The 57,671-nt window shown below is 55.0% G+C and carries 27 protein-coding genes and 2 pseudogenes; 14 read left to right on the forward strand and 15 right to left on the reverse strand.

The genetic code is table 11. The features are described 5' to 3' along the window. The 5 genes and pseudogenes from ACTJIK_RS24850 to ACTJIK_RS24870 all read right to left on the reverse strand — a co-directional run. Positions 1-1,772: OmpA family protein (locus ACTJIK_RS24850; RefSeq protein WP_440644178.1), on the reverse strand; the 1,772-nt coding region annotated here is incomplete at its 3' end. A gap of 19 nt (positions 1,773-1,791) precedes the next feature. Continuing rightward, the gene (locus ACTJIK_RS24855; RefSeq protein ID WP_440650254.1) at positions 1,792-2,793 is read right to left on the reverse strand and encodes a PorP/SprF family type IX secretion system membrane protein; all 1,002 of its coding nucleotides are present in this window, start codon (positions 2,791-2,793) and stop codon (positions 1,792-1,794) included. A 38-nt stretch (positions 2,794-2,831) separates the two neighbouring features. After that, complete coding sequence (locus tag ACTJIK_RS24860) at positions 2,832-6,305, reverse strand: Calx-beta domain-containing protein (protein WP_440650470.1); 3,474 nt, start codon at positions 6,303-6,305, stop codon at positions 2,832-2,834. Between the two features lie 30 nt (positions 6,306-6,335). Beyond that, positions 6,336-7,511 (reverse strand): annotated as a pseudogene (locus ACTJIK_RS24865) (Calx-beta domain-containing protein); the annotation flags it as partial. Further along, positions 7,497-26,543 (reverse strand): annotated as a pseudogene (locus ACTJIK_RS24870) (Calx-beta domain-containing protein); the annotation flags it as partial. The pseudogenes ACTJIK_RS24870 and ACTJIK_RS24865, both read right to left, overlap by 15 nt. A gap of 531 nt (positions 26,544-27,074) precedes the next feature. On the opposite strand from ACTJIK_RS24870, the gene ACTJIK_RS24875 reads away from it, so the two are divergent. The 4 genes from ACTJIK_RS24875 (at position 27,075) to ACTJIK_RS24890 (ending at position 33,646) form a co-directional block, all read left to right on the forward strand. Further along, positions 27,075-27,665: an RNA polymerase sigma-70 factor gene (locus ACTJIK_RS24875; protein WP_440650256.1), complete on the forward strand. Its 591-nt coding sequence runs from the start codon at positions 27,075-27,077 to the stop codon at positions 27,663-27,665. Positions 27,666-27,733: 68 nt separating this feature from the next. Beyond that, the gene (locus tag ACTJIK_RS24880; RefSeq protein ID WP_440650257.1) at positions 27,734-28,687 is read left to right on the forward strand and encodes a FecR family protein; all 954 of its coding nucleotides are present in this window, start codon (positions 27,734-27,736) and stop codon (positions 28,685-28,687) included. 29 nt (positions 28,688-28,716) lie between these two features. Continuing rightward, on the forward strand, positions 28,717-32,055 hold the full coding sequence (locus ACTJIK_RS24885; RefSeq protein WP_440650258.1) for a SusC/RagA family TonB-linked outer membrane protein: 3,339 nt from the start codon (positions 28,717-28,719) through the stop codon (positions 32,053-32,055). A 31-nt stretch (positions 32,056-32,086) separates the two neighbouring features. Beyond that, positions 32,087-33,646, forward strand: a complete 1,560-nt coding sequence (locus ACTJIK_RS24890) for a SusD/RagB family nutrient-binding outer membrane lipoprotein (RefSeq protein WP_440650259.1) — start codon at positions 32,087-32,089, stop codon at positions 33,644-33,646. 72 nt (positions 33,647-33,718) lie between these two features. Here the strand turns inward: ACTJIK_RS24890 and fabF are convergent, their stop codons facing one another. From fabF to ACTJIK_RS24910, 4 genes are all read right to left on the reverse strand, one after another. Further along, on the reverse strand, positions 33,719-34,960 hold the full coding sequence (gene fabF / locus ACTJIK_RS24895) for a beta-ketoacyl-ACP synthase II (RefSeq protein ID WP_440650260.1): 1,242 nt from the start codon (positions 34,958-34,960) through the stop codon (positions 33,719-33,721). Between the two features lie 11 nt (positions 34,961-34,971). Next, the gene (locus tag ACTJIK_RS24900) at positions 34,972-35,526 is read right to left on the reverse strand and encodes a TetR/AcrR family transcriptional regulator (protein WP_440650262.1); all 555 of its coding nucleotides are present in this window, start codon (positions 35,524-35,526) and stop codon (positions 34,972-34,974) included. 210 nt (positions 35,527-35,736) lie between these two features. Continuing rightward, a complete protein-coding gene (locus tag ACTJIK_RS24905) occupies positions 35,737-36,510 on the reverse strand; it encodes a DNA alkylation repair protein (protein ID WP_440650264.1) in 774 nt (257 codons plus the stop codon). Positions 36,511-36,602: 92 nt separating this feature from the next. Then, positions 36,603-37,502, reverse strand: coding sequence for a glycoside hydrolase family 43 protein (locus tag ACTJIK_RS24910; RefSeq protein ID WP_440650266.1), 900 nt, complete (start codon positions 37,500-37,502; stop codon positions 36,603-36,605). Positions 37,503-37,611: 109 nt separating this feature from the next. On the opposite strand from ACTJIK_RS24910, the gene ACTJIK_RS24915 reads away from it, so the two are divergent. After that, positions 37,612-38,178: a hypothetical protein gene (locus tag ACTJIK_RS24915; protein WP_440650268.1), complete on the forward strand. Its 567-nt coding sequence runs from the start codon at positions 37,612-37,614 to the stop codon at positions 38,176-38,178. A gap of 38 nt (positions 38,179-38,216) precedes the next feature. After that, the gene (locus tag ACTJIK_RS24920) at positions 38,217-38,615 is read left to right on the forward strand and encodes a hypothetical protein (protein ID WP_440650270.1); all 399 of its coding nucleotides are present in this window, start codon (positions 38,217-38,219) and stop codon (positions 38,613-38,615) included. Between the two features lie 49 nt (positions 38,616-38,664). Here the strand turns inward: ACTJIK_RS24920 and ACTJIK_RS24925 are convergent, their stop codons facing one another. Further along, positions 38,665-39,501 carry a TIM barrel protein gene (locus tag ACTJIK_RS24925; RefSeq protein WP_440650271.1) on the reverse strand — a complete coding sequence of 279 codons (837 nt, stop codon included), beginning with the start codon at positions 39,499-39,501 and terminating at the stop codon, positions 38,665-38,667. Positions 39,502-39,748: 247 nt separating this feature from the next. Here ACTJIK_RS24925 and ACTJIK_RS24930 point away from each other — a divergent pair, with 247 nt between their 5' ends. The 4 genes from ACTJIK_RS24930 to ACTJIK_RS24945 all read left to right on the forward strand — a co-directional run bounded on the left by ACTJIK_RS24930 (position 39,749) and on the right by ACTJIK_RS24945 (position 45,838). After that, a complete protein-coding gene (locus ACTJIK_RS24930; RefSeq protein ID WP_440650273.1) occupies positions 39,749-40,132 on the forward strand; it encodes a VOC family protein in 384 nt (127 codons plus the stop codon). 51 nt (positions 40,133-40,183) lie between these two features. Further along, positions 40,184-42,091: an AAA domain-containing protein gene (locus ACTJIK_RS24935; RefSeq protein WP_440650275.1), complete on the forward strand. Its 1,908-nt coding sequence runs from the start codon at positions 40,184-40,186 to the stop codon at positions 42,089-42,091. Positions 42,092-42,186: 95 nt separating this feature from the next. Then, entirely contained in the window at positions 42,187-45,153 is a 2,967-nt protein-coding gene (locus ACTJIK_RS24940) for a sensor histidine kinase (RefSeq protein WP_440650276.1), read from the forward strand. Between the two features lie 55 nt (positions 45,154-45,208). Continuing rightward, complete coding sequence (locus ACTJIK_RS24945; RefSeq protein WP_440650278.1) at positions 45,209-45,838, forward strand: response regulator; 630 nt, start codon at positions 45,209-45,211, stop codon at positions 45,836-45,838. Positions 45,839-45,959: 121 nt separating this feature from the next. Here the strand turns inward: ACTJIK_RS24945 and ACTJIK_RS24950 are convergent, their stop codons facing one another. Continuing rightward, the gene (locus ACTJIK_RS24950; RefSeq protein WP_440650280.1) at positions 45,960-47,981 is read right to left on the reverse strand and encodes a TonB-dependent receptor family protein; all 2,022 of its coding nucleotides are present in this window, start codon (positions 47,979-47,981) and stop codon (positions 45,960-45,962) included. 68 nt (positions 47,982-48,049) lie between these two features. On the opposite strand from ACTJIK_RS24950, the gene ACTJIK_RS24955 reads away from it, so the two are divergent. Continuing rightward, positions 48,050-50,248 (forward strand): B12-binding domain-containing radical SAM protein, encoded by a 2,199-nt coding sequence (locus tag ACTJIK_RS24955; RefSeq protein ID WP_440650282.1) that lies wholly within the window; start codon positions 48,050-48,052, stop codon positions 50,246-50,248. Positions 50,249-50,394: 146 nt separating this feature from the next. Here ACTJIK_RS24955 and ACTJIK_RS24960 read toward each other — a convergent pair whose 3' ends face one another. From ACTJIK_RS24960 to ACTJIK_RS24975, 4 genes are all read right to left on the reverse strand, one after another. After that, entirely contained in the window at positions 50,395-51,720 is a 1,326-nt protein-coding gene (locus tag ACTJIK_RS24960) for a DEAD/DEAH box helicase (protein ID WP_440650284.1), read from the reverse strand. Between the two features lie 164 nt (positions 51,721-51,884). Further along, complete coding sequence (locus tag ACTJIK_RS24965) at positions 51,885-52,523, reverse strand: YceI family protein (RefSeq protein WP_440650286.1); 639 nt, start codon at positions 52,521-52,523, stop codon at positions 51,885-51,887. A gap of 612 nt (positions 52,524-53,135) precedes the next feature. Further along, on the reverse strand, positions 53,136-53,993 hold the full coding sequence (locus ACTJIK_RS24970; protein ID WP_440650288.1) for a hypothetical protein: 858 nt from the start codon (positions 53,991-53,993) through the stop codon (positions 53,136-53,138). Positions 53,994-54,046: 53 nt separating this feature from the next. After that, positions 54,047-55,024 carry a LuxE/PaaK family acyltransferase gene (locus tag ACTJIK_RS24975; protein WP_440650290.1) on the reverse strand — a complete coding sequence of 326 codons (978 nt, stop codon included), beginning with the start codon at positions 55,022-55,024 and terminating at the stop codon, positions 54,047-54,049. A 110-nt stretch (positions 55,025-55,134) separates the two neighbouring features. Here ACTJIK_RS24975 and ACTJIK_RS24980 point away from each other — a divergent pair, with 110 nt between their 5' ends. Genes ACTJIK_RS24980 through ACTJIK_RS24990 form a run of 3 tightly spaced genes read left to right on the forward strand, consistent with a single transcriptional unit; the run spans position 55,135 to position 57,526 of the window. Next, positions 55,135-55,611, forward strand: coding sequence for a hypothetical protein (locus ACTJIK_RS24980; protein WP_440650292.1), 477 nt, complete (start codon positions 55,135-55,137; stop codon positions 55,609-55,611). 43 nt (positions 55,612-55,654) lie between these two features. Then, positions 55,655-57,193 carry an acyl-CoA carboxylase subunit beta gene (locus ACTJIK_RS24985; protein ID WP_440650293.1) on the forward strand — a complete coding sequence of 513 codons (1,539 nt, stop codon included), beginning with the start codon at positions 55,655-55,657 and terminating at the stop codon, positions 57,191-57,193. A gap of 48 nt (positions 57,194-57,241) precedes the next feature. After that, on the forward strand, positions 57,242-57,526 hold the full coding sequence (locus ACTJIK_RS24990; protein WP_440650294.1) for a hypothetical protein: 285 nt from the start codon (positions 57,242-57,244) through the stop codon (positions 57,524-57,526). The last annotated feature ends 145 nt before the right edge of the window (positions 57,527-57,671 follow it).

Here is a 57,671-nt window from a genome sequence, read left to right on the forward strand (position 1 = left end):
GGCACGCCGTCCTTACACCTGTTCACCGGTTCCAGCTCGCCTTTGTTCGCGTAATAGAGGCGTTTCGGGTCGATGCCTTTATTCACGAGATAATCGATCACGGAGAAGCAACGCAGGGCAGACAGATCGGTGTTATACTGATCCGCGCCGCGGTTGTCCGCAAACGAAGCGATCACGATCTTCCAGTCCGGCCTGCGTTTCAGCACGTCGGCCACCCTGTCCAGCACCTGCCGCGATTCGGTGAGCAGGCGGGCGCTGTTGTAGTCGTAGAGGAACTTCAGCTGCTCCAGCGTACGCCGGTCTTCTTCCTCTTCAGCGGTCAGCTGCCTGCGCACAGGCGGCTGGCCGGTGGTGCCCGTAGTGCCGGTCGTACCGGTGGAAGGCGTCACAGGCGGTTGTTTGCTGTGATCGATCACGCCTGGAGGAGCAATATGGTTCACCCGGTTGGTGTAATCCAGGTCCGCGAAATAATAAATATCATCACGGCCCATGCCGCCTGGTTTATTGGAGGACATATACCCTTCATAGCCATTGTGTTTGAGCACCAGGCCGATATCGTCCGCACCGGAGTTGAAAGGCGCTTTCATATTTTCCGGCGTTTCCCAGCTGGTTTTCCCGCCTTTCACGCGATAGATGTCATAACCGCCCAGCCCGGCGTAGCCTTTGCTGGAAAAGTAAAGGATGCCGTCTTCGTTCACGGTGGGGAATGTTTCCGCCGCGATGGTATTGATCTTATCCCCGCAGTTCACCGGCGAGCCCCAGTTGCCGTCAGCCTGTTTTTCAGCGTACCACAGGTCCGTTTGCCCGAAACCGCCGGGGCGGTCCGACACGAAATACAGGATGCTGCCGTCCGTATTGAGCACCGCATGGCTGGAGGAATGGCCCGCCACGTTAATGCCCGGCAGCAGCACCATCTCGCCCCATTTGCCGCCGGTTTTAACGGACTGGTAGATCTGCAGCTGGCGCACCCCGTTCACCGGGCCTTTGCCGGTAAAGGGCACTTTCTTTCCCTGTATGTTGATGGTAGCATAGAGCGTATCTTCCGTGCGGTTCATGTTGACCGGGCCGATGTGGTAATCATATTTACCGAGCAGCTTCGGCACCAGCTCTTCCAGGTACATCGTGGCATTGCCTTGTGTGTATTGCTGGTATACGTAGGCTTTGTAAAAAGGCTGCTTCGTGCGCAGGTCCGTTTGCGGGTTGGATTCCGCATTGCCGTTGAGCACCAGTTCGCGGTAGCCGTTAGACATCAGCAGCAGTCCCTGTTTGATCACGCCGCTCACCAGGTCGGAGCCGGGTGTGTTCAGTTCTTTGAGCGGTTGGAGCTGCACCGGCGCGGGTTTCCACACGGCGGCGCTGTCGCAGCCGCGCAGCGCTATTTCTTTCAGCTTTATACTGTCTGCATTCGCAGTGGTGAACAGGGCGTATTGCTGCCGGGCGGAATCGTATTGTTCCAGCTGCCGCAGCGCTTCGCCGTAAGCGAAATAAGCCGCCGCAGGGTGATCCGGCCGTGCGATGATCTGCTGGTAAAAGCCCGCCGCTTCTTTAAAGTAGCCGATCTCCTGGTAGCTGCGCGCCATTTTCATGAGCAGGGCCACCGGCGTTCTGTCGCCTTTGCTGCGGGCCTGCCGTTTGTACAGCGCCCCTGCCACCGCATACTCTTCGCGTGCATAGGCTTCTTCAGCCAGTTGCAGCACGCTTTTCTGCTCCTGTGCATACAGGCTGCCGGCAAGCGTCATGGTCAGGATAAAGGTTAAACTGCGTCGTATCATACGTCCTTAAGTAATGGGTTTAAAAATACCGGGGATTCTGTACCGTGAATTTTTTGGAAGGGAATAAAAAGCCGAGGGAGATCTCATGCGATCCGCCCTGGTATCCCGCCATTTTATTCACGTTCAGATCGTAGGAATAACCGATGCGCAGCTGCTGGGTGGCATAGAATTCCACCATGGCGCTGGCCGCGTTCGTCTCCTGGAGGTCGCGCTGAAGGGCCGTCTTTTTCCAGATGCTCACATTGGTGCGGTAAGATCCGCCCACCCATATCCGGTCCCCGATCAGCAGGAAGGCGTTCAGGTCCAGGCTGGTAGGCCCTTTGAAGTCTTCCTTCACCAGGAACGACGGCTTCAGCTGGAGCTTTTCCCCCAGCGGGAACACCGTACCCGCCGTTACATACAGGTGCTGCGTTTTGCGGATGGTGGAATAATTGTTGCCTTTCCAGTTATAGCGCGAAGCGTCGGAGTAAAGGGAAAAAAGATCCATGACAGACACACCGGCGTAGAACTTAGACGTGTAATAATACACGCCGAAACGCGCATCAGGTACCCAGGTGCTGGTTTTGCCGGTGGGAATGGCCACGTCGTCGTTGTCCACGTACTGCAGCGCCGCCCCGTCTATGGAATACTGGCTCACACCGCCGCCGATGCCGATGCACAGGCGTTTAGTGTTTTCCTCGTCCAGCGGGATGCGGTAGGAATAGGAACCGTAGAAAGACAATGCTTCCTGCGGCCCCAGCTGATCGAACAATACCTGTCCGCCCAGGCCCACCCTGCCTTCGCTGGCGGGCGTCACCCCGTCCAGGGATACGCCGCCGGTTCGCGGCGCCCCCGGGAAACCTGCCCACTGGTGGCGGTAGGTCGCATTCAGGTAGAGGTCTTCCTTATACCCGGCATAGGCCGGGTTGATACTGAGCCCGTTGAAAACATACTGGCTGAACTGTATGTTCTGCTGCGCCACTGCGCAGGCTCCCGGGATGAGGAGCAAAACCGTTATCACTGCCCTGAGTACTGTTTGCATCTTTACACTTTTAAGATCAGCAGAGAATATTATTGTCATTACCGCACGATTAATACCCATCCTTTATATGTTTTAATGCCATTCGGTCTCTTCACTTCCAGGATATAGTAGTAGGTGCTTTCGTTCAGGTCCGAACCGTTCCAGTCGTTGCGGTAGTCGTTTGAACGATATACCTGTCCGCCCCAGCGGTTGAATATCTGGATGCGTGAGCCCGGATATTTTTCAAGACCGCCGATGATCAGCCGCTCGTTCTTACCGTCGCCGTTCGGCGTGATCACGTTCGGGAATGAAAGGTCGAAGCCTTCTATCGCCGTGCTGGCCGATGCCACGTTGTTGGAAGAATCCGCGTCCGGCATGGTGGCGCTGTAAGCGGAAGCTTCGTTCACCAGCGGGCCGCCTTCTATTACACGGGAGGTCAGCGTCATCTGAACGGTAGCCCCCGGCATCAGGTCGCCGATGTTCCATTCTACCAGCTTGGTGGCCGGCGTTACTGTCACCTGGCCTCTTTCAGCGGAAGTATGCGTGGGCACATCCAGCTGTACAGGCAGGCGGTCTTCCGCTCTTACCCCGGTAACCGGTACGTTGCCTGCGTTCCTCACCGTGATGCGGTAGGTCAGGTTCTGACCCATGCGGTACGGGCCTGTGGCCGGCGATACGATGGTTTTGGTCACCACCAGGTCCCCACGCAGCCTGTCCGTATCCGTGATGGTCACGGTAGCGTTGGCCGCAGCGCCCGGTGTGTAGGTGTAGCTGGCCGACTGGCCGCCGGTGAGTATCATCTGCACGGTTTCCGGCTGTTCTATTTCATCATCGTCCTGAACGGTAACTGGAACGGTTACACTGCCTGCGCCCGCCGGGATGGTGATGGTACCGCTGATGGCCCTGTAATCCGCATCCGGCGTAGCCGATCCGCCGATCATGTACTGAATGGTGATGGCATCCTGCGTGCGTTTGCCGCCCGCCAGGCTGATCGTGAACTCGCCGTTTACGCCCGGCTCTGTTGCATTGGGCACGCTGGCGGCTATCACGAGGTTCAGGCTTGTATTGTCATCATCCGCAATGGTCACGGTGTCGGTGTCTTCTGTGCCTACGGTGTAGGTGACGTTGGACGATGTTCCGCCGGTGAGGTTCAGTATAACCGTCTCAGCCGGTTCTATGAGATCGTCGTTCTGCACGGCAACCGGAACGGTCACGCTGCTGCGGCCTGCGGGGATCACCACGGTGCCGGTAAGGGCTGTGTAATCTGTGCCTGCAGTAGCGGTGCCGGTGCTGCCGATGGTGTAGGTCACGGTGATATCCGCTGTGGGTATCTTACCGCTCGCCACGCTGATAGTGAATGCACCCGCTGTGGCCGGTTCTGCGGCATTGGGCGTGCTGGCGTTTACCACCAGGTTCAGGTCGGCGTCGTCATCGTCGTCCAGGTTCATGGTCGCGGAGGCGTTTGTACCCGGCGTGAACGTGAGGCCGGTGGCGGTGCCGCCTGTGATGTTCAGGATGATGGTCTCGTCTCCTTCTATCAGCTGGTCGTCCGTTACGATTACCGGCACTGCTACGCTGTTCTGGCCGGCAGGTATTATCACGGAGCCGGTCAGGGCGCTGTAATCTGTACCCCCTGCGGCAGTACCGCCAATGGTGTAGTTCACGGTAATGTCCGCGGATGAAGTGATGCCGCCAGGCAGGCTGATGGTAAAGCTGCCGTCCGTGGCCGGTTCTGCCGCGTCGCCGCTGTTGGTAACGTTCAGCACCAGGTTGGCCGGTGTGCCTTCATTGTCTGTAATATTTACCGTAGCATTAGCCGTACCGGTGAAGGTGAAGCTGGTGCTGGTTCCGCCCGTGAGGGTCAGTACCACTGTTTCTGTCGGTTCTATTATCTGGTCGTCTGTCACGTTCACGGGAACGCTTACACTGTTCTGACCGGCAGGTATGGTCACCGTACCGCTCAGCGCCTCGTAATCAGCGCCACCGGTCGCGCTTCCGGCAATGGTGTAGGTTACCTGGATATCTTCGGATGTGATGATACCGCCAGGCAGGCCAATATTGAAGCCCCCGCCAGTGCCCGGTTCTGCTCCGTCGCGTGTTTTGGTAACAACGAGGGTCATGTTAGCCGGTGTGTTGTCGTTGTTCGTAATGTTCACAGTTGCGTTGCCGCCTGCTGTGTAATTGAAGCTGGAAGAGCTGCCGTTCGTGAGCGTCACGATTACAGTCTCTGTATTTTCCAGGATCTGGTCGTCCAGTACGTTCACAGGGATGCTTACACTGTTCTGTCCGGCAGGTATCAGTACCCAGCCGCTCAGCGGGGTGTAGTCTGCACCTGCGCCCGCGGTACCGGCTATGGTATAGTTCACCATTATCTCTTCAGATGAAGTGATGCCTGTGGGCAGGGCTACGGTGAAGCTGCCGTTTGTGGAAGGCTCTGCTCCGTCTGCTCCTTTCGTAATGGTCAGCGCCATGTTTGCCGGCACTGTGCTCTCGTTATCCAGGATGTCTACAGTGGCTGTGCCATTGGTGCTGCCGGCAGTCAGCGTGAAGTTCGCAGAAGCGCCGCCTGTCACCGTCACGATCACTGTTTCGGTGATCTCGATGATCTGGTCGTCCTTAACGGCAACCGGTACGTTCACCCCGGGCTGGCCCGCAGGGATAACCGCCGTGCCGCTCAGCAGCACATAGTCGTCACCGGAAGCTGTGCCTGAAACGGTATAGCTCACCGTAACGTCTTCCGCTACCAGAACGCCCGCCGGCAGGTTGATGCGGAATGCGCCTCCTGTGGCCGGTTCTTCAGCATCGGCAGTTTTCACGATATCCAGCGTCATGTTCGCCGGCGTGTTGTCGTTATCTGTGATGGCAACGGTAGCATTACCGGTTGCGGTGAATGTAAAGCTGGTTGAATTTCCACCTGTGGGCGTTATAATAACGGTTTCGGTGGTTTCAACGATCTGGTCGTCTGTTACGATTACAGGGATGCTCACAGTGGCTGTTCCGGCAGGGATCACGGCAGTGCCGGTGAGGGTCGTGTAGTCGGCCCCGTTACCTGCGGTGCCTGCCACCGTATAATTTACGGTGATATCCTCTACCGCTGTTACCCCTGCAGGGAGGCTGATAGCGAATTGGCCGTTGGTACCGGGCTCTTCCCCATCCATGGTCCTCACCACCGTCAGCGCGGTATTGGCCGGCGTGTTGTCGTTATCCGCAATATTCACTGTTGCAGCCGCGGTGTTAACTGTATAGGTAAAGCCGGAGGATGCACCGTCTGCCAGGGTCATGACCACAGTTTCCACATTTTCGATCACCTGGTCGTCCTGCACGTTCACTGCTACGCTTACGGCGTTTTGTCCGGCAGGGATCACGGCGGTGCCGCTCAATGTCACATAGTCGTTGTTGACCGTGGCGGTGCCGCTGATGGTGTAGTTCACGGTGATGGGCTCTGCCGCGGTGATGTTCGCCGGCAGGCTGATGGTGAAGGCGCCGGCTGTGCCCGGTTCTGCACCGTCCGCTGCTTTGGTTGCGGTAAGCACCTGGTTAGCGGGTATGTTATCGTTGTCTGCGATGTTTACGGTAGCTGTATTGGCTGCGGCGTCAGGTGCGAGCGTGAAGCTGGCTGATGTACCACCGGTAAGTGTTGCCACTACTGTTTCGATTCCTTCTATCACCTGGTCGTCGTTCACGTTAACCGGTATGCCAACGCTGTTGTCTCCGGCGGGCAATACTACGCTGCCGCTGAGGGTTACATAGTCGCCGCCGCTGGTGGCTGTGCCCTGGACTGTATAAGTAACTGTTATCGCTTCTGATGCTGTCACGCCTGTGGGCAGGCTTACGGTGAAGCCGCCTGCGGCGGACGGTTCAGCTGCGTCTGCAGATTTGGCGATGCTCAGCAACAGGTTGGCCGCCGTGTTGTCGTTGTCCGCGATGTTCACGGTAGCGGCCGCATTGCCGGTGGCCGGGTTGAAGCTGAAGCTGGTGCTGTTTCCGCCTGTTGCGGTCAGTACAACTGTTTCGGTATTCTCTATCACCAGTTCGTCGATCACGGTCACCGGAACGCTTACGCCGTTCTGGCCAGCCGGTATCACCACGCTGGTACCCGGATTAGCATAATCCGTGCCGTTAACGGCGGTACCTGCTGTCGTGAAGCTGATGGTGATATCTTCGGAGCTGAATACCCCTGCAGGCAGGCTGATGTTGAATGAGCCGTTGGTGCCCGGTTCTGCTGCGTTGGCCGTATTGGTTACCAGCAGTACCTTATTTGCCGCCGTGTTGTCGTCGTCTGCAATGCTCAGTTCTGCTTCGTTCATAGCCGGATCAGCGGTATAATTGAAGGAGTTGCCGTCCAAACCTGCGTGAAGGGTGAATATGGCTATCTCGGTGTTCTCAATGATCTTGTCATCAATCACGTTCAACGGGATGGTCACGCTGTTGGAGTAAGCCGGCAAGTTGATCAGGTTTACGGTATAATCTGTATTCCGTACAGCGCTGCCGCCAAAACCATAGCTAAGTATAATGTCGGCGCTGGCTGTATAGCCTGCCGGCAGGCTTACGGTGTAAGCACCATGGCTTCCCGGTTCTGCGGCATCGGTTGTTTTCACCACCTTCAGCACCTGGTTGGCGGCAGTGGCGTCGTTGTCGGCGATATTCACCTCAATGTCGTCATTAGCCGGGTCAGGCGGGAAGATGAATGCGTTGCCGCCTCCGTCTGTGGAGCTGCCGGACAGCAGGGTGAACACCATTGTTTCCACAGGCTCAATGATCTGGTCATCCAGCACATTCACATCGATGTCTATGTTGTTAGTGTTCGCAGGGATCGTGATCGTGCCCAGCGCCTCGTAGTCCAGACCTGCCACTGCTGTGCCAGACAGCCTGTAGCCAACTGTTATCGGCTGTGCGGAAGTGGCCACCCCGGCCAGCTTCACTTTAAACCTGCCGTTGGAGGCCGGTTCGCTTGCGTTGGTGCCGGTTAACACCTGCAGCGGTGTGCTGCTGGCGGCATTGGCGTCTATAATGGCCACGGTTGCACTGCTGCCGGATGGGTCGATGGTGAATGGATAGCTGGCGGACGCAGCGCTGGTGAGTGTCAATATCGCCGTTTCAGGTCCTTCAATGATGCCGTCGTTACCGGCGTCCACATCAACGAACACTTCATTGGCCCCCGCGGGTATTACAATGTTGCCGGCTGAAAGTCCTAACATCGTGTAATCCACATTCGTAGTGGCTGAGCCGGTGAGGCTGAAGTTTATCACCACATCTTCCGAAGCGGTAACACCAGGCTGCAGGGAGATCCTGTACTGGCCGTTGGTACCGCCTTCTATGGCGTCTGACACTTTGGTGACGAGCACCACGTTGCTGTTGCCGGTGTAATCATTATCTGCGATGTTGACAGTTGCAGATGCCGCGCCGGAAGCCACTGTGTAAGTGAACTTAGCATCGCTGCCTGCGCTGATGTTCATGATCACCGTTTCGGAGGGTTCTATCACCAGGTTATCGATAACTGTTACGGGCACGCTTACCCCGTTCTGGCCGGCAGGAATGATCACGGTGCCGGTGATGGCCCTGTAATCCGTTCCCGGCGTGGCAGTACCTGCGCCTATCGAATAGGTCACTGTAATCGGGTTCGCTGAAATAATGCCGGTGGGCAGGCTTACCGTAAAGGCGCCGTTGGTGCCGGGCTCTGCCGCATCGCTGGCTTTGGTGATGGAAAGCTCCAGGTTGGCCGCGGTATCGTCATTGTCTGTGATATCTACGGTTGCGCTGTTAGCGGTTGCGCCAGGAGTATAAGTGAAGCTGGTTGATGTGCCGTTGCCAAGTGTCAGTATCACGGTCTCGGTTCCTTCTATGATCTGGTCGTCGGTCACGGTAACGGGCACGCTTACACTGGTCTGCCCTGCCGGTATCACTGCTGTGCCGGTAAGAGCGGTATAATCGATGCCGCCTGTGGCTGTGCCGCTTATTGTATAGGCAACGGTGATGTCTTCCGTGGGCACAACGCCTGCGGGCAGACTGATGCTGAAGCCGCCGTTGGTAGACGGTTCCGCTGCGTCCGTTGCTTTGGTGACGATCATTGTGCGGTTCGCCATGTTGCTGTCGTCGTCCAGGATATTCACAGTGGCGATGGCATTGGTAGTGCTTGCCGTGAAGGCGAAGCTGGTGGAGTTACCACCGGTCACCGTCAATATTACGGTTTCGGTGTTTTCGATGAGCTGGTCGTTGATCACCGGTACCGGTACGCTCACTGTATTCTGACCGGCCGGTATGATGGCCGTTCCGCCCAGTGCAGTATAGTCGCTGCCGGCTGTGGCCGTACCTGCGATCGTGAAGTTCACCGTGATGGCTTCTGAGGTCAGCACGCCAGTGGGCAGGCTGATGTTGAAGCTGCCATCGCCGGCGGGCTCGTCGGCATCGGCTATTTTCGTCACGCTCACTACGCGGTTCGCCGCTGTGTTATCATTATCGGTGATGTTGACGGTGGCGGCTGCATTGGTAGCGCTTGCCGTAAAGACGAAGCTGGCTGAAGTCCCGTTGGTCACTGTCAATATCACGGTCTCGGTATTTTCAATCAGCTGGTCATCGCTAACCGGTACCGTTACGCTCACTGCGTTCTGGCCGGCAGGTATGGTCGCTGTTCCGCTCAGGGCAACATAATCGCTGCCACTGGTGGCTGTACCGCCGATGGTGTAGTTCACGGTAATGGCTTCTGATGTCAGGATGCCGGTGGGCAGACTGATGCTGAAGCTGCCGTTAGTACCCGGTTCCCCGCCATCGCCGGTTTTGGTAACGCTCAGTACGCGGTTACCGGCCGTATTTCCACCGTCGGCTATGTTTACTGTAGCGCTGCCGCTGGTAGTGCTCGGAGAGAACACGAAGCTGGCTGAAGTGCCGCCCAGGAGCGTTGCCGCAACGGATTCGGTGCTCTCCAGCAACTGGTCGCCCAGCACATTTACGGGTATGGCCACAGCGTTCTGGCCGGCAAGGAGGGTAACGGTACCGCTCAGTGCGGCGTAGTCGGCCCCGCCGGTGGCTGTGCCCGCGATGGTGTAGGTTACGGTGATGTTCTCAGATGCCAGTATTCCCGCAGGCAGGCTCACGCTGAAGGCGCCGTTCGTGCCCGGCTCTGTGCCGTCCTGCGTTTTAGTGATGCTCAGCACGCGGTTGGCGTCGCTGTTGTCGTTATCCGCAATATTTACTGCGGCGCTTGCATTGGTTGGGCTGGGTGTAAAGGTGAAGCTGTCGGTGCTGCCGTTGCTTATTGTCAACACAACGGTTTCGATAGCTTCTATCAGCTGCTCGTCCATTACCGGTACCGGGATGCTTACCGAGTTCTGGCCAACCGCTATGGTTGCCGTTCCGCTCAGCGCAGTGTAGTCGCTTCCCGGAGTGGCTGTACCGCCGATGGTATAGTTCACGGTAATGGCTTCGGAACTCCGCACGCCGGTGGGCAGGCTGATGCTGAAGCTGCCATTGGTGCCGGGTTCTGCTGCATCCGCTGTTTTCGTTACACTCAGTACGCGGTTTGCCGCATTGTTATCGTTGTCTGTAATGTTGACGGTGGCAGTGGCATTAGTAGCGCTTGCCGTGAAGGCGAAGCTGGTGGAGTTGCCGCCGGTGGCCGTCATTATTACTGTTTCAGTACCTTCTATCAGCTGGTCGTCGGTCACTGGTACCGGTACGCTTACGCCGTTCTGGCCGGCCGGTATGGTGGCCGTTCCGCTCAGTGTGGTGTAGTCGCTGCCGGCAGTGGCCGTACCCGCGATCGTATAGTTCACCGTGATGGCTTCGGATGTCAGGATGCCGGTGGGCAGGCTGATGCTGAAGGCGCCGTTAACAGACGGTTCTTCGCCGTCCGCGGTTCTCGTTACGATCAGCGTGCGGTTCGCCGCTGTGTTATCATTATCGGTGATGTTGACGGTTGCGGCTGCATTCGTAGTGCTTGCCGTGAAGGCGAAGCTGGTGGAGTTGCCACCGGTCACCGTCAGTATCACGGTCTCGTCAATTTCAATCAGCTGGTCGTCGCTTACAGGCACTGTTACGCTCACCGCATTCTGACCGGCCGGTATGATGGCCGTTCCGCTCAGGGCTACGTAATCGCTGCCGCTGGTGGCTGTACCGGTGATGGTGTAGTTCACGGTAATGGCTTCTGAGGTCAGGATGCCGGTGGGCAGGCTGAGGCTGAAGCTGCCGTTTGTGCCCGGTTCTTCGCCATCGCCGGTGGCCGTTGCGCTGATCACGCGGTTGGCCGCCGTGTTGTCTTCATCAGCGATATTCGCCGATGCGCTGGCGTTTGTAGTGCCGGGCAGGTAGCTGAAGCTGGCTGATGAACCGCTGGTCACTGTAATGGTCACCGTTTCGGTGTTCTCGATCAGCTGGTCATTAATCACCGTTACCGGTACGGCAATGCCGTTCTGGCCGACAGGGATAATAGCCGTGCCGTTCAGCAGGCCATAATCAGTGCCACCTATGGCTGTACCGCCTATTGCATAATTGACGGTGATCGCCTCGGATGCCAGTATGCCGGCGGGCAGGCTGATGGTGAAGCTGCCGTTAGCGGAAGGTTCGGACGCATCCGCCGTTTTCACCACGCTCAACCGGAGGTTGGACGGTGTGGCGTCTTCATCCGCGATGTTCACCAGGGCATTGCCCGCAGTAGTGCTGGCGGTGAAGTTGAAGCTGGTGGAAGCGCCGTCGGTCAAGGTCAGTACTACGGTTTCCGTATTTTCTATCAGCTGGTCGTCGCTTACCGTTACCGGTACGCTTACGCTGTTCTGGCCGGCCGCTATGGTAGCGGTTCCGCCCAGGGTCACATAATCGCTGCCTGCTGTAGCTGTGCCACCGATCGTATAATTCACCGTAATGGCTTCAGATGTGAGGATGCCGGTGGGCAGGCTGATAGTGAAGCTGCCGTTGGTAGTCGGTTCTGAGCCATCCGCTCCTTTCGTTACACTCAGGATGCGGTTGGCCGCTGTATTCTCGTTATCCGTAATATCCATCGTGGCCGCATTCGCCGCGCCCGCCGTAAAGGCAAAGCTGGTGGACGTGCCATTGGTGATGGTCAGTACTACCGTCTCGGTGTTTTCGATCAGCTGGTCGTCGCTTACCGTTACCTGCACGCTCACACCGTTCTGGCCGGCCGCGATGATAGCCGTACCGCCCAGGGCCACATAATCGGCGCCCGCGGTGGCCGTACCGCCGATGGTGTAATTAACGGTGATGTCCTCGGTTGCCGTTATGCCGGTGGGCAGGTTGATATTGAATATATTGTTTGTTGATGGTTCGGCTGCATCACCTGCTTTGGTAACGCTGAGCGTTCTGTTGGCCGCTGTGTTGTCGTTATCGGTAATGTTCGCTGTAGCGTTGCCTGCAGCAGGATCAATGGTGAAGGCAAAGCTGGGGGAGCTGACGCTGGTGAGCGTAATTATCACTGTTTCGGTACCCTCAATGATCTGGTCGTCTACCACTGTACCGGTTATGGCCGAAGTTGTTCCCGCCACTATCGTTGCCGTACCACTGAAGTGTGCTGTGTTTAAGCCATTATAGTCGGCGCCCTTTACCGCGGTACCGGTTACCGTATAATTGACTGTTATGTTCTCGGAACTGGTGATCCCTGCGGGCAGGCGTAAACGGAACCCAAAGAAGGAGCCGCTGCCTTCAGCTCCATCGCTCGATTTTACTACACTTACCATACGGTTTGCCGCAGTATTTTCGTCATCCGTGATATCCACGGTAGCTGTTCCATTCGTGGCTGATGCCGTAAAGTTGAAGCTGGTGCTGGTTCCGCCAGTGAGCGTAAGTATCACCGTTTCGATGTTTTCGATGATCTGGTCAGGCAGAACAGCTACAGGTACCGTCACGCTGTTATCACCGGCCGGTATCACTACCGAGCCGCTGAGTGCGGTATAATCCGCGGTGCCGGCTGTACCGCCAATGGTATAACTCACCGTGATCGGTTCAACGGAGGTCACATTAGCGGGCAGGCTGATGGTGAATACACCATTGGTGCCCGTTGGATTTCCTTCCGCCCCGTCGGTGGTTTTCACCACGCTCAGCACGTTGTTCGCCGTATTGTTATCGTTGTCTGCAAGGTTGGCTGTTGCGTTGCCGTTGCTGCTGCTGATGGTATAAGTGAAACCAGGAGAAGTGCCGCCCGTGAGGGTAATTCTTACGTTTTCGGCATTCTCAATCACCAGTTCATCGCTAACAGTCAGCGGTATGGTCACATCGCTCTGTCCCGCGAGGATGGTAGCAGTACCGGAGAAGGCCACATAATCAACGCCACTTGTGGCTGTGCCGTCCACTGTATAGCTCACGGTGATATCCGCGGTCGGTATCAGGCCGCCGGGCAGGCTGATCTTGAAGCTGCCGTTCGTATTCGGTTCTGCCGCATCTGTTTCTTTCGTAATGCTAAGCACCATATTGGCAGGCGTATTGTCGTCGTCCGCAATATCCACTGTAGCGATGTTGTTGGTAGTGCTGGCTGTGAAGGTGAAGCTGGTGGAAGTGCCGCCGGCAATCGTGACAACCACGGTTTCCGTATTCTCGATGAGTGTTTCATCGATCACGTCCACCGGTATGTCTACCGAGTTGGAGCCCGCGGGAATGGTCACTGTAGTGCCCAAGCTGGTATAATCTGCCCCGGCAGTGGCCGTGCCACCAACGGTATAATTAACCACAATGTCCTCGGAGGCCACCACGCCTGTTGGCAGGCTCACGGTGAATGCGCCGTCCGTATTAGGTTCTACTGCGTTGGCTTTTCTGGCGATACTGAGCACCAGGTTTGCCGGTATGTTGTCGTTATCAGCAATATTGGCCGTAGCGTTGCCTGCAGCAGGATCAATGGTGAAGGCAAAGCTGGGGGAGCTGACGCTGGTGAGCGTAATTATCACTGTTTCGGTACCCTCAATGATCTGGTCGTCTACCACTGTACCGGTTATGGCCGAAGTTGTTCCCGCCACTATCGTTGCCGTACCACTGAAGTGTGCTGTGTTTAAGCCATTATAGTCGGCGCCCTTTACCGCGGTACCGGTTACCGTATAATTGACTGTTATGTTCTCGGAACTGGTGATCCCTGCGGGCAGGCGTAAACGGAACCCAAAGAAGGAGCCGCTGCCTTCAGCTCCGTCGCTCGATTTTACCACACTTACCATACGATTAGCCGCCGTATTGTCGTCATCCGTAATATTCACGGTAGCCGCCCCGTTGGTGGGCGATGCCGTGAAAGTGAAGTTGGTGCTCGTTCCGCCAGTGAGGGTCAATATCACCGTTTCGATGTTTTCGATGATCTGGTCAGGCAGGGCGGTCACAGGCACAGTCACGCTGTTATCGCCGGCCGGTATCAGCACTGAGCCACTGAGTGCGGCATAGTCCGCGGTGCCGGCTGTACCTGCTACGGTATAATTTACCGTAACCGGTTGGGAAGAAGTAACACCAGCGGGCAGGCTGATGGTGAATACGCCATCAGTGCCGGTCGGATCTCCTTCGATCGCATCGGTGGTTTTCACCACGCTCAGCACATTGTTCGTCGTATTGTTATCGTTGTCTGCGATGTTAGCTGTGGCATTGCCGTTTATGCTGCTGATGGTATAAGTGAAACCCGCAGAGGTGCCGCCCGTGAGGGTAACCGCTACTGTTTCGGTATTCTCGATCAACAGTTCATCGTTAACGGTGAACGGAACAGTCACGTCGTTCTGTCCTGCGGGGATGGTAGCCGTACCGGAGAGGGCCACATAATCATCGCCGCTTGTAGCTGTACCGTCAACGGTATAGCTCACGGTGATATCCGCGGTGGGCAGCAGTCCGGCAGGCAGGCTGATCTTGAAGCCGCCGTTCACATTCGGTTCTGCCGCATCTGTTTCTTTTGTAACGCTCAGCACCATGTTGGCAGGCGTGTTCTCATCATCGTTGATGTTCACAATAGCATTGCCCGCGGTAGTGCTCGGCGTAAACGTGAAGCTGGTGGAGTTACCGCCGCTTAATGCCATCGTTACGGTCTCTATATTTTCTATCAGCAGATCCTGCGACGGTGAAATCTGTATTGCTATGGTGTTCAGGCCGGCTGGTAATATCACGCTGCTGCCCACTGCACCATAGTCCGCGCCGGGCGTTGCCGTACCGGCAATGGCGTAATTCACGGTAATGTCTTCGGAAGAAGTCACACCGGCGGGCAGGCTGATATGGAAGAAACCGGGGGTCGTGGCTTCTGTTGCGTCGCCGGCGTTGACCACGCCCACAACGGTCTTCGCCGGATCGTTCGCGTCGTTATCCGCAATAGTTGCGGCGGCGCTGGCATCCGTGCTGCTGATCTTATACGGGCTGCCGCTGGCTACGCCGGTGGCCCCGTCCAGGGTAACGGTTACGCCTTCTGTTATTTCTATTACGTTGTCATCGTCAACTGTCACCGGCAGTGTTACGCTGTTGCTGCCACTGGGTATTGTGACGGTGCCGGTCAGGCTCGTATAGTCTGTTCCGTTGGTAGCGGTTCCTGTTACGGTGTAGCTCACCGTAATGTCTTCCGTGGCCATTACGCCGGTGGGCAGGCTGATGCTGAAAGAGCCGTTCTGCGTGCCTTCCGTGCCGTTCTGCACTTGCTGTATTTCCAGCACTGAATTCACAGCGGTCAGGGCGCCGAAAGTGGAGAAGTTCTGGATATTGTTGAATTCAACGTATTCAACGCCGTCCTGCTGGCCGGTGGCCGTGGGGATCAGCTCGGTGATGTTTGCCAGTCCTTCCGGAGCCAGGTCCGCCAGGGTAGTGGTAATGTTACCTGCATGTTTGAACCATGTCCATCTCTGGGTGCCGGTTACGCCGCGGGTGGTACCAAGAGCGGTTTCCGCATTGTTCCTTTCGGCGGGGTCCCAGAACAGGCGGAGCGTTACGCCGCCATTCAATGTGAGGTCCGCGCCGGTGTAGGTGATGTTCACCAGCCTGCGCATCAGCTGCGTACCATAATCGGTGCCAACGTTCTGGCCCAGTTCGGTAGCCATATTCCTGTTCACGTCTATCACAGCGGAAAGCTGGGCCACATCAATAGTGTTGCCGTTCAGCGCGATAGATGCGATGTATTTATTAGGATCGGAAGGATCGATGAAATAAAGTGTGCCGTTTTCGATACAGGTGGCTGCCACTGTTCTTACCGTTGCATCCGGCACCAGGTTGGCGGTGCGTTCGGGATGATTGGTAATGAGGGTGAACACCGCGCCGTCGGTCAGTGCGGTCACGTTATCGAAGCTGACGATGCCGCCGCTGAAACCTGTTGCGGGCACTTCAGTAACGGTACCGGTAGCGAAGTTGCCATCGCCGTCCTGGTCGATCATGATCTTGAAATCTTCCACGGCGTCCCCTACTACGGTGATGCCGTTCAGATCGATCTGGAGGCTGAGGGGATGCGCGGCGATATCATAATTGGTGAACTGCGCTTTCCATTCCTGCGTGAGTCGTTCAGCGATACAGCTGCCCACCGGCAGGTCGGTGCTGGAAACGGTCATAGCGGCGCTGTTGCCCGCCAGCATCACGAAGCTCTTGTCTGCTGTAAAGGTGTTGGTATTTTCTGCATTGGTAGCGGCAATAGAGCCCAGGCCTACAGTGAGGATGTTGCCTGCGTTCACGCTGCGGGATTGTTTCTGCACGAGGGCGGAAGCATCGTCGCGGCCGATACCGAAGATGTTGATCTTGTAAGCGCCGTTATTGGCAGCCGTCCAGAAAGGCACGGCGTCTGAAGCCACGTAGCTGGTGGGCGCCGTCTGATCCAGCGTGAGGCCGTATTTAATACCAAGGTAAGATTCAATTTTTATACTGTTATCAGGGGTAAGAGCAGACCGGTAAACGATCACTTCGGGTATCTTACCATTAAAAATACGGTTGTCGTATACCGCGCTTCCCGCGGTACGTCCCCCTACTTCAAAGAAGGTGGTTGCATAACCAAGGCAGTTTGCACCCGCAGCTACCTCGATCCTGCCGTTAACAGCAAGCTCCGAGTTGAGAGCGTTGCCGGGTGTTCTGTAAATACCGCGGGCTATTCTTGGTACGCCTGTGGTGGGCGAGGTGCTTATGCCCGAGTTACAGCCGCTTCCGTCGAGGAAATACGAAGTGGAGTTTGCAACCAGACTCATGCCGGCCGAACCACCATCATTAGTCGTCCAGTCTGCCAAACCGCTGAATATGCCGCCAAAGCCCATACTGGGGCTTTCAACTATACTTACGCCGAAGATGGTTGTAGGAGTGGAATTCCAATCCGCCAGGGCATTACCCTTCAGCGACCTGTTCGCGGCGCCGGTAAAATCTACAGACGGGTTAAAGTTAATAGCGTTCGGCACATAAGCGATTGCTGCCGTAGGCGTGATCGGGTCGGCATGCGTGATCGTGGATGCGCGCAGCTCGGTAGCAACATTATTGCTGCCGCTCTGGTCTATCCATTGCTCTACATTATTGCTGGCGTCTGCCTGCACGCCGGCGTCGGCTTTAACCCACAATATATCGCCCAGCACGCCGCCCGGTGCGGTTACCAGCGCGGCAAAGGTGAAGTATTGGGTATTGTTCAGGTCAACGGTAGTGGCGTAATAATCCACACCGTCTATAGTGGTCTGTGAAAGCGCGCTGTACTGGTCGCTTCCGTCAATCGTCTCGTCGTTGCTGACTACCAGTTGCAGGGAAGAAACGGTGGAAGACACGACAGATGCGGGAATAGCGATCTGTACATTACCTACCGTTCCGGTTTCCTGCACCTTCCAGAGCCTGGTCATGCGGGCGGTAACGCCGGGTTTGGTGGTCATGCCAGTAGCGAAGGCGGTAGAAGCGCCATCGTCGCCCCATACTAAATATGTTTTATCAGCGGTAAAGTTATTGGCATTGGCCAGGTTGCTGGCTGCAATGCCGCCAAGGCCCACTATGGGCTGGAAGCCCGTGTTGACGCTTCGGGACTGCTTCTGGGCAAGCCCTTCCACATCATCGCGGCCTATGCCGGTGATGTTATTTTTATAAGTAACGTTGGCGGTGGCATCCCATACTTTGGTAGTGCCGTCGGTCGCCAGGTAATCGGTAGCGCCGTTGTTCAGCGTAAGACCGTATTTGATGGCAAGGTAACTTTCCACTCTTTGCTGTTCAACAGGCGTAAGCGTATTGCCATACACGATGGTTTCTCCTATCGAACCGCTGTAATACCAACCACCACTATTTAAAACGTTATCGCCTAAATAAGCTAACGCTACAGAACTTGTATTAATGGCAGGATTGCCCACAGCTATAAATGCGTTCGTTGCTGCGGTGCCATTGATCTTTATCTGCGTGGCAGACGGCGTAGTGCTTGCCGCGTTGGAATACATGGTAATGCTCGGAAGTACGGTATTACCACCCACGTTACCGTACCGGCCATTGGAAACCTCGATAGAACGTTGCCCACCGCCTATTTCCATAGCATAACGATTGCCGACGGACGTTGCAAGATTGTTACCCCAGCTGATCACGCTCCTGCTGGCGATTGAAGCATTGGTGGTCATTGCAATGACAGTTCTTGCAATGGTGCCTATCGGCAACCTGGTGCCGTCGAGCACCATCCGGTTGGCTGTACCGTTGAATTTCACAACGGGGTTAAAGTTGACATTATCGGTTAAATTATTAGCATACAGCGGCTGGTTGGCCGGTGTAGTTTGTACCGCGTTATTCAGGTCGGAAGCATAATCCGTCCAGCCGTTGATCGCGGTATTATCGGTTGTGTTGGAGGTACCTTCATCCGCACGTAACCAGAGGGAAGTACCTACTACCCCACCCGGTGCTTTGATATATGAAGCGAAGCTGAAGTATTGACCGTTGGCGAGATCAACACTGGCTGCATAGTGTTTCACGCCATTCAGCGTCATCTCGCTTACAGCCACGAATTGGTCCGTTCCATCCAATGTTGCATCGCTGCTCAGTACCAGGTATGTCTCTTTTGCATTAGGCAGTGCATCATAAGGCACCGCTATCTGCACTGTACCTACCGTTCCTGTTTCCTGCACTTTCCAGATGCGCGCCATGCGGTAGTTCACGGCGGGGTTGCCGGTGATCGCTGTTTTGAAGAGCGTGCTGGCGCCATCATCGCCCCATACCATATAATTCTTATCGGCGGTAAATGCGTTGGCGTTGGAGAGGTTAGTCTCTGCGAGAGCGCCCAGGCCAATGGCAGGCTGCATACCCGCATTTACGCTGCGGCTTTGTTTCTGCAAAAGGTCTTCCGCATCATCGCGGCCTATACCAGCGATATTGTTTTTATAAGTTGTATTGGCTACAGCGTCCCACACTTTGGTGGTACCGTCTGTTGCCAGGTAATCGGTAGCGCCGTTGTTCAGCGTAATGCCGTATTTGATGGCCATGTATGTATTGATACGCTGCTGCTCGATCGGCGTCAGCCCATTGCCATAAATGATCAGGTCGCCCATGCGGCCATTGTAGGAGACGCCACCGTTATGACCCAGCTGGAAGGGGATGTTGTTACCCGTAAAAGCACCGGCGAAATTACCCGTTGCTACACTCAGGCCGTTTTTGTAAATGGCCTGCCTGTTGGCAGCAAGCGAAATGTCACTGGTGTTTGTCCAGAGAACTGTTTGGTTGTTGACACCCCCCGTGTTATATGAAATACGATTTGCGGGATAGGGAGGATCCCAGTATACAGAATTGTCTGACCAGGTAGCGAGCAGCGAAAAATAGGAACCGGAGAGGGCAGGCTCCGTGAAGATCACAGTCGCTGCTGCCAACGTCTGGTTGCCCGCATAGAAAGCAGCGGATCCGTTATAGGTACCGGTTTTCAGCAGGGAAGGGCCTACTAAACCATGGGTACCGCCATTGAACCTTACAACGGGGTTAAAGTTCAGGTTGTTGGCTGCATTGTCGAAGTACAGCGGCTGGCTGGCCGGTGTTGCCTGTGCCACGAAGTTGCCGCCAGGACTGTAGTCGCTCCACCGGCTTACCGGCATATTGTCCGCAGTAGCGGATGTACCGGCGTCAGCGCGCAGCCATATCAGGACGCCGCCACTTACGCCGCCCGGGTATTTCGCGGGAGCGCCGAAGGTGAAGTAAATGCCATCCGCCATCAGGCTGCTGTTCAGCGTGATGGTATTCTCCGTGGTCAGCGGCAGTTCCTGGTTGATAGTAGCGAATGTGGGATCGGTACTGATCAGCAGGTGCACGTCAGTGCCGGTCGCATTTGCTTTCAGGATGATCGGCTGATCCGCCCAATTGGTTTTATCCACTTTCCAAACGCGCGGCATACGGCGGGTTACGCTCGTACCGCTGATAACTTCGGAATATGATGAAGCGGACAAACCATTGTCTGCAAATACGAAGAAAGATTCGTCGTTGGTGATGGTGTTGGTGTTCTGTTCGTTGGTGATCGCAATATTATTACCCAGCGAGAGGGTTACAAAACCATCATCTACGCTGAGGGATTGTTTGGTGTTCAGATTGGTGGCATCGTCTCTGCCTATACCGGTTACGCGGGATTTATAAGTAGCGTCGGCGGTCCAGTACACCGTGCCGTCTGCGGCAAGATAATTGGTGGCGCCACTATTCAATGTGATACCGTATTTCAGGCCCAGGTACGAATCTACCGACTGGCGTTCCACATCGGAAAGCACGCGGTTGTAAGCGATCACCTCTCCCATGCTGCCCTTCCAGTAAAGCCCGCGGGCGGCTGTGGTGCGGGAACCTATGGAAATAAGATTCGCGGTAGTGGGTGTTAAATTAACCGTACCCTGGTTATCCAATGCATGATTTTCAAAGATGCGGACACCGTTGGTGGCATTTGTCTGGGTAACGCTGAAGATATACGGTTTATTAGCCTGCAAAGTATTCAGGCCGTTTACGCCAGCCACTGCAGCTGAATTTTCCAGGTAATTCAAGGTGGCCCCGTTAGTAACCCGTAATTCCATTCCCTGGGCGCCACCTACCGCACCGGATCCAACTATTTCCCTGATGGCATCATAGGCGGAGGCGCTGGCAACCGCGAAAATAGTAGAGGTAGACGGATCGATACGGGTTGTCGTAATATCCAGGTAGTCGTCCGTACCATCGAATATGAGGCTGTAGTTAAAGTTCAGGCCGCGGGCATCCGTGATCGGCTGACCAGCTACAGCCACCTGTGCGGCATCGTTGCCGTAGTTGGTGAAGTCGCTCCACTTGCTGCCGCTGGACATTCCATCGTCCGCGCGCAGCCAGAAGGTGATGCCGTCTTTCACGCCGTTCGGCCCTTTGATCATCCGGGCGAAAGTGAAGTAACCATTGTCGGGCAGCAGGTTGCTGTTGATAGTAACTTCGCCGTCCCCGTTCATTACATAAGCGGCATCTCCCGCACCGAAGGTTGCATCCGCGCTCACCAGCAGGTAAGTTTGCGAATTACCTTCAGCAAGTTTGATCGTAATATCCTGGTCGGCCCAGTTGGTTTTCTGTGCTTTGAAAATGCGCGCCATCCGGTTATTGACCGTATTAATGCCTGCCACCGGGGTCAGGTAAGTGAGGGCGCCGTCATCATCGCCGAAGCTGAGGAAAGAAAGATTGTTGGTGATCACCGTGGCATTGTCCGCATTGGATGCCGCAACAGCAGGACCGGTAGCGATCGTAACGATACCAGTTTCCGAGTTCAGGGACTGTTTCTGATTCAGCATGCCCCTGTCGTCGCGGCCGATACCGGTAACGCGGCGGGAGAAGGCGCCACCCTCAGCGGCCTGCCACATGGTAGTAGTACCGTCGCTGGCCAGGTAGTCCGTGGGCACATCGATGCCCAGTGTAAGGCCGTACCGGAGCGCCATGTAGGATTGCACCTGCTGGCGTTCCAGAGCGCTCAGCTTGCGGGAGTACATAACCACCTCGGGAATAGCCCCGTTGAAAACAGAATTGTGGCCGGCTCCTATATAATACGTGAGCGGTGCCGACGCGAAGCTCACTGCATTGACATTTGCTGTTGCAAGTACCTTGCCGTCAATACCAGCCGCCCAGTCGTTCGTGGCGCTCCAGATATTCAGCATATGCGGGTTGCGCACATTCACACCGGCAGGATAAGCAAAGTTGCGCCGTGCGGTAGCCGAACCGAAGTACGTATACTGGTTATTGTTACTCCATGTATACGTCGACTGGTTGCTCACATAGGTGCCGCCAAACTCAAAAGGATATTGTAGTGTGGCATTATTGTTATCAAGGTTAGAAAGCTGTATAGAGAATATTTCACCCGCCGTCAGGGCAGTTGCAAATTGCGGCTGTGTGAAATAGTAATTACCCGGGAAGTTTAGGCCGGGATTGAAGTTGAAAGACCCCGGTTTCCATTCTGCCACAACTGCAAAGCCTTTGGGCCATACACGTCCGGACGGGCTCAGTTCTTTCCAGCTTGAAACGTTGTTGCCGCCAGTGATGCCGGCATCCGCGCGAAGCCATACTTCAAGACCGGCTGCAACACCGGCGGGAGCCGATTGTACGGTGGCGAAAGTAAAATAGGCACCATCCGGCAGCAGGTCGCTGTCCACATTCACCAATCCTCTTTCATCGAGGCGGTATATATTGTCTCCCGCGCCGAAGGTCGCATCGCTGCTCACCAGCAGGTACTTCGTGCTGTCCGCTCCCATCAATGCCAGCCTGATATTGCTCTTCGCCCAGTTGGTGCGGTCTATTTTAAAGATGCGCGCCATATGCAGGGTCACGTCGCCCAGGCCGCTGACTGTCTGCGTATAAGTAGCTGCTCCACCGTTATCGCTGAAGGTAAAGAAAGAAAGATCGTTGTCTATATTGGTAGGGTTCTCGCTGTTGGTGGGGGCGAAACCGAGACCTGCGGCAATGCTAACATTGGCGCCGTCAAGCTGCGAACGGCTTTGCTTCTGAAGCAAAGTACCGTTGTCGTCTCTGCCGATGCCGGTGATACGCTGTCCGTAGCCTACGTTCTTGGTAGCGGTCCACATACGTGTGGTGCCGTTGCTGGCAATGTAGTCAGTTGCGGCACCTGCGGCGGTCTGCAGGGTCAGCGCATATTTCAGCGCCAGGTAACTGTTCACCTGTAAACGTTCCGCATCGGTCAGGCGCCTGTTGTAGAGGATCACCTCGGAAATGCGGCCCTGGAAGACGGAATTATGGCCTGCGCCGATAGCTGAGTTAATGCCTGCTCCCCTGCTGAAAGTAACAGGGTAGGTAGTGCTGGCGCCAACTGATCTGCCGTCGAAGTTCAGTCCCCAGTCGCCGGGAGCGCTCCAGTTATTTAACACATGAGCGCGCTGCATATTGATGCCACCCAATGGGAAGCCGGGCCGGGAGTTGGTGCCGAAGTGCGTATAATGCGAGCCGTTGCTATAATGATAGAACTGGTCTGTGAGAGTGGCAGGATCGCCGCCAAATTCAAACGGGAAGCTGGCGGTAACAGAATTAGCCGCCAGGTTGGAGAACTGCACGGAAAATACCTCACCCGCTGTATATGCAGCTGTAATGCTCGGTATGGTGAAATAACTGTTACCCGCGAAATTGACAGTCGGGTTATAGTTAATGGAGTTCGCCTGCCAGGGAAGAACTACGGCAGGATGGGCTTTCAGCCATTCCCGTGCTGCAGCCTGGTCGGTCCATGAGCTAACGTTGTCATCCACCGCATTGATGCCTGCATCGGCTTTCACCCATGCCTGCAAATTGGTGGCCACGCCGCCAGGGAAACGTTGTTGTTTACCGAAGGTAAAGAAAGCCCCATCGGCCAGGTCGGCGCTGGAGAGCGTAACGGTGCCGTTGCTGCTCAGCTTCAGCTCCTGGGTGATGGTCCCGAAATCAGCAGCTGTGCTGATGATCAGGTAATTGTCCTGCGATCCGCCTTCCACCCGCAGCGTTACCTGTTGGGTATTATCCCAGGCTGCGGTCTTCTGCACTTTCCAGATGCGGCCCATGCGGCGCGTTACATTGGTTCCTGTAACCGCTGTAAAATAATTAAGTGCTCCGCCGTTATCGCTGAACACCAGGAAGGCCTTATCGTTGGTGAAAGTATTTGTATTCGCGGCGTTGGATGCCAAAATAGCGTTGCCCAGCGCGATGGTCACCACACCGGTGTCCTGGCTCAGCGACTGCTTCTGGTTCAGCATGGTGCATTCATCGCGGCCGATGCCGGTGATGCGCCTGCCGTAGCCTGTGTTGTTCGCGGCGGTGTACGTTTGTACCGTACCGTCGCTCGTGATATAGTCGGAGGCGCCGTTGTTGAGCGTAATGCCGTATTTCAGCGCCATGTAAGATTCTATGCGTTGCATTTCCAGCGGCGTCAGGTCGCGGCCATAGATAAATACTTCCGGCACCAGCACTTTCGAAAACTCGTTGTTGAAAGCGCCGCCTACGTCCAGCGTCCACACGCCCGCATCGGAAGTGGCGCCGGTTTTCACCGCAGCGCCGTTGCCACGGAATTCGTAAGCCCCGGTATTGGTCCTTTCATAGGAATACAATTTGCCTTTGGTGGTAACCGCGTTACCGGTGTTTAACCATGCTTCCACGAACAGCCGGTTCTCCATGTTAGCATGCCAGCCAAACAATTTGTTGCCGGTGGAACTGGTAAATACACGGCCGGTCTGTGAACCTTCCAGCTGGGCCATACCCATCAGGGTATAAGCGCTGTTCTCTCCCACGGGCACACGGTGCGCGTCGTTGCCATCATAATAGATAGCGGGGTTGAAGTTCACGAGGTGAGTAGTGCCGTCCGGGTCGCCCACTACCGTCATGTGGTTGGCGTTGCCGGAAATATCTCCCCAGTTCACGCCGTTCACTGCCTGGTCAGCCCGGTACCAGGCCACCACCGCACTGTTCACGCAGGCAGGGCCGGCGTGGGTCATCGGTATGCTGTTGCCGAACTCCGATGTGCCGCAGTTATTGGCGGGAATGCGAAGGGTGGCCGTCCAGAAACCCAGGCCTGTAGCGCCGGGGCCGGCATTGTAAGTGATAGTTTGCGTGGAGGTTCCAGCGCTTACGTTCGGTATGGAGGTAACAAAATATTGCCCGCTCGTTTTGCTCGTAGCGGGATCGTTGGCATAAATATCTATCGTGTATTGCGCGCCTGCCGTTATGTTTGGAACGGTGAGCTGTATCTGGTACTGCCCTCCTCCCAGCGAGGTAGACGATACCAGCACCGGCGTCCGGCTGGCTGCGGCAGTGTAAGTACAGTTGCCCGCGGGATTTGAAATACCCAGGGTAGTATTATTATAAATGGAGTTATTGGTGATGACCACCTTGTTGGGCGCATCATTATTTATACCCGCGCCGCCGTTGCCATATATGACGCAACCGGTCACCTGCGCGTCTGTTACGCCCGCGGCGCCGTAGAACCAGATGCCGTGCTGGGCGGAATTGATTACCGTATCGCCCGTCAGGTCATAATCAGAAACGGCATTGGCGCCGTTAAGCACAATGCCGGCGCGAACGCTGTTCCTAAAAGAAGAGTTAACGATGTCCACATTACTGCGTGCGAAGTTCCCACCGAATTCAATACCGTCATTATTACCGGTAAATTTTGAATCGGTGACCAGGAAGTTGGTGGCCGCACCGGTTACGACGATCCCGTCGCCGTCAAACTCATTGAAGGAGACGTTATCGATAGTGACGCCGGTCGCCGTGCCTACGAAGAAGATCCCGTAATCCGCATCGTCCGCATTACCAGGCTTATCGCCATCCAGCACAGAATTGGTGATATTAACGGTGTTTGACGTGCCTTCGAACCTGATATAGGAAGGAGACGGGTAGATCCCGGGCATATTTAACCCTATCGTGGCCTGGTTGATCGTAATATTGCTGGCAGCGCCATTGAACCAGATGCAATTAAGATCGCATTCATTGATATTGATCGTATCCAGCGTTACATTATTCGTTGTATTATCGAAACGGATGGCATAATCCCCCTCATTATCCCCTACTCCATCCATGTCCACTGTAAACCTGTTCAGTTCTATATTGGTATTAACAAAATCGCTGTAAAAACCCAGGGACAAACCACCATAAAGCGAGTCGACCGTCACATTCCGGAACATGATATTGTTGGCTGTTTCCACCGCGCCCGCGGTGTGATCCAGCACGATCGCATTCTGGAAACCGCTGATATTGGAATTCGTCAGCGTCCACCCGTTCACCGCCGCATCGCGGAATACAATAGCTTCGGCGCCACGGGCATTTCCCGCGGTGCTTAAGTTAATGTTATCCATCACCAGGTTCGTATGCATGCCCGCCTCAAAATAAAAAGCCCGCCCGATGTGAGGACTGGGGCCGGTGGGTTCCACATCTGTTGAATAGATATTTCTTATCGTCAGGTTGGTAGTTGCCCCCCGCATCCGCATGAATGCATTCAGGAAATTGCCCACCGTACTGAAAGACCGCATGTTCTCAATCGTGATCCCCGTCCTGTTGGCAAAAATGTCCACATTGATGCCCCCGTTGTTCTGTATCGTAAAGTTCCGGATCGTCACGCCGTCTGCATCGATCGTAAACGGATTGACAGCAGTGTTGGCCCCCAGGCAAAACAGCGTGATCTTGTTCTCCCCGTCAATGGTCAGGTTGTTCGCCGTAATGGTTGGGAAACCCGCGGCCAGCGTAACCTGCCCGTGAACGTTAAATACGATGGAGTGAGTTCCCGCCCCAGCTGCATTCGCATCCAGGATGGCCTGCCGGAAAGAGCCAAGGCCGGCATCGTTGGTGTTGGTAACGGGAAAAGTGTCTGCCATCGCGGTGGCGGTCATCGTAATGCCAAGCAGTAAAAGCATGAAGCGTTTGCAGCTTTTGCTGAAAGATCTCGCATTCGGATAGGTTGCATTCAAGCGGAACATGGTACAGTGCTTTGGGTAAAGAAGGGGGCGCCCGGCCTGCTGTATGTGGCAGCATGCCAGGGAAGGCTCTCCGGGAGAACCTCAGTTATGCATATTTAGATATGGTCTATTACGCGAATTGGTTACTGATACGCCATACAGTCCTGTACAGTGCCTGTACGGAATGTTGTATAAGGAATGTAATAAAGGGTAATGGTAACAGTGCTCGGGTACTCGGGATACACATAGCGGGTTTCGGGTAAAAATTTCCCATAGGAAAAGGTTAATTAGTAAGGTTAGGATACGATTAAAGTCCTGTTTATTCCAGGTAACGGTTCAGACTACCGGGAAAATACTCTGGGCGAAATTAGTGGAACACGAAAAACTTATCTATAGTACATTACCTATCATTCTTGTAGTATTCATACTACAAATAAATACATTATGATTATTATTAATGAGACAAGAGGTTTGCTGAAACAACCCATTATTTTATATATTTGACCGCTACCTTTATATAACCAGTACCAATTAACCAAAATCAATGTTGTAATGGTGGATGCAACAGATGAAGCATTGTGCGGCATGATCAGAAACAGGGAGCAGGCAGCTTTTACTGTTTTATACGACAGATACCGGAACCAGATCTACGGCTACACGTTAAAGCTCTGCGGCTCGCCCGATGTGGCGCTGGACGCGGTGCAGGAAGTGTTCATGCAGGTCTGGCTCAGGCATGAAACGCTGGATCCCGCGCTGTCGCTGAAATCTTATCTTTTCCGCTCGGCCCGCAACTACGTGTTCGATTATCTTAAAAAAGCCGTCCATAGCGAAAAATTCCGGCAGTCGTTCCTGCAGTCATTTGAAGAAGGCTTCGGCGCGTCCGACCACCTGCTTTACACCAAGCAGCTGGAAGCCATTAAAATGAACGCCATCTCCCGCCTGCCCGCGCAAAGGCAGCTGATCTACAAAATGAGTAAAGTGGAAGGTTTCAGCAACCAGGAAATTGCAGACCGCCTGGGCATTTCCATCAACACCGTGAGGGACCAGCTGGTAAAAGCCTCCCGTTTTGTCAGGTCGTATCTCCACCGCCATGCGGACATTGCCATCCTGCTGGCCGCATTCCGCATCATCCTGCCTTCCTGAAAAAATATTTTCCGGGAGGATCGTCTTACCCCTTCACTCAATCGTATTACTACAGAGCAAACCATCCAATGGAGGAAAATCACGATCAGATAAAAGCCCTGTTCATCAGGCTGACAGAAGGGAAAAGCACTCCTGCCGAGCGTTTGCAGCTGCTGGAATACCTGCGGCACAACCCGCAGGCGGAGGCTGTTCCCGAAGTGGAAGAGCTGCAGCGTGACAACTGGCCTCTCATGCCCGAATGGGCTGCCGAAGCCGTAATGGCCTCCATCCTGCAAAAGGCCCCGGCCGCCAGGGTGCTGCCTTTGTGGAAACGTACCTGGGTAAAGGTGGCGGCAGTGATGCTACCCATTATTGGCATCGCGGCGCTGGCCATGATGCATTATGGGAAGGGAGAAGCTTTCCAACATTATGTGAACACCGGCAAAAGCGTGCAGACCATCCTGCTGGCAGACGGTACTTCCGTAAGCCTCAACCAGCGCTCGCGTTTATCGGTAAGCACGGCGGGCGGACGCGAAGTATGGCTGGAAGGGGAAGCATTTTTTTCCGTGCAGCAGCAGGCGGCAGCGCCTTTTGTAGTACACACGGCCAATGCCCTGGATGTGACCGTGCTGGGCACCGCCTTTAATGTGAATGCGCAAAAAACGAACACGCAGGTAGTGCTCAACGCCGGCCGCGTGAAAGTAGGCGCCGGCGGGGAAAACATCCTGCTCCGGCCCGGGGAAATGGCGGATTATAACGCGGCTACCGGCAAGCTGACCAAACAGCCGGCGGACACGCTGCTGCACACCTCCTGGAAATACGACCTGATCGCATTCAAGGCGCAGCCCATGGAAGCGGTGATGGATACACTCGAAAAACAATACGGCATAGAGGTGGTGTTCGACCGTCCGGAAGCGGCGGCCCTGCTGTTCACCGGCTACCTCGCCTCCAACGATCTGCCGCAGGCTATTAATACACTAGAAGAGGCTTTCACGCTTAAAATCACGTTACACAACAACCAGCTACACGTTAACATTAAATAACGCCTTCAGCCAACTACCAAAACTTAACTATGAAAAAAGTCAGATCTATCAGTGCAAAACTGATAACGGGCATCGTATTGCTTTTCTGTTTGCAGCTTTGCATGGCGCAACCCGGCAGGGCCGGCAACCATCCCCAGGCAGTATCGCTTATTTCGGTGATCAATGAGCTGGAAAGCCGGTTCGACGTACGGTTCAACTACAACACGCAGCTCGTTAAGGGCAAACAGATCACGATCCCCGGTACCGGCGAGTTCAAAGCAGGGAATATCGAGGCAACGCTCAACAAGTACATCGCATCGCTGGGCCTTGTCTGCAAAAAGATCGGCGGCAGGCTGTATGTGCTGAAAGCCGGGCAGCCCGCGGAAAAAACCGCGCCGGACCTGGCCGCCGGACCGCAGGTGCAGGAAGTGAACGGCACCGTGAAAGATTCGCTCGGCAATGCCCTTCCCGGTGTTACCGTACAGGTGAAAGGGAGCAATAAAGGCATCACTACAGACAGGGAAGGCCGCTTTACCCTCAGCCAGGTGAACGATGGCGATGTGCTCGTGTTCTCCCTCATGGGCTTCGCCTCCGTGGAGCACACGGTGAGCGGCACGCAAAACATCACCGTGGTGCTGAAAGAATCCACCATTGCGCTGGACCAGTTCGTGGTAACGGCGCTGGGTATTAAAAGACAGGAAAAAGCCCTCGGCTATGCCGTGCAGAAAGTGAAAGGCGATGCCGTGCAAACGGTGAAAGGCGTGGACGTAGCCACTTCCCTGACAGGACAGGTAGCGGGGCTGGTCGTAAAAAACTCCACCGAGTTCTTCGCCCGGCCGGGCATTGAATTAAGAGGCGAATCCGCCCTGCTCGTGATCGACGGCGTACCCTACGGCAACACTTCCCTGCGCGACATACCGACAGACGATATTGAAAGCCTCGACATCCTCAAAGGCCCCACCGCTTCCGCGCTGTATGGCTCCAGGGCCGCAGGAGGCGTGATCCTCATCACCACCAAAAAAGGCGCCGCCGGCTCGGGGCTGTCCGTCAACATCAACAGCAACACCATGTTCCAGAGCGGCTTCCTCGCCATACCCAAAACCCAGAGCTCTTATGCCCGCGGGCAGAACGGGAAGATCGACAACGATTACGTATGGGGGCCGAAGCTGGATGCCGGGCAAACCGCACGTGACTGGAACCCGGAGACCAAACAGTTCGAGGACGGGCGCCCGCTGAATTCCCTCGGGAAAGACAACCTGAAGAATTTCATGGAGCTGGGCGTGGTGACCAATAACAATATCAGCGTATCCCAAAGCGGGAAGAACGGCAGCTTCCGCGCTTCGCTGAACCACATCTACAACAAAGGCCAGTTCCCCAACGCCAAGCTCAATATGTACAACTTCACCCTTGGCGGCGAACTGAAAGCTACCGATAAGTTCACATTGGAAAGCCATATGGGCGTCAGCAAAAGGACCGCGCCGCAGATCTGGGGCACCGGCTATGGCAACCAGGGATATATTTACCAGCTCACCATGTGGACCGGCCCTGAGTACGACATCCGCCAGTACCGCGATTACTGGAAAGTGCCCAACCAGACGCAGAACTGGATGTACACCAACTGGTACGATAACCCTTACCTCATTGCCTACGAAAAGCTCAACGGCATCCAGCAGAACACGGTGAACGCAAGCCTTACCGCCAATTACAAATTCACCCCGGAGCTGAGCCTGCTGGCGCGCGTGGGCTATGATATGTACAGCAACAAAGAGACCTTCACCAACCCGGCCGCCAACATCTACTCCACCCGCGGCGGCTGGAACGCAAAGGGACTGTACAGGATAGACAAAACCTACGGCTGGAGCACCAACGACGATATCATGCTCAGCTACCAGAAAAAAGCCGGCGACTTCACCATTGATGCGATGGCCGGGGGTACTATTTATTTCTGGGTGGACGAAAGCCTCTCCGCCTCCACCAAAAATGGTCTTACTTCTCCCACTTTCCTTTCCCTGGCCGGTTCGGTAGAGCCGCCCACCATCACGCCCGGCTACAGCAGCAGGCAGGTGAACAGCCTTTACGGCCGGGCCGCCATCGGCTGGAAGAACGCCATCTTCCTGGACGTTACCGGCCGCAACGACTGGAACTCCGCGCAGCCCGAAGAAAGCAGGGATTACTTCTATCCTTCCGTCGGCTCCAGCGTAGTGCTGTCAGAGCTATTCAAAATGCCCGTCTTTACCGATATGTGGAAGATCAGGGGCTCCTGGGCCACGTTTAAAACACCCGCGGGCGTATATGCCACCAACCGCCTCTATTCCACTACCACGGCGGCCTGGAACAACCTGAACTCCGCCAGCTATCCGGGCAACCTGCTGGGTGCGGACCTGCTGCCCAGCTCGCAGCGCACCTGGGAAATAGGCACCGCCGCTTATCTTTTCCGGAAACGCCTGAGCGTGGATCTTGCCTATTTTAATAAGTATTATTACAATCAGCAAACATCCGTTTCCATCCCCAGTTCCTCCGGCTTTTCGTCCACCCTCGTTAATACCGATGAAACTTATGTACGCAAAGGAATTGAAGTAACCCTGTCCGGCTCCGTGATGAAAAGAAGGAATTTCGAATGGACCTCGATGATCAACTTCTCCAACCAGCACCGTTATTATAAGAACCTGGATTCCGTGTACTCCGCCAGGAACCCCTGGGTAAAAACCGGCGAGCGCCTCGATACGTACACCGATTATTACTGGCTGAGAGACCCTGAAGGAAACGTGATCCACAACAACGGCTACCCTGTTGAAAGCGATTATGTGCAGAAATACGGCTACACCGATCCGAAATTCAGCATCGGGTTCATCAACACCTTCCAGGTAAGGAATTTTACCCTAAGCCTCAATATCGACGGCCGCATCGGCGGGCTGATGTACAATTACATCAACGATAAGATGTACGACACCGGCACCCATCCGGATACTGACAACGCCTGGCGTTACGACGAAGTGGTGAACGGGAAAACGAATTATGTGGGCAAAGGCGTTAAAGTGACCTCGGGCAGCGTCACCTACGACAACTTCGGTAATATCACCAGCGATACCCGCAAATACGCAGCGAACGATATGCAGGTTTCTTACCAGGACTATGCGCAGAAATTCAGGGAAGGCGATTACGGCGTGCAGAAAAAGACCTTTGTGAAAGTAAGGGAAATGTCCGTCGGCTATAAGTTCCCTTCCACTGTGCTGGGCAAGAGCGGCATTAAAAATGCATCTGTATCCCTCACCGCGCAAAACCTTTTCCTGTTCACCAAATTCAGGTTCTCAGACCCTGATGTGGACACGGAAAACCTGAACTCACCCTCACAGCGGATGATCGGCATCAATATCCGGGCGGGCTTCTGATCACAGCATCCATCAATCAAAACATCAACACATGAAACGCATTAACCGCATTTATATGTTATCCATCCCGCTGGCAGTGATGCTGAGCGCGGGGTGCTCCAAGTTCGACAAGATCAATACCAACCCCAACAGGACCACGCAGGCCAGTTCTTCCATGCTGGCCACCAATATGATCCTCAGCGTTACGAAGAACAGCATAGCCAGCACAAAGGGCTTCATGCAGCCTTTCCTGCTGGGCAAATACCTCACCTGGGGCGAGGGGCAGGAAAACTTCCAGTATAACCGTTTCGGCAGAACGAACTTTGACAGGCTTACCCAGCTGCGGAACATCCCGCCGATGATAGCCGCCGCCACGGACGAAGGCCAGCGGAAGTCTTACAAAGCGCTGGGCCACTTTATCCGCGCCTGGCTGTTCTTCCAGTGCAGCATGCAGGTGGGCGATATCCCCTATTCAGAGGCGGGCAAAGGGGAATCAGACAATATCATCCAGCCGCGCTACGATACGCAGAAAGCCGTATTCCTCGGCATCCTCAACGAGCTGGACAGTGCAAACACGCTGTTCTCCCAGGGGGCGGATTTTGCGGGAGACCCGATCTACAACGGCAAAACCGACAACTGGCGCAGGCTCGCCAACAGCTTCCAGCTGCATGTGCTCATTAATCTCTACAAAAAAACCGGGGATGCGGACCTGAAAGTGACAGACCGCTTTAAGGAGATCGTGGCCAACCACCCGCTGATGCGCACTTACAAGGACAATTTCGCGCTGACCTATAACGCCACGCAGGGGCAGAATTATCCCTGGTCTGATGTGCCGGCGGGCTCGGGCAATTCTTTCGTGAAGTCCAACTATACCATGCTCACCACAACGCTCATAGATCCGCTGAAAGCCATGGGCGACCGGCGGCTGTTCTACTACGCCAAACCCTCCCCGGTGAAGATCAATGGAGGCATGCAGCCGTCTGACTGGGACGCATATCCCGGGGCAGAGCCGTCCAATTCGTTCCCTTCGCTTCAGACGATGCGCGTGTCAAAAGATTACACGGACCTCAACAACCGTTATGTTCAGCTGGTAGATGCGGAGCCGGTAAGCGTTTACAGCTACCAGGAGCAGCAGTTCATCCTTGCGGAAGCGGCGCTCAGGGGCTGGATCGCGGGAACGCCCGCACAGGATTATTTCGCGGCGGGCATTACTGCCGCCATGAAGTTCACGGCGGCTTATACGCCCGACGTGGCGGACTACCACCACAACATGAAGATCGATGATGCTTACATCCAGGGCTATGTTACCACCAACGCCCTCATCGGTACTGCCGCTAACCAGCTGAAGCAGATCATCACGCAAAAATACCTGGCGGGATTCCTGCAGGGCTGCAATTACAGCGCCTGGTACGAACAAAGGCGCACAGGCTACCCGGTGTTCGTGCTGAACTCCGGCACCAATCTCAATACGCCTACCACGCAGTTCCCGGTACGCTGGCTGTACCCATCCAACGAGCTGAGCTACAACAACAGGAACCTGGATGAGGCCATCCAGCGCCAGTTCAACGGCAGCGATAACGTGAACGGGATCATGTGGATATTAAAAGACTGATCATACCGGGTATCTTCAATAGAAAAGGTTGCTTCAGCTGAAGCAACCTTTTCATTTTAGTGTCAATTCATTTTAAACTTTACGGAACACCACGATGCCATTATGCCCGCCGAACCCGAAAGTATTGCTCATGGCTACTTTCACTTCTTTCTCATAAGCCGATCCCAATACGATCTGCACGCCGGCGGGAATGGTCGGGTCCAGGTTGCTGGTGTTGATGGTGGGCGGTATGAGGTTATCCGTGATGCTTTTCACCGCAGCGATCGCTTCTATTGCGCCTGCGGCGCCCAGCAGGTGGCCGGTCATGGATTTGGTGGCGCTGATATGCAGGTGCGCCGGGGTTTCGCCGAACACGCGCGTGATGGCGGCTATTTCGCTCAGGTCGCCCACGGGTGTGGAGGTGGCATGCGCGTTCAGGTAATCTACTTCTTCCGTGTTGAGCCCGGCATCTTCCAGCGCAAATTTCATGGCCTGGTAAGCGCCCAGCCCTTCGGGATGCGTGGCCGTCATATGATACGCGTCTGCCGTCATGGCCGCGCCCGCTACTTCCGCATATATTTTTGCGCCTCTTGCCTTCGCGTGCTCATATTCTTCCAGGATCAGCGCCCCTGCGCCCTCTCCCATCACAAAGCCGTCGCGCTCCGTGTCAAACGGCCGCGATGCAGTGGCGGGGTCGTCGTTCCTGATGGACATGGCCTTCATGGCACAAAAACCGCCAATGGATGCCGGCGTAATGGGCGCTTCGGAACCGCCGGTGATCATCACTTTAGCCTTGCCCAGGCGGATATAATTGAGCGCGTCCATGATGGCCGTATTGGAAGTGGCGCAGGCGGAAACGGTGGTATAATTAATGCCCATCAGGCCATATTTAATGGAGATCATCCCGGAAGCCATGTTCGTGATCAGGCGAGGTACGAAGTAAGGACTGAAGCGCGGGTTGAAACCGCCTTCCACATACTCCGTTACCTGTTCCTCGAACGTTTGCATACCGCCCTGGCCGGAGCCCCAGATCACGCCGGTGTCGAAAGGGTTCATGGCGCTGAAGTTCAGCCCCGCATCGGCAATGGCTTCCGCGGCGGCGGACAGCGCGTACTGTGTGAATGGGTCCGTTTTGCGCAGCTCGGCTTTATCCAAAGCCAGCGAAGGGTCGTACCCATGCAGCTCGCAGGCGAACCTGGTGCGGAAACGGCCCGCGTCAAAGCGGGTGATGGCAGCGGCGCCGCTTTTGCCGGCTGAAAGGTTTTCCCAGAAAGCGGTAACATTATTTCCAAGCGGCGTAACAGCGCCCATACCGGTAATGACAACTCTTTTCATAGTTCAATGATTTATGCGCCAAGATCCTCCAGCAGCTGCCGGCTGATCCTCGTAAATGCAGAAGGTCCCAGTACCCTCGATAACAGCAGTGACGACTGGAGATTGGAGATCACGAGCAAAGCCCTGTCTCCCGCGCTGCCTTTAAAATGAAAACGTTTGTGTTTGCGCCCCTGTTCCAGGCAACTGGTCATCCACTCCACAATAACGCTGGCCATCTCATGCACTTTTTCCCGCATTGCGGGCGACAGCGTTTCGTAGTCCGGCGCCAGCGATCCCATCAGGCAGACGTTACCATTGTTGCAATGTTTGCGGAATACGCCGAAGAATTTCAGCAGCTGTCCGTCTTCCGGCAGCTTCTTCCACTTTTCCGCATTCAGCGACAACAAACGTAATTCCTGTTCAACAACTTCGATACCAAGATCCATTTTGGTGGGAAAATGGTAATGGACCGCCGCATTTTTGACCTGCAAGGGCTCGGATATATCCTTGTAGCTAAAAGCGTTAAACCCTTTCTCTCTTATGAGCTTGTCCGCCAGAGACACGATTTTCTCCTTTGTTTCAGACATAACATGCACATTAAAACGGGTGCAAGTTACTTACTTAGTAGTAAGTAAACAAAAATAAGCTGGTTATATCCTGAAACAGGCCGATATTGACCAGCAAAGGCCGGCATTGCGGGGAGTTGCCGGGGATTTTATACAGGAAGCGCAACCAGCAAAGCCCGTCTCTAAAATAACATTGCGGCGCGGGCTGAAGGAAACCCGCTGTTTTTCTTTCTATTTTCCCTTCAGCCCCAGGTAATGTTTCCTTTCTTTTTCATCCAGGTGCTCGATGGCGTACCTCAAAGCGGTGCGGGGCATAGTGGCGGCATATTTATCCAGGAAGAGCTGTAATTCTTTGCGGTGGCGGCTTTTCCCCGCTTCCCTGATCCATCCGCCGACGGCTTTCTGCACCAATTCGTGCGGATCGTTCACCAGCATTTCTGCGATCCGGAAAGTATCTTCCACCTCACCCTGCCGCAGGAAATACGCGGTACTGGTGATGGCGGTGCGCCGCTCCCATTCGTTCTTCGATTTCGCGAGCTTGTTCAATATCGTGCGCGGCTTGTCGAAAATGTAACGGCCCACCACGAACTGGGCCGCAAGGTCCACCAGGTCCCAGTTATTGATGCGGTCGTGGCGTTGGATGTACAGGTCGAAGAGTTCTTTGCGGCGGCTCTCAGGGGTTTTGTTGCTGCGGCCCTGCTTATCCATAATGCTGAGCGCACCGGCCCGCACTTCGTGAACCGGGCTTTGCAGCAGCTTGTCCAGCTCGGCGGGCGGCATGGCAATGAAGGCTTTGGCAAGGGCGAACAGCTGGCCCATGCGTATGCCGATGAACTGGTCGCCGTCCTGCTGCCTGAAATACCGCATCAGCTTTTCGCGCTCCGTGGGTGAAATATATGCCTGCATGGCTTTCACGAAATTGTCTGCCGTGGCATTCTCCGGCACATCGGGCTGGCGGATGGCCGGGGCGGCGGGTGTTTTCTTTGCGGTAGCGGTCTTTTTCATGGGCAGCCTGTTTAGGGGCATCATAAATGTACACCTCCTTTTGGAACCGCGCCCGGTGCGGTTGCGCCTTTCAACAGGGCTATCGTGACATTCTACCCTGCCGCCGGCCCGGCGCCTTCGGAAGTCATGATTACCCGCCGGATGGTGCCGTCTTCATTAAAATACAGCCTGTCTATGCACACGGATCGCCGGAAGCTGTCGCCGCCCGGGAGGCCGCCGTTGTGGTAGATGAAATAGGTGGCCCCTTTGTAATCCAGGATGGCGGGGGAATTCGTCTGGCAGTTGCCCGCCAGCTCGTTCACGATGCCTTTGAATTCCCAGGGGCCGTGAATGCTCCTGCTCATGGCGTAAGCCACTTTTTCGGGAAACTGGTAACCGTAAAGAAGGTAATACCACCCGTCGCGCTCATGTATCCAGGCGCCTTCTGAAAATTCAGGAAGCGCGATGGTGCGGATGGGCCCGTCCAGCTCGGTCATGTTTTCTTTCAGCGCGGCGTAGTAACATTGGCCGTTGCCCCAGAACAGCCAGGCCTGCCCGTCTTTGTCTATGATCACGGTGGGATCTATATCATCCTTATCGCTGCCGGATGCCGTCATATCGTTGCTGATGAGCGCGGAACCGCGCGCGTCCCTGAACGGCCCTTCGGGCCTGTCTGCCACTGCCACGCCTATCGCCCTGCCGGGAATGGTTTTGTGCGCCACCGCCACATACCAGTAAAACAGGCCGTTCCGCGCAATCACCTGCGATGCCCAGGCCCCGTCTTTCACCCATTCAAAATCAGTGGCGCGCAGCGGGATGGGGTGCTCTTTCCAGTTCACCATATCCTGCGATGAAAAGCAGCACCATTCATGCATTTGGTAATTGTATTCGCCCTCGGGCGTTTCGTCGTGGCCGGTGTACATGTACACCGTTCCTTCGTGCACGATGGCGGCCGGGTCCGCCGTGTATTTGTGCCTGATCACAGGGTTGCCGGTTCGTTGAGTTGCATTCATCCCTACCCGTCATCAAAAAAAAGGCCATGCCGGCAACAGCCGTAAGCGGGCTATTGTTATTAAGCTATTATCGTTATTTTTATATATACCCTGACCCAAAAACCGCTTCATGGATTCATTCGCCCACATCAAGGTGATCCTCGGCATACTGCTGGGCCTCAGCATCAGGCAGCTGCTGAACGGCGCTATCAAGCTGGTGCAGCACCCGGACCGTAATCCTTTCTACTGGGTGCATTTCGTCTGGTCTTTTTATGTGTTCCTGCTGATGGTGCATTTCTGGTGGTGGGAATGGCATCTCACGCGCATCCAGCATTGGTTTTTCCCGGAGTACTTTTTTATTATCATTTACATTATCGTGTATTATGTGATTTGCGCGCTGCTGTACCCGGACGATCTGAAGGATTACAGCGGCTTCAGGGATTATTTCTATTCGCGGAAAAAATGGTTCTTCGGCCTGCTGGGCGCCAGCTTTGTACTGGATGTGGTGGATACCCTCATCAAAGGCGTGGATTATTTCCGACATTTCGGCCCGGAATATCCCATACGCAACACCGTTCATTTTATATTATGCATGATAGCCATGCGCACGAACAACGCTACCTTCCACGGAATACTGGTGTGTGTGTTTCTTTTATATGAAATTTCGTACATCCTGCGGCTGTTCATTAATCCCTGATGAAAAATTCTCTAACTTGTTGTTCCAACTACAACCCTATGCGTTATTTGTTACCTCTCATTTGCCTGGTCGCCGCCTGCGGCTCAGCTGCAAAAGAAAAAAATCCCTGTGATAAAATAAGAACAGGCGAGTTCCGCTTAAAAGGCCCGGACAACAATGCTACATGGACCATCATGAGGAATGATTCGGCCCAGGAAGAGATCAATCACTACACCGGCAAGTCTACCCGCTTCGCTGTAAAATGGACCAGCCCCTGCGAATATGAGCTGCGGCTTATTCCCGCCTCCGATACCGGCAGTGTCTACGAGACGCTGAAGAAGTCGGTGATAAAGGTGACGGTCACCAATGTGAACGATAACTTCTATGAATTCACCACCGTCCGGAACCTGGACAGTTTTACGGTGAGCGGCCGCATGCAGATACTAAAACTGTACTAAAAAAGCCCTCCCGGATACCGGGGGGCTTTGATCAAAATAACGTACAATTTTATTCCGCCGAAGCGATCACGCCCCTGAAGAAGCCCGCTGATTCAGCGATACCGGGCAGCGGATCGGTCATGTCCTTTTCGTATTCGACGCTGGCGATGCCGGCGAACTTCACTTTCTGCATAGCTTTCACCAGTCCTGCGAAGTTGATCACGCCGCGGCCGATCTCCGTTGCTTTTCCTTTATTGGACGCCTCGGTCACATCCTTGATATGCAGGTCAAAAATGCGGTCTTTATATTCGCGGATAGCTTTGCCGGGCTCTTCACCCGCGCGCATGGCATGACCGATGTCCAGGCAGATGCCCATACGTTCGTCGCGGTTTTTGATGAGGTCGTGTACATTCTTCGGGCCGGGATATAATTTATCTTCCGGGCCATGGTTATGGATCGCGATGCGGATGTTGTATTCCTTTACTTTCTTCTCCGTGTAATCGAGCAGCTCGGGATTGGGCACGCCTACGATCAGCGGCACGCCCACGCGTTTGGCATATTCAAAGGCTTCGTCCACCGCTTTTTCACTTTTCATATAGATCACGCCCACGGCATATACCTTGATCTCCGCGGCGGCGAATTTGTCCAGCACTTCTTTGATCTTTTCAGGGCCACTGTTTAGCGGGAGGTGGATATCCTTAACGGAAATGAATCGGATGCCCACGCGTTTCATCATGGCAATCGCCTTGTCCAGGTCGAATTTCGCGAAAGTATAACCGGCCATCCCTACAGGGAAATTAACAGCGCCGGCTTTAGCGGTATACCCCGCGCTGGCCAGGACCGGCGAAACCGTGGTTACAGCCACGCCCAGTGCGGCATTCCGCAGGAAGCTCCTTCTTGAAGACATATTATAACTGATTTATGTTGACTCAAGTTGGTCATTTTTCTGATTTTTTTTCTAAAAATATTGACGGCCGGTATTTGTCTTCACAAGAAATCCGGCAGCAACCCGGGAAGGGATGATATGCCCGCGGCATCGCTATAAAACAACCATAAACACACTGCTGTTGCTCATTCAGCCCGTGCATTTGCCGCATTTGCCCCTCTTCCGAACCCCGCAAAGAGAGTAACTTCAGGTAAATAAAAACCGGCTTATGTTCAACAACACCAAAGCATTCAGCAGCTTCTCCGTGAATGACCTGAAAAAGGCAAAAGAATTCTATGGCCAGATGCTTGGCCTCAACCTGGAAGAAGGAGAAATGGACACACTCACCCTGAAGATCGCAGGAGGAGCCAGCATACTGATCTACCCGAAACCCGATCATACGCCCGCCAGCTTCACCATCCTCAATTTCCCGGTAAAGGATATAGAGCAGTCCGTGGACCAGCTGGCGCAGAAAGGCGTGCGGTTCGAGCAATACGAAGGCGAGCTGAAAACCGATAAAAAAGGCATCTTCCGTGGCGGCGGGCCGCTCATCGCATGGTTCACCGATCCTGCGGGGAATATCCTGTCCGTATTACAGGAAGGGGAAAAATGACCCATCCCTTCCACTGCCGCGGGCTGACGGGATAAATCGTACCTTTGCGCGATGGATTATTTTGCAAGGTTGCAGGAATTGCTGAAAACAGAAAGGGAAGAAGACAGGAAAAACTACCACCAGCTCACGGAAACCGCTCCCGTGGCTGTAAGGCGGGCCAACGGCCTTACCTGGTACCCTATTGCCATCCGCGGTTCCGAAATGAGCAGGGGCGATTACCTGACTGTTGAGCTTGAACGCACCACCCACCAGGAGATCGTTCACCAGCTGCGTTTCGGCGCGGCCGCCATGCTGTTCTCCAACCACAATCCCAAAGAAGACCACCTGGAAGGCGTCATCTCCTGGCAAAGCGGCAACCGCCTGAAGCTCACCCTCCGCACAGACGAATTGCCGGACTGGGCGGACGACGGCAAGCTGGGCATCGACCTGCTGTTCGACGACAACAGCTACGATGAAATGCAAAACGCCCTCAAACAAGCGGCCGCGCTGGCTGAAAAGCCCAACGAAGGCCGCCTCGTGCGCATCCTCACCGGTTCGCAGGCGCCCTCGTTCCATGCAGACGCGCCGCCTTTTCAACATCCCCGCCTTAATGCATCGCAGCAGGAAGCTGTTCAGAAAATACTTTCCGCCAACGACGTAGCCGTTGTTCACGGCCCGCCGGGCACCGGCAAAACCACCACGCTGGTACAGGCTATCAAAGCCATCGCAGCACAACAGCCCGGGCAGATACTCGTGGTGGCGCCCAGCAATACCGCGGTGGACCTGCTCAGTGAAAAACTTTCAGAAGAAGGCCTCAACGTGCTGCGCGTAGGCAATCCCGCCCGCGTGTCAGACAGGCTTGCCTCGCTTACGCTGGACAGCAGGATCGCCGGCCATCCCGGCATCAGGGAGATCAAACGCCTGAAAAAACAGGCCGGCGAATTCCGCGATATGGCACACAAATACAAACGCAACTTCGGCAAAGCCGAAAGAGAACAGAGGAAAGCGCTGTTCACCGAAGCAAAGAACATCATGAAGTCCGTGGAGAGCACGGAACAGTATATCATAGACGATGTGATGTCCAAGGCCCGGGTGGTGGCCGCCACACTGGTAGGCGCCAGTCATTATACCGTGCGCAACCGCCATTACCATACCGTAGTAATAGACGAAGCAGGTCAGGCATTGGAACCCGCCTGCTGGATACCCATCCTGAAAGGACAGAAAGTAGTGCTGGCGGGAGATCATTGCCAGTTGTCGCCCACCATCAAATCCGCCGAAGCGGCCCGCAAAGGCCTGAGCACAACGCTGCTTGAAAAATGTGCCGCATTGTACCCCGAAGCCGTAGTAATGCTCGAAGAACAGTACCGCATGCACGAAACCATTATGGGTTATTCCTCTTCCATTTTTTACAAAGACAAATTAAGGGCGCACGCTTCCGTTGCACAGCACCTGCTCCATCCCGAAGAGGCGCCGCTGGCTTTTGTGGACACCGCCGGCTGCGGTTTCGATGAAAAAACAGAGGGCACCAGCACGAGCAATCCCGAAGAAGCCGCTTTCCTTTTCAAACATCTCAACCAGCTGGTAAGCGCGCTGCACCCGCATTACAAGCCGGAAAGCTTCCCCTCCATCGCCGTGATCTCGCCTTACAAAGAACAGATCTACCTGCTGAAAGAACAGCTGGAACATTCGCCCGCGCTGAAAGCCTATGGCGATAAAATATCCGTGAATACGATCGACAGCTTCCAGGGGCAGGAGCGCGACATCGTGTACATCAGCATGACGCGCAGCAATACCGAAAACAAGATCGGCTTCCTTTCAGACGTGCGCCGGATGAACGTGGCCATGACGCGGGCGCGGAAAAAGCTGGTGGTGATCGGCGACAGCGCCACGCTTTCGCAGCTGCCTTTCTATGCGGATTTCATCGCCTATGCCGAAGCGCGCGACGCATACCGCAGCGCCTGGGAATACATGGAAAACTAATTATATTGTATTTTAGCCCGGGAAAGCGGTGTATTCCCCTATGCCGGCGCCATGCCGCGTGAATTCCCGGAGCGCTTTCCGTAACCATGCATATCATGACCCGCACCTGGATGTTCTGCTGCCTTTGTTTGCTGCCATGCATGCTGTTCGCCCACGAGGGCCTGCGGTTCCGCTTCCTGGACCTGCCCGCCTCCCTGCGCGACGTAAGCATCACGCATGTGGCGGAAGACCGGAAAGGGATACTTTGGTTTTCCACCAGCAGCGGCCTGCACCGCTACGATGGCAACCGCCTCCTCACGTTCGACCTCTTCAGCAAACCCGCCCTCATCAGCAACGCCGTGAGCTGCCTGCTGGCAGACGGGCACGACCGCATCTGGGCCGGCACGCCCAACGGCCTTACCATGATAGACCTGCATACCTGGAAAGCCACATCCTGGCCATACCGCCCCGGCTCCAAAGAAAACCTCGTGTTAAAGTTCATGTGCGAAGGGAAAGACGGCACTGTTTACCTCATCTCCGACAACGCGGCGCTGTACCGCATCAGCGGCGGTCAATTGACCGAAGCGGCTGATCTGAGCAAGCTCCTGCCGGGGAAGAATATACAATTGAGCGGGGTATTCGAGCCGGTAAAAGGCGAGTTGTGGCTATTGGTGAACGGTCGCTTCGCGATCATGCAGCAGCAAAAGATTGTACGTTATTTCCCTTCCGTGGAAATGAAAGATGCCATCACGGAAAAAGTGCTCTTCCACGAAAGCGGCAAAGTGATCTTCAACGTGGCCGGCGACGGCATCTACATCGGCAGCATGGCCACCGGCGAAGTATCCCGCTGGAAACACCCGCTCAACGATTCCCTCGCCGGCCAGCGGAAGATCAGCTTTTTCCCCATGCATCACGGCTATGCCGGCATTTATATCAATAAATACGGCTTCATCGGCCTTGATCCGGTAAGCGGTAAAATACAGGAATCAGAACCCGAAGTGATGCAGCATTTCACCAATGCCGGCATGCTGCTGTTCCAGGGAAGGGATGAAAAAAACTATTTCAGCTTCAACAAAGGCATTGCGGTGCTGGAGCCCGTCAGCACCCTTTTCCGCAACTACCTCGGCACCGCTTCTTCTGAAACGGTGCCTTACAGCGTGCGCAGTCTTTACCGGCATACAGACGGCGCCTGGTTCATCGGCAATTACCGCGACGGGCTGACGTTGCTGGATGAAAAGACCGGGCGCTTCAAACAGCTTGCGCAACGGTTCGTGTACGCCATGTTGCCCTGGAGCAAAGACACTTTGCTGGCAGCCACCGAAGGCGACGGCCTCCTATGGCTGAATATCCCGCAACGCAGCCTGAGCCCCGTACGCAGCAGCGCAACAGGCGGTATTACATCGCTCGCCCGGTACACTACGAGTCTCTGCCGCGAAAACGATTCGCTGGTATGGGCCGGCACCTACAGCGGACTTTTCCTGGTGAATGTCCGTGCAGGCCGTACCGTACCTGTGCCGGCCATTGATGGCCATCAGCGTATCATGACCGCGAAGATCAACCAGGTAATGATAAAGGGTTCGCTGCGATACATCGCCACCGCGGCCGGGCTTTTTATTTACAATACCGCTACCGGCGAAATACGCAAAGCCGCGGCAGAGCAGCCTGAAACCGGCGTGTACTGCCTGCGGGAAGTGAACGGCCGCATCTGGGCCGGCACCAACGGCCGCGGCATCTTGGTGCTGGATGCGGCAGGCCAGCCCGTGGAAACATTGAACTCCACCGGGGGCCTCGCAGGCAACGCCGTATATTCCATGTTGTCCGACGGCGGCTATCTTGTGGCCGGAACGGACCATGGCCTGAGCCTGGTGCAGGCGGACAATTTTGCCATCCGGAATTATTCCCGGCTGGATAAGCTGCCGTCCAACGAATTCAATCATTCCGCCGCGCTGCAAAGCGACGGCAGGATGTACTTCGGCACCATCAACGGCTTCACCTGCTTCAGCCTCTCGCAATTGCTGGCCGCCGGCACCACGCATGCGCTGCCGCCCGTTTATTTCACCAGCTTTACCACCAGCAGCAACAAAGGCCAGGTGCAGGATTATACCCTGCCGTACAAAACGTTGAAGTCGCTGGAAGTGCAGCCGGGCACTGAATATTTTTCCCTCCGCTTCGGCGGGCCCGACCATGAAGCGAGGCAGCTGCAATATTATTACCGTTTAAAGGAAGAAGAATGGAAAGAGATCGGCCGGCAGCCGGAGATCAGCTTTGCGGGCCTTGTGCCGGGGAAATACCTCGTGCAGCTGGCCGCCCGCATCACGCCGGGCAGCCCGGTGCAACCTTTGCTTTCGCTGCCGCTCACCGTTTTCCCTTCCTGGTACCAGACCTGGTGGTTCCGAATACTGGCAGTGCTGCTGGGTGCGGGCGTGGTCTGGTCCGCCTGGCGTTACCGCATGCGGCAGCTGCTTAAAGAGCAGCAGCTGCGCACTAAAATAGCCGGCGACCTCCACGACGAAGTAGGCAGCTCCCTCACCCGCATCTACTTCCAGGCAGACCTGCTGCGCATGAAAGAAGAACATACCCCCGCCCTGCAAAAAATTGCCGACACCAGCCGCGATGCGCTCACTACCATGAGCGATATGGTCTGGTCCATAGACGCGCGGTTCGATACCGCGGCAGACCTTGTAAGCCGTATGCGCGATTACGTGATGAAGCTCCAGCAGGACCTCGGTCTTTCCTGCAGCTTCCAGGTAACGGGCAGCTATGCGGAAAGGGCCCTGAGCCAGATGATCCGGCAGAACTTCTTCCTCATTTTCAAGGAAGCAGTGAACAATGCAGCGCGGTATACCGCCGGGGGCAACATGAGCATCGCGCTTCACTTCGGGCAGCAGCTGGTGCTGGAAGTGCAGAACCCTTGTGACGAACATGCCGGCGAATATGCCGAAGAACATGCCCGCCCGCTCCGAACCTACCAGGGCGGCCAGGGCCTCCAGCATATGCGCATCCGGGCGGGGCGCATGAAAGGCGCGCTGGAAACCGGCGCGCAGAACGGCCTCTTTACCGTTGCGCTCACCGTTCCATGGTAAAGCCTCCCCCAAAAGAGGGAGAGATTCTTTCACTTGTAATACACATCTTTACAATATGATTCACCTGGGGATACTGGAAGACGATGCGGAGATCCGGCATACCTTAACGGAGTATTTCTCCCGGCAACCCGGTTTTACCTGCGCGGTGAGCGCGGGAGACGTTGCTTCCTTCCTCGACGCCTGGGACGACCAGACCCAGCTGGACATGGTGCTGTCAGACATCAGCCTGCCCGGGGAATCAGGCATACAGGGCATTCACCGCATCAAACGCCGCGCCCCCCGCTGCCAGGTGGTAATGCTTACGGTGTACGACGACCCGGAAAAGATATTCCAGGCGCTTTGCGCGGGAGCCACCGGTTACCTGCTGAAACAAACCTCCCTGCAGAAGATCAGGGAAGGACTGATCAGCCTCCGCGACGGAGGCGCCCCGATGTCTCCTGGTGTAGCGCGGAAAGTGGTGGCATATTTCAATCCAAGATCGGCGGACAACCTGGAGGAAAAACTCACGCCCAGGGAAGCGCAGATACTCCAGGCCATAGAAGAAGGCCTTACCAACAAAGAGACCGCCATCAGGCTGGACATTTCACTGGAAACCGTCAAAACGCATATCAAAAATATATACCAGAAGCTGGAGGTAAACAGCCGCCACGCGCTTATTTCAGGCAGGTACAAAAAACTTTCCTGAACGGCACACTGGTTCAGTAATATAAATCAACGCATGTACGGAAGTCATGTTTAATGTCCTATATTCCCTAGTATAGCAAAGCACATCCCGGGCAGGTGAAAGCTTGTCCGGGTTTGTTATTTTATTTCCGCCCGTCCAGCCTCACCCTGAAACCCGCATAGAAATTCCGGCCGGGCGCGGCATTGTAATAACGGCCGGCGGCGGCGTTGATGTCGTTGCCCAGGCTGTAGGTCTCGTTCAGCAGGTTGTCTGCCCCGGCAAAAACACCGGCCTGCCACCTGCCGCTCCATGTGAAAGTATATTGCGCTTTAAGGCCCAGCAGGTGAAAGGATGCGGCTTTGTCCGTATTCGCATCATTCAGCCAGGTGTCGCTGTTGTACTGGTAAGTAAGGAAAAGACCGAGAGCGGGCAGCAGCTGGAGATCCGCCGTAGCGGCCACAGTATGCGCGGGCGTGCCGGGAAGGGCATTGCCGTCGTACACTTTATCCTGCTGGCGGAATTCATCGTAGCGGAAATGATGGTAAGTGTATGCGCCGCGGAGCGTCAGCATGGTATTGAACCGGTATTGCAAAAGCGCTTCAAAACCTTTTTGCGTAGTGGCGCCCGCATTCTCGAAATAATCCGCGCCGCCGGCATCCCGGCGCTGCACGATGGCATCCTGCAGGCGGAACCAGAACAGGTTGACGTCGTACCAGAAACCGCTTTTACCGCCTCTTACGCCGGCTTCGTAGTTCCAGCCTTTCTCCGCCTGCAAAGTTGTATTGATCACGCTGGTGCTCGGCAGCAGCTCCGCCACGGTGGGCGGGCTGAAACCTTTGGACACTACGGCGTATACGTTCGCCCATGCATCGAATTGTTTCATCACCGCCAGTCTTGGCGCCCATTCGTTCTTATAACGGCTGGTGAAATTGAATGCCGGCGTTTCTGAAACGCGGGTGAATTTTGTGCGGGTATTGTTCATGCTGATGCCCGCCGTGATCACCCAGCCCTGCGGCAACAACAGCTCCGGTTGCAGGAAAAGCGAATATAGCGTGTTATTGATCCTGTCGTCCGTTTGCAATATTCCGGCCCCGCCGTTGACGTTTGTAAATACTTTCGTGGAAAAATCGCCGTGCTGCACTTCCGCTCCCCCCAGTATTCTCAGTATGGAACGGGAATAGGTAAACACCGTTCTGCCGCCATAATGCGGCTCGCGGCGTTTCTCGAAATTCCGGATGGCAGGGTTCTCCAGCGAGCTGAATGCGCCGTATACGCCCGTGCGCTGCTCCCAATGCTCATTCCAGCGGTACCCGAACTGCAGGCCGCCCCACAGCGTTTGCTGGTGAATGGCCGCATGCGCGCCCGCGGCTGAAGGAAAACCTCCGCCGGCCGGTCTTGCCTGCCGCTTATCCGCTTCAAACTGCGCAAGCGTGAGGGCCCCGGGCGTTTCATAAAAGAGATCACCATACAGCAGGTGGCCTTCCAATGTCGCTTTATCGTTGGGTTTCCACCGGCCGCCCCAGCCCGCCACCTTGCGGTGCATGTAGGTCTGCGCGCGGTAGCCGTTGGATTCCTGCCAGCTCAGCAGGGCCTGCTGTTTGAAACGTTCTGTTCCCCAGTTGCCTTTACCGGCCAGCAAATGGCTGCCGTAGCTGCCGCCGGTGTACCCGGCGGTAAAATTATCCTTATCCTCAAACCCGCTCTCCGCCAGCAGCACGCCGCCGGTGCCTGCGCCGTACAAACTGCTGCCCGGGCCTTTCAATATCTCCATATCCGAAAAACTGCCCACGGCAAACTGGTTCAGGTAAGTATTGCCGCCGGGATCCGTGAAAGGCAGGCCGTTGTAATACATCTTCACATTCCGCACCCCGAAAGGCGAACGCAGGGAACTGCCGCGGATATTGAGCCGGTAGCTGCCCGGGGAACGTTCTTCCATTCTCACGCCGGGCTGCGCATTCAGCGCGGGGAGGATGGACTGGCCGGAAAGCCTTTGCAGATCCTGCTGGCGCACCAGGGCCACTGCCGCCGGGATAGAGGCCAGCTGGCGCTGTTGGGAATAACCGTGTACGGTAATGCCGCCCAGGGTAGTGGTATCCGACTGGGCCATAGCGGGAAGCGCGAATGCCAGGGCCAAAAGGGCCGTCAAAGTTTGTGTGGAAGCCATGGACCGTAAAATAGGAAATCCCTGTTTAATGAATTAGTGATATTTTTGCTGTTTAAACCGATTTGATTTTGAGCGCTTCCGTTTTCCTGATCACGCCGCCTTTTACACAGCTGAACACGCCATACCCGGCCACCGCCTACCTGAAAGGCTTCCTGAACACCAGGAATATACCGGCTTTCCAGGCTGACCTCGGCATCGAGGTAACCGTGGCGCTGTTCTCCAAAAACGGGCTCCAGGCGCTGTTTGACCGCATTATACAACGCGGCGGCGAACTTCCGGACAATATCTCCCGCATCATCGCTTTACAGGACGATTACATTCACACCATCGACGATGTGATCCGCTTTTTGCAGGGCCACAACCCCACCCTGGCGCACCGCATCTGCAAGCGCGACTTCCTTCCCGAAGCCGCCCGCTTCGCGCAGCTGGAAGACCTGGGCTGGGCCTTCGGTTCCATGGGCACGCAAGACAAGGCCAAGCACCTCGCCACCATGTACCTCGAAGACCTGAGCGACCTGATCATGGAATGCGTGGACGAGCATTTCGGTTTCAGCCGTTACGCTGAAAAGCTGGCCCGTTCCGCCAACAGCTTCGATGAGCTTTACGAAGCGCTGCAGCAACCATATACTTACATCGACGAAATACTCATACGCATCCTCGCCGAACGCATGGCCACCGTACAACCTGCTATGGTAGCCATTTCCGTGCCGTTCCCCGGCAACCTTTACACTTCCCTGCGTTGCGGGCAATGGATAAAAGCCCATTATCCTGACGTGAAAGTAGCTATGGGCGGAGGATTCGCCAACACAGAACTGCGCTCGCTCTCCGATGCGCGGGTGTTTGAATTTTACGATTTCATCACGCTGGATGATGGGGAAGCGCCCATCGAAAACCTTTACGGGTACATCACCGGGGCCAAAACGCAACAGGAGCTGAAACGCACCTTCATGCTGGTAAATGGCGAAGTGACTTATTTAAACAATCAAAGCTGCGCCGATTACAAACAAGGTCAGGTAGGCACGCCGGATTACAGTGATTTTTTACTGGACCGGTATATCTCCGCCATCGAAGTGGTGAACCCCATGCACCGCATGTGGAGCGACGGGCGCTGGAACAAGCTCACCATGGCCCACGGCTGTTACTGGGGCAAATGCACCTTCTGCGATATCTCGCTGGACTATATCCGCCTCTACGAACCCATAGCCGCGTCGCTGCTGGTGGACAGGATGGAGGAGATCATCAAACAAACCGGCGAGACCGGTTTTCACTTCGTGGACGAAGCGGCCCCTCCCGCCCTCATGCGCGCGCTCGCGCTGGAGATCATCCGGCGGAAGCTGACCGTCAGCTGGTGGACCAATATCCGTTTCGAAAAAAGTTTCACCCGCGACCTGTGCCTGCTGCTGAAAGCATCCGGCTGCATCGCGGTGAGCGGCGGCCTGGAAGTGGCTTCAGACAGGCTTTTGGAGCTGATACAAAAAGGGATCACCGTAGCGCAGGTGGCACAGGTGAACCGCAACTTTACCGAAGCGGGCATCATGGTGCACGCTTACCTGATGTTCGGCTTCCCCACGCAAACCGCGCAGGAAACCATCGATTCGCTGGAAATGGTGCGGCAGATGTTCAAAGCGGGCATCCTGCAATCCGCCTTCTGGCACCTTTTCACCATGACGGCCCACAGCCCCGTTGGCCTGGAACCCGCCAAGTTCAAGGTAAAAAAAGAAACAGAAGCCATGGGCGCCTTTGCGAACAACGACATTATGCACATCGATGAAACCGGCGCCGATCATGAGTCTTTCAGCTTCGGCCTCAAAAAATCACTCTTCAACTACATGCACGGCATTTGCCTGGACGACCCTTTGCAGAAATGGTTCGAATTTAAAGTGCCGAAAACGAAAATTGCGCCGGACTATATTGTGAACGCGCTGACGGAAGACAAGCTCGCTTCCGCCAAACCCACCGCGAAGATCGTGTGGCTCGGCAAAAAACCGGCCCTGCAGACCCTCACCAAAAGCAAAAAAGGCAATACCTGGGAAGTAGCTTCCCTTACTTTCCAGAACAGGAAAGAAAAGATCAATATCAGCGTGGAACCGCAGCAGGGACAATGGCTGGCGCACATCCTGGAGAAAGTATCCGTAGACCAGCCCAAAACGCTTACGCTGCAGGAAGTGAAAGAAAGCTATGCAGCGGCGGGGCTGGAAGATTTTGAATTGTTCTGGGACAACAAACCGGTGAACAACCTCTATAAATTCGGGTTGCTGAATTTATAATATCCCGTCATTGCGAGAAGCAGCGGGGGATTTTGTGCGGAAGACGCGACGAAGCAATCTTCGAATGCCGGGTCAGCTCAATTCAATGTGGGAGATTGCTTCGTCGCCCCACCCACTTAGCTTCGCTGCTCCTCGCAATGACGCGTCTATTTCTTTTTCCCGCGCGATTTAGGTTTGCCGTACTTCTTCATCATCTTTTCCTTGTGGCTTATTTTCACGTTCACCTTCCGGTTTTTCGCGGCCTTTTCGTGGAAAGCCGCGCCTGATTCACGTTTGGGCTTCTTCAACACAATATTCGGCACAATCACTTCAGGAATTTCCGCTTTGGTGAGCACGGTGGAGATCTCCAGGTTCTCCGGCAGGGGCGTTACCGGCACTTTGTAATTCATCAGCTCCTCCGTTTTTTCCAGCTGCTCCATTTCGTTTTCCGTAACAAAGCTGATGGCATTGCCCCGCTTGTCCTGCCTGCCTGTGCGGCCAATGCGGTGAATGTAACTTTCGGGGGCCTCCGGCATATCGAAGTTGATCACATGCGTTACTTCGGAAATATCCAGCCCGCGGGCGATGATGTCTGTGGCGATCAGCAGGCGGGTGTTCCCTTCCTGGAACTGTTTCACGGAATTAAAACGGTAGTTCTGCTCCTTGTTGGAATGTATCACACCCACTTTACCTGGCATATCCGCTTCCAGCCTTTCAAACAGCTGGTCCGCCAGCTGTTTGGTGCTTACGAAAAGCAGCACCTTCGTCATATCTGCCTGCTCTTTCAGCAGCAGCTCCAGCAGGTTTACTTTCGTATTGAAGTTGGGAACATGGTAAACGCCCTGCGAGATATTCGCCAGCGGCGTGCCGGCGGGAGCGGCTTCTATCGTGGCGGGGTTGTTGAAGAATTCGGTAATGAGCGCTTCCACTTCCGGGGTGATGGTGGCGGAGAACATCAGGTTTTGGCGCCGCGCGGGCAGCAGGTCCAGTATATTCTTCAGCTGCGTGCGGAAGCCGAGGTTCAGCATTTCATCCACTTCATCGATCACCAGTTTTTTGATGTTCTTCAGCTTCAGCGCCCCGCTCAGCGCAATGTCCACCAGCCGGCCGGGGGTAGCCACCACCACGTCCAGCTTGCCTTCGGCGGTAGCCATCTGCGGGTTCATATTCGTGCCGCCGTAAAAGCCGGCTACTTCCACGTTCATGTAAGTGGTGAGCTTTTTCACGGACTCCACTACCTGCGCTACCAGTTCCCTGGTGGGCACCACAACGAGTATCTGCGGAAACCGTTCTTTGGTAAAGGTCCACTGGCGCAGGCAGGGCAGCAGGTATGCAAAGGTTTTACCCGTGCCGGTCTGCGCAATGCCGCACACGTCCTGCCCGCTCATGACCACGGAGAACACCTTGTGCTGGATGGTGGTAGGCGTGGTGATGTTCAGGTCTTCCAGGGCGGAAAGCAGCGGTTTGTTCAGGTTCAGATCGTTGAAAGTCATAGTTGCCGGTAGCATTAAGCCGCAAAAGTACGCCAATTTGGCCGGAATACGGCTTCACCCGGCGGGAAAGCACAAAAGGACCTTGTTTTTCCCTCATTACAATAAAAAAGGGATAACGCCTTCAACAGGCATTATCCCGGTAATATTCGTCCCTTCCCGGAAATTTATTTCGCGCTGGCCACGAGGGTCACATCCAGTGTGAAGTCGTCGTAGATGGCTTTATCGCCCAGGTTCTCGAAGAAGTTCTTGGAGCGGTACTTGATGTCGAACTTGGTGCGGTCTACCGTTACGGTCGCTTTTGCAGTGGCCTGGCTGCCGGCTACGGTCAGGGTAGCGGGGAAAGACACGGGATTGGTAATGCCTTTGATGGTGAGGTTGCCGGTAACGTCGTAATTGCCGCCGCCTTTAGCGGTTGCGCTGGTGATCACGAACGTTGCGGTGGGGTGCTTTTCCACGGAGAAAAAGTCGTCGCTTTTCAGGTGACCCACCAGCTTACCGTTCATATCCGCATTGGTGATATCTGTTACGGTGATGCTGCGGGTATCCAGCGTAAAGCTGCCGCCTTTCAGTATGTTTTTATCGATATCCAGCTGGCCCGCGGAAACGGCGATGGCGCCGGCATGTGAGCCGGTCACTTTTTTGGCGGTCCAGGTGAGTTTGCTCTGCTGGTTGTCTACCTGGTAAACTGCATACGCGGCTTTGGTATGCGCGGCTGATTTTGCAGGGTTCTCGTTGGCTGGCACAGCGAAAGACATCATAATGGCTGCCCCGCTGATAAATAATAAAGTGGCTAAACGTCGCATGTGTGGTATGGTTTTAAATTTTGTTCGCGTGTAATTTCAAGAATTCCCGTCAATATACATAATTCCCTACAACATAAGTGGACTAACCTTCACGTAACCGCCTGCACTTTAGCATTTGCTTCACAAACATTTCACATAAGTTTTACACTTCAGCGTATACTTTAGAGGTGTCATCGAATGCTTTCGCCGCCATTCTAAAACGCGTATGCGGAGCCGGCCTTTCATCCTTTCGTTTACCCCTCAGCGTATCGTCCTCTGAACGCCCTGAAGGTATTGTTACGGAAACCTTCGATTAGCTTAAGTGTAAAAAAGCCGGTCTCTGCACCGGCTTTTTCCTGCCTGTCAGAATATACGCAAAATCCGCCGAATATAAAATAGTTTATAAACCCCGAACTCGTTAAATTCATGCAGCCTGTTAACTTGTAACCCGTCGCTATTGAATTTTTCAATATAAATCGCTCTCTATCGCTTTTGCAGAAGGTAAGGAGCCCGAACATTCAGGTCTGTCCGCATCCCCCATGAAATTTCCCATCCCTGTACATCCCTGTCAAAAAAAAGCTGCCCCCTGGAGGAAACTCATTTGCGGGACAGGATCTTATTACCCTATTTCTATTATTTATTGATATCCCCCAGCTCCACCTTCCGTCTTTCTTTGATGATGATGTGCGTGGTGTGGGTGAACACCTTATCGCCGTTCCCGTACTCCAGGAACATTTCCAGCGGCATCACCACCGGCGGATACGAGCCTGCTATGCGCATGCGCTCTATCTGTATCTTGAAATGATCCGGCATCAGGCTGTAGCCGGGGAATACGGCATGCGGGTCCATGGGTATCCATACATAGGCGGTTACTTTGGAATGATTGGTGTTCACCACGCGCGGGTCGTGCCGGAGGTTGTGGGCCACGTATTCTTCGCAGGCCACGCCGGCGATCACTTTTTTGCTGCCGGTCTTTTTCAGCTGGCTCAGGTACCCGATCTCGCCGGGGTAAACAGGTTCCATGCCTTCCAGCTGCAGCTTCGTTTTGTCGCCGCTGGCAATACCGCCCACGCCGGCCAGCATCAGCTGCGATTCCTTCCCGAAATCCCCGTAAAAATGATACCGGGTGCCGGTGCTGCGGCTTTTTAGCTGGATGCAAAAGGCCGGTTCCGTGCTGCTGTAATAGATCACGATATCTTCCCCACCGTCTATCACCCGCTGGCTCCCCTGGAAGGCTTCGCTTTCCTGGTACACGGCCCAGTCGTATTCGTAGGAGGAATCTATCCTCACGCTTTCGTCGCCGCCGATGATCAGCGTGGGTTCGGGCATTGCGGCGCGGGCGCGGCCGCGCGCCTGCGGGAAAGTTTCGTCTATGGTCTCTTCCGTTTCAACGGGCTCCTTCTTTTTGCCGGTCAGCTTTTTGAACAGCTGCGCCTGGAGGTCCGGCATACAAAGGAACATGGCCAATGCCAGGAGGATAGGTGTTTTCATAGGTGCTGGTGATTCTCCAGGCAAGGTAAACATATTATTCTAAAACGCCATAACTAACTGACCATTAAACTGCAGCCGCGCAGGGCGGAATGGTCCAGGCGGCCGAGTACTTCAAAGCTGCCGTCTGCCTGCAGCCGGCCGATGTCGTCTGTGGCGATGAAGGCGCAGGAGTGGATATTGGCGAGGTCTATCACGTTGATGACGCCCGAAGAGGAAGCAGCGGAGAGGTCGAAAGGATCGTTCTCGTCGCGTACCAGCACTTTCATCCATGGCGGGCATTGGAACAGGCCGCCGCCTTTGGAATAGGCCTGGCTGAGCAGCTCGGTCATGCCGTATTCCGCGTGGATGGCGGGCACGCCCAGCCTTTCCATGAGAAAAGCATGCAGTTCTTCGCGGGTCCATTCTTCGCGGCGGCCTTTCATGCCCCCGGTTTCCATCACGATGGTGTGCCGCAGGTTCAGGCGGTAAGCTTCCGCGAAATCCAGCAGGGCGAAGGTGACCCCGATCAGCAGCACAGGCTGGCGGCGGGCTTCCAGGGCCAGCAGGGTATCGGCCAGCTTATCGTGCTCGTACAGGTAAAAACCGCTTTCGGGATGGCCGCTGCGCGTAATCATTTCCTGCACCATGTATACAAGCGAAGAATGCTTCCTTTCGAGGTAGGAAGGCAGCAGGCCCAGCACCACAAAGCTTTCCGCGGGACCATAAAAGCGGCGGAAGGCTTTCATGAAACTGCGTGTATAGATGCCCGTATCCTTTACGAGGTGCCGGCTGTTCTGCGTTTGCGTGGTGCCGCTGCTTTCGAATACGGCTTCGGGTTCAAACTCCCCGCTAACAACGGGGTGGGTCTTGAAAAAACGGATGGGCAGGAAAGGTATCTGTTCAGGGGTCTGCACATGGGCGGGGTTCACCCGGAGGGCGTCCACATAAGCCCGGTAGAGCGCATTCTGCCCGTACTGGAACCTGAAAAGCTCCGGCGCCAGGGCCATCGGGTCCTTTTCTGAAAATATCCTTGCGGCGAATTGATCCTTCATTGGGGAGCAAATTTACGAATACCCGGAGGTATATGTAACAAACCGGTGATCCTGACGTTTATAATGGAGGTTGTTTTGCCTTTTTGGTCATTTTAATGTAGGTTTGTTATATGAAGAAAATAATACTTTTATCCGCTATAGCCTTCGGTTTCTTCTCCTGTAAAAAAGATGAGGCCGGCGGCACCAGGCCGATCCTGACCTTTAAATCGGTAACCATGGAAGATGTGCCGGTGGAAGTACAGCAGATCGAGTTTTATTTCAACCTGCAGGATGGCGACGGCGATACGGAAAGCGAACTGTATTTCCTGGACCTTTACCGGATGGATACCACCACCGATAACGGACGGGATCCGTACGACTTCATCCGCATGCCCAGCCTTGAGATCCATAAAGGCACCAAGCTCAATGCAGAGGTAACGCTTATCATGAGCGACCTGAACTCCACCAACTACATCCGGCTCCGCGGCAATACACAAACGCCTCCCAGCAAAGTAGACACCAGCCAGCTGAAAGTATTCATCAAAGATAACGCCGGCAATTATTCAGACACCCTCCTCCTGCCCAAAGTGGCCGTCCACTTTCCATAAACCGGCAGCCTCGTAATTAAGGCGCTTTCCGTATTTTTACATAATGAGCAAAATCCAGGAACTACAATCCAAGATCGCCGAAGCGCAGCTCGGCGGCGGACAGGCACGCATCGATTCCCAGCATAAGAAAGGCAAACTCACGGCCCGCGAAAGATTACAGCTTTTGCTGGACGAAGGCTCTTTTGAAGAACTGGGCATGTTCGTACATAACCGCAACAAAGGCATCACCACAGAGCAGGAGCAGTTTCCCGGAGACGGGGTGGTAACGGGCTACGGCACCGTGAACGGCCGGCTGGTGTATGTATTTTCCCAGGACTTTACCGTATATGGCGGCAGCCTTTCCGAGCCGCATGCCCGCAAGATCTGCCGCGTAATGGACCTTGCCATGGAAAACGGCGCGCCCGTTATCGGCCTGAACGACAGCGGCGGCGCGCGTATACAGGAAGGTGTGGTAAGCCTGGCCGGTTATGCGGACATCTTCTACCGCAACACCCGCGCCTCCGGCGTAATACCGCAGATATCCGCCATCATGGGCCCCTGTGCCGGCGGAGCCGTTTACTCCCCCGCCATCACCGATTTTATCCTGATGGTGGAGAACACCTCCTACATGTTCGTAACCGGCCCCAACGTGGTGAAGACCGTTACCCACGAAGAAGTGACCAGCGAAGCCCTCGGCGGCGCGCATACCCACGCGACCAAAAGCGGCGTTACCCATTTTGCCTGCGCCAACGAAGTGGAATGCATCCGCAATATCAAGGAGCTGCTGAGCTATATGCCGCAGAACTGTGAAGACACTGCCCCGGTATACCCTTACGAAGCCGGAAACGAAAGCCGGCCCGCTTTGAATAACATGATCCCGGAGAACCCGAACCAGCCTTACGATATGAAGGAAGTGATCGCGGAACTGACGGATACAGGCAGCTTCCTGGAAGTGCATAAAGATTTTGCAGATAATATCATCGTGGGTTTTGCACGCATTGCAGGCAGGAGCATCGGCATCGTGGCCAACCAGCCCGCTGTGCTGGCCGGCGTGCTGGACATCAACGCTTCCGTGAAAGGCGCCCGCTTCACCCGTTTCTGCGACGCGTTCAACATCCCGCTGCTGGTGCTGGTAGATGTGCCCGGCTTCCTGCCCGGTACAGACCAGGAATGGAACGGCATCATCACCAACGGCGCAAAGCTGCTTTTCGCCCTCAGCGAAGCCACCGTTCCGAAGATCACCGTCACCACCCGCAAAGCTTACGGCGGCGCGTATTGCGTGATGAATTCCAAACACATCGGGGCCGACCTGAACTTTGCCTTCCCGCAGGCGGAAATAGCCGTGATGGGCCCGAAAGGCGCCGTGGAGATCATTTTCAAAAAAGAGATCGACACCGCAACAAACAAGGAAGCCCGCATGAACGAACTGGTGGCCGATTACACCGAACGCTTCGCCAACCCTTACCTCGCCGCCGAAAAAGGGTATATAGACGAGGTGGTGAGCCCCGAAGAAACACGGGACAAGCTCATCCGCGGCTATAAGATGCTGGAGAATAAAGTGGTGAACATGCCGAAGAAAAAACACGGGAACATCCCGTTATAAATATTAAAAAGCCCCCGCACTACGGGGGCTTTCATTTTTTCCTGTTGTATGAAAGAGAATAAAATATTGCAGGTCGTTTGTCTTGCGGTGATCGCCGTCATCGCCTTTTTCTTTACCGTTACCTCGCCTTACCGGTACGACTATGATCCCACGATCAGGCAGCTGGATGGAGATACATTCATCGTGCTGCACGTATGGGCACTGCTGATCGTTGTGCTGAGCGGTACCGGGCTCTTTCTTGCACGCGGCAGCAGGCTGTGGGTGTTTATCCTGTATGCATGCATCACGGTTTTTGCGGTTGCACGGATACTGTACCTGAATTCTCTTATCTGATCATTTCCTTCTCATTTCAAACACATCATCCGTTCCGTAGCGGTTGCTGCTGAAGTAACCCGTGTAATAATTTATTAGTCTACAAATTTTGTAGGATAATTGGATTTATATACTATCTTTGTTCCGCCTGACCGGTATATGCATA

Source organism: Chitinophaga sp. 22620 (assembly GCF_052044405.1).
In the GTDB taxonomy this organism is placed as follows: domain Bacteria; phylum Bacteroidota; class Bacteroidia; order Chitinophagales; family Chitinophagaceae; genus Chitinophaga.

Bases quoted from the DNA above. Each gene is read 5' to 3' on its own strand.
- ACTJIK_RS24855 (WP_440650254.1), bottom strand. From the start codon at position 2,793: ATGCAAACAGTACTCAGGGCAGTGATAACGGTTTTGCTCCTCATCCCG.
- ACTJIK_RS24875 (WP_440650256.1), top strand. From the start codon at position 27,075: ATGGTGGATGCAACAGATGAAGCATTGTGCGGCATGATCAGAAACAGG.
- ACTJIK_RS24880 (WP_440650257.1), top strand. From the start codon at position 27,734: ATGGAGGAAAATCACGATCAGATAAAAGCCCTGTTCATCAGGCTGACA.
- ACTJIK_RS24885 (WP_440650258.1), top strand. From the start codon at position 28,717: ATGAAAAAAGTCAGATCTATCAGTGCAAAACTGATAACGGGCATCGTA.
- ACTJIK_RS24890 (WP_440650259.1), top strand. From the start codon at position 32,087: ATGAAACGCATTAACCGCATTTATATGTTATCCATCCCGCTGGCAGTG.
- fabF (WP_440650260.1), bottom strand. From the start codon at position 34,960: ATGAAAAGAGTTGTCATTACCGGTATGGGCGCTGTTACGCCGCTTGGA.
- ACTJIK_RS24900 (WP_440650262.1), bottom strand. From the start codon at position 35,526: ATGTCTGAAACAAAGGAGAAAATCGTGTCTCTGGCGGACAAGCTCATA.
- ACTJIK_RS24905 (WP_440650264.1), bottom strand. From the start codon at position 36,510: ATGAAAAAGACCGCTACCGCAAAGAAAACACCCGCCGCCCCGGCCATC.
- ACTJIK_RS24910 (WP_440650266.1), bottom strand. From the start codon at position 37,502: ATGAATGCAACTCAACGAACCGGCAACCCTGTGATCAGGCACAAATAC.
- ACTJIK_RS24915 (WP_440650268.1), top strand. From the start codon at position 37,612: ATGGATTCATTCGCCCACATCAAGGTGATCCTCGGCATACTGCTGGGC.
- ACTJIK_RS24920 (WP_440650270.1), top strand. From the start codon at position 38,217: ATGCGTTATTTGTTACCTCTCATTTGCCTGGTCGCCGCCTGCGGCTCA.
- ACTJIK_RS24925 (WP_440650271.1), bottom strand. From the start codon at position 39,501: ATGTCTTCAAGAAGGAGCTTCCTGCGGAATGCCGCACTGGGCGTGGCT.
- ACTJIK_RS24930 (WP_440650273.1), top strand. From the start codon at position 39,749: ATGTTCAACAACACCAAAGCATTCAGCAGCTTCTCCGTGAATGACCTG.
- ACTJIK_RS24935 (WP_440650275.1), top strand. From the start codon at position 40,184: ATGGATTATTTTGCAAGGTTGCAGGAATTGCTGAAAACAGAAAGGGAA.
- ACTJIK_RS24940 (WP_440650276.1), top strand. From the start codon at position 42,187: ATGACCCGCACCTGGATGTTCTGCTGCCTTTGTTTGCTGCCATGCATG.
- ACTJIK_RS24945 (WP_440650278.1), top strand. From the start codon at position 45,209: ATGATTCACCTGGGGATACTGGAAGACGATGCGGAGATCCGGCATACC.
- ACTJIK_RS24950 (WP_440650280.1), bottom strand. From the start codon at position 47,981: ATGGCTTCCACACAAACTTTGACGGCCCTTTTGGCCCTGGCATTCGCG.
- ACTJIK_RS24960 (WP_440650284.1), bottom strand. From the start codon at position 51,720: ATGACTTTCAACGATCTGAACCTGAACAAACCGCTGCTTTCCGCCCTG.
- ACTJIK_RS24965 (WP_440650286.1), bottom strand. From the start codon at position 52,523: ATGCGACGTTTAGCCACTTTATTATTTATCAGCGGGGCAGCCATTATG.
- ACTJIK_RS24970 (WP_440650288.1), bottom strand. From the start codon at position 53,993: ATGAAAACACCTATCCTCCTGGCATTGGCCATGTTCCTTTGTATGCCG.
- ACTJIK_RS24975 (WP_440650290.1), bottom strand. From the start codon at position 55,024: ATGAAGGATCAATTCGCCGCAAGGATATTTTCAGAAAAGGACCCGATG.
- ACTJIK_RS24980 (WP_440650292.1), top strand. From the start codon at position 55,135: ATGAAGAAAATAATACTTTTATCCGCTATAGCCTTCGGTTTCTTCTCC.
- ACTJIK_RS24985 (WP_440650293.1), top strand. From the start codon at position 55,655: ATGAGCAAAATCCAGGAACTACAATCCAAGATCGCCGAAGCGCAGCTC.
- ACTJIK_RS24990 (WP_440650294.1), top strand. From the start codon at position 57,242: ATGAAAGAGAATAAAATATTGCAGGTCGTTTGTCTTGCGGTGATCGCC.